Source organism: Annamia dubia NIES-4383 (assembly GCF_055394725.1).
This window is the reverse complement of the sequence record NZ_AP025630.1, coordinates 3,035,415-3,093,085: the sequence shown is the minus strand read 5'-3', so window position 1 is coordinate 3,093,085 and position 57,671 is coordinate 3,035,415. Positions and strand designations below refer to the sequence as shown.

Genomic DNA, 57,671 nt, shown 5'->3' with positions numbered 1-57,671 from the left:
ATTTTCAAAAATTTTTTGTTTGATCAGGAAAAATAAGACTTTTTCCTTTAATTTTTCAAGGATTGTTATATTATATTATTAATTGTTGTTACTAATAATCAAAAACCAATCAGATTGTTGGTTACAGGATGCTTGTAACAATATCTTTTTTTAATCTAAATTAGTTGATTATATCATTATTTAATAACCTTAATTTTTATGAATCAAAATATTTTAGAAATCCGTAATTTACAAGTAAAATTTACCACAGAGGATCGCTCAATCATGGCTGTAGATGATTTAAGCATTAATTTACAAAAAGGGGAAACTTTAGGGATTGTCGGCGAATCTGGTTCAGGAAAATCCGTTACTTCTTTAGCAATTATGGGATTAATTCAAGCCCCCGGAAAAATTACAAAAGGCGAAATTATTTTTCAAGATTCCTCACAGGAAAAAGCCATTGATTTATTAACATTATCAGAAGATCAACGCCGTTTATATCGTGGGGGTAAAATTTCTATGATTTTTCAAGAACCCATGAGTTCTCTTAATCCTGTTTATAATATCGGTTTTCAATTAACCGAAGCAATTTTATTACATCAAAATATTAGTCAAACAGAGGCCAAAAGACAGGCGATCGCACGGTTACAAGAGGTTAAATTATTACCTAATGATCAACAATTACAACAGCAATATTTTGAGGAATTAGGAATTAGTAACAATGATAATCAAGTAGTAACAGATAAACAAATAAATCAATATCTTAATAATAGAAAACAGGCTATTTTAAAGCGTTATCCTCACGAATTATCAGGGGGACAATTACAAAGGGTAATGATAGCAATGGCCATCGCTTGTAACCCTAGTATTTTAATTGCCGATGAACCCACAACCGCTTTAGATGTGACAGTTCAAGCCACAATTTTAGATTTATTAAGGGAGTTGTGCCACACCCGTCAAATGTCATTAATTTTTATTACCCATGACTTAGGAGTAATTGCGGAATTAGTGGATAAAGTTGCGGTAATGTATCAAGGAAAAGTAGTAGAATTTGGTAAAACTAAAGATATTTTTCTGTCAGCAAAACATCCATATACTAAAGGATTATTAGCTTGTAGACCCCGTTTAGATCAAAAATTAAAATATTTACCAACTGTAGGGGATTTTATGACAGAAAAAATTAGTGATCAAGGGGAATTAATTATTGAAGAAAAACAACAAACAGAAGAAATAACTTTAGAAATTATTGATCAACAACATCAAGAAACTAGACTCAATCAATTATTAAAAAATCAACCCTTATTAGAAGTTCAAAATTTAAAAGTAGGTTTTAGACAAAAAACAATTTTTGGGAAAACTAATCAATATTTTATGGCAGTTAATGATATTTCATTTAATCTTTACCCAGGGGAAACATTAGGCTTAGTGGGGGAGTCTGGCTGTGGAAAATCAACTTTAGCCAGAACTTTATTATGTTTAATTCCAGCCTTAGATGGTCAAATTATTTTTAGGGGAGAAAATTTAGCAACATGGCATCATCAAAAGTCAATTTTTAATCTTTTCAAACAACAAAAAACTATTCGGAAAATTAGTGATCAAAGATTAAGAAATTTACGCAGAGAAATGCAAATTGTTTTTCAAAATCCCTATAATTCTCTTAATCCTAGAATGACAATTGGTAAGGCAATTTTAGAACCAATGTTAATTCACAAAGTGGGGGGAAACTATCAAAAACAAAAGGAAAGAGTTTATTATTTATTAGAAAGAGTAGGCCTTGATTCTAATAGCTTTAACCGTTATCCCCATGAATTTTCAGGAGGTCAAAGACAAAGAATTTGTATTGCGAGGGCTTTAGCTTTAAATCCTCAATTTATCATCTGTGATGAGTCGGTTTCTGCTTTAGATGTATCGGTACAAGCTCAAGTTTTAAACCTATTAAAAGAGTTACAAAATGAATTTAATTTAACCTATATTTTCATTTCCCATGATTTAAGTGTAGTTAAATTTATGAGCGATCGAATTATGGTTATGAATAAGGGAAAAATAGAAGAAATTGATACATCAGAGGAAATTTATACAGCACCAAAAACAGATTATACTCGTCAATTAATTGCTTCTATTCCTGTGGGAAATATCCCCTAATTTAAGATTAAAATTATCCAAATTATTGACATTTTGATTGTTTTATTTTTACCTCTTTTACCATTTTTTAACTTAATTAACCAATTTTTAAAAACTTTTTAAGTATAAATACTTATTGACTTTATCTTAAATAAGAATTATTCTTAGATGCAAATAAATCTTAAATAAAAGCAAACAGATCAAAAAGGTAATTATGGCAGTAATTGAGCGTGTTCCCGATGTGGTTTTTAAAACCCGTGTTAGAGATGAATCGGTGCCTGGCCCCAATCCTTTCCGTTGGCAGGATCGCACTACCCAAGAGATTTTTGGCGGTAAAAAAGTAGTTGTTTTTTCCCTTCCGGGGGCGTTTACGCCTACTTGTTCATCGAATCATTTACCCCGTTATGAAGAATTGTATGAAGAATTTAAGGCACAAGGGGTAGATCAGATTATTTGTTTATCCGTGAATGATGCCTTTGTGATGTTTCAATGGGGTAAACAAATCGGGGCGCAAAATGTCTTTTTATTGCCCGATGGAAATGGAGAATTTACTCGTAAAATGGGGATGTTAGTAGATAAATCAAATCTCGGTTTTGGGATGCGATCTTGGCGTTATTCAATGTTAGTTAATGACGGCAAAATTGAGAAAATTTTTGTTGAATCTGGTTTTGGGGATAATGCAGGGGATGATCCTTTTGAAGTCTCTGATGCTGATACAATGTTAGCTTATTTAAAGGGTACTGAAGCCGCCGGAGTTTGCGCTCCAATTCGTGAATTTGTGGGTTAATTGTTACCACCCTACATATTAATAATTAATTTGTATAAACAAACCTAAAAGTAGGGGATTTGTTAAATTCCCTACTTTGGCTAAGGTAGACAACTTTTTAATATTAGACGTCTTGCGAAAGTATCAGGTGATCGCCAATTTTATCTTCAAAGAAAGCTCATAATTATAAATACCTGCAATTAAATTAAATCTTAATCTAAAACGTTTTCTTCTATTTCTATATCGTGATGAAAGTATTTTAACCTGAATTATTCATGAAAACAAAAAAATCAAATCTGAACTAATCCAAAATTAATCATCAATTTAAAAATCAAACTTCTGGACAAACAAAAATTACATATTATTCCTATTTTTTACTCACAAACTATTAAAAATACAGGTTTTTTAGTCATTTAGACACAATAATCCCTTGGTCATTTTATCTAAGCAAAAATCAATTGTTTTCCCTGACACATTCTTTGTGCAATTACCTTAATCTCCTCCATCATTGGACAATTTTTTGCTAATTCTATTAAGATTTTTTTCGTCTTAACTGTTATTTTTGCACCGATTTTTATTAAGGTTTCTCTTAACCTCAAAACTTGTGCTTTTTCTAACACTGTTCCCCGTGCCCCTTGTGCCAAAAATAATCTAAATTGATTCGCTATAAACTTTTGACAGCTTAATCTTTTCCCTTTTATTCCTAATTTTAATTCTTTAATTCTCTGTTCCAATGTTCTCCCTCTTTTTACATAAAAATCATCATAAATTTCTTAGGGTGTTTCTGCCATATTTGTCAGCAAAAATCTTGGATTTCCACCCCTAGATAACCACTCGGCTTTCATAATAATTCTACGGGGATTTTCCCAACTCCCTGCTTTATAATATACATCATCAAATAAACGGGCTTTTTCTTGTGTTTTAAAATACTCTAATCTTGCTTGATCTAATAAATAATCTACTTTTCTTTTTAACACTGGATTACTAGCATAACCAAAACAATATTTTACCCCCAATCTTTCACATAAATTTGTAATTTCGGGTAAAGAAAAACCTCCATCTCCACGCAAAGTTATTTTTAGCTGTGGCCATGCTTTTCTTAAGCGCCAAAATAACCATCTTAATATAGATAAAATTCCTTTTCCAGCATGAGAATTCCCCGGTCTTAATTGTACAATTAAAGGATAACCACTTTCTGCCTCATTAATTAAAATTGGGTAATAGATTCTGTTCTCCAATTTTTTCTTTATTGTACTTTCATGATCCCACTTTCGCAAGAGGTCTAATCATTAATATTAATTAATAAAAAATTTTAATCATTACTCTAATTTAATTCTATCTTAACTGGAAAGCCCTAAAAAATAAAGCTTTTCCCTGAAAATTTCAGTCATTAATTAATCTTTGATCATACCACTTCTTTAATGATTGTGTCACAATAAATAAAACAGAAAACTTAATTATAATTAAGGAGAAATTAAGATGGTAGCAACTCCCCTTAAAGTTGAAAAGCGTTTAACTATTCAAGTTCAAGATATTGCGGAAAATACCACTACGATCCGCTCTTTAGACTGGGATCGGGATCGTTTTGATATTGAATTTGGTTTACAAAATGGTACTACTTATAATTCTTATATTATTCGTGGGGAAAAACTGGCTTTAGTAGAAACTTCTCACGAAAAATTCCACCAATTATATATAGATACTCTTAATGGTTTAATTAATCCCCAAGATATTGATTATATTATTGTAAGTCATACTGAGCCAGATCATAGTGGTTTAGTGAAAGATGTTTTAAAATTAGCACCCCAAGCTACGGTAGTGGGGTCAAAAGTTGCATTAAAATTTTTAGAGGATTTAGTCCATAATCCTTTTAAACAACAGATTGTTAAAAGTGGTGATAAAATTGATTTAGGTAATGATCATATAATTGAATTTATTAATGCTCCTAATCTCCATTGGCCTGATACCATCTTAAGTTATGACTGGAAAACTGGCATTTTATACACCTGTGATGTGTTTGGAATGCACTACTGTTCTAATGCGGTCTGGGATGAAGATTTAAAGGCGATCGAGCCTGATTACCGTTTCTATTATGATTGTTTAATGGGGCCTAATGCCCGTTCCGTCTTAGGGGCTTTAAAACGCATGGAAAGTTTAGGGGAAATTACCCAAGTGGCCAATGGTCACGGGCCGCTATTAAAATATAATGTGAGTGAGTTGATCGCCCGTTACGATCGCTGGAGTAAAGCCCAAACTAAAGCAGAACAATTAGTATCTGTGTTCTATATTTCCGATTATGGTTATAGCGATCGCCTCTCCCAAGCCATTGCCAGAGGTATCAATAAAACAGGGGTAGGGGTGGAAATGGTTGATTTAAGAACGGCCGATCCCCAAGAAGTACAGGAAATACTCTCCCGTAGTTCTGCGATTATTATGGGAATGCCTCCTATTTCTGGTAATAATGCCAAAGAATTAACTACTAATATTGGCACAATTTTGGCGGCCGCTAAGGATAAACAATTGATCGGATTTTTTGAATCCTACGGTGGCAATGACGAACCGATCGATCCTCTGTTAACGAAGTTTCGAGAAATTGGTTTAGACTCAGCTTTTCCTCCCATTCGGATTAAAGATACTCCCTCAGAAAACATTTATCAAACTTGTGAGGAATCAGGGACGGACTTAGGGCAAAAATTAACCCAAACTCAGAAAGTTCAGAAACGAAAATCCCTTGATAGTGAATTAGATAAGGCGATCGGGCGCATCAGTGGCGGTTTATATATCATTACGGCTAAGAAAGGGGGGCTTTCCAGTGCGATGTTAGCCTCATGGGTAACACAAGCCAGTTTTGATCCCCCTGGGATCACCATTTCCGTGGCCAAAGATCGCGCGATCGAGTCTTTAATGCAGGTGGGTGATACATTTGTCTTAAATATTTTAGAAGAAGGCAAATATCAGCCCTTAATGAAGCACTTTTTAAAAAGATTCCCCCCAGGGGCCGATCGCTTTGAAGGGATCAAAACTCAAACTGCGGAAAATGGCTCACCAATTTTAACTGAGGCTTTAGCCTATTTAGAATGTGAGGTAATCAGCCGAATGGAATGCTCAGATCACTGGGTAGTTTATAGTAAAATAACATCTGGACGGGTTTCCGATCTTGATGGCTTAACGGCCGTTCATCATCGCAAAGTAGGAAATTATTATTAAATAATCAGTAATAAATAATAAATAATAAGTAATAAGTAATAAGTAAGATCGGGGGCGATCGTCATGGTAAAATAAATCAAATAACTAGCAAATTAAGTTAGATTAGGAAAATGCGAAGATTAGACGTTTTAATTATTGGTTTGGGCATTTTTGGTGCTGGAGGTATTATTTATCTCCTCTTTAAGTCTTTTGGTATTGATTCTCAACAAGCTGGGATCTGGAGTCAAGTTTTATTAATTTCCGGTGTGATCATCTGGATCACAACTTATCTGATCAGGGTGCTAACCCATAAAATGACTTATCATCAACAGCTTAAAGATTATGAGGAGGCCGTCATTCAAAAACGGTTTGAGGAAATGACCGCCGAAGAACTTGAACAGTTATCAATGGATAATTGACAATTGACAAGGGACAATTGACAATTAATCATTGTTCTTTGTTTAAATTTTTAAATTAATTTTATTCTAATGACTTCTATTTCTAATTGTTTTCAAGCCCTCAAGGCCGATGGTAAATGTGCCTTGATTCCTTTTATTACGGCCGGAGATCCGGATCTGGAAACTACAGCCAAAGCTTTAACCATTTTAGATCAAGCAGGGGCGGATCTGATTGAGTTAGGTGTACCTTATTCCGATCCCCTCGCTGATGGGCCTGTGATCCAAGCGGCCGCTACAAGGGCGTTAAATAAGGGGGTTTCCTTAGATCAGGTTTTAAATTTAGTCGCACAACTTAGCCCTAATCTGCGATCGCCGATCATTTTATTTACCTATTATAATCCGATTTTTCATCGTGGAATTGAGGTTTTTGTCAAACAAATAGCCCAAGCTGGTGTTAAGGGGCTAGTTGTGCCTGATCTCCCTTTAGAAGAAGCTGAAACGATTTTAAAAGCAACTTCTCAACACGGGATTGATTTAATTTTATTGGTAGCCCCCACAAGCCCGATGGAAAGAATCACGGCGATCGCCACTCAATCTCAGGGTTTTATCTATTTAGTGAGTGTAACGGGCGTAACGGGAATGCGTCAACAGGTAGCCAGTAGTTTAGAAACTTTATTGCCGATCTTAAAAAATGTTACGGATAAACCGATCGGCGTTGGTTTTGGCATTTCTGAGCCTGATCAAGCCTTAAAAGTTAAAAATCTAGGGGCTGATGCTGTGATCGTTGGCAGTGCTTTTGTCAAACGCTTGGCACAGGATGATCCCAACCAAGGCTTAAAAGAAATCGAATCTTTTTGTCGCAGTTTAAAAGAAGCAATTAATTAATCAGTAATAAGTAATAAGTAATAAGTATAGTCCCGTGATCGCCCTTCAATTGTTACATTTTTTGTAACCTAATCTTGAAACTCAAAATCTAATGTTAGGCTGAAATTAGGAAAAATTTTTCTCCTAATTTAATTAAGAGGTAATGATTATGAAAAAATTATATTTTCGTCACAAAACTATTACATTTTTGAGTTTAATTTTATTATCAAGTCAATTAATATTATCCTGCAATCAAGCCGGAAAAGCTCCTTCCATGACTCAAGTGCCTTTAAAAGAAGAAAGCGCACCCAGTGAATTAAAAAATGCCCCCGCCCCTTTAGCCCCTTCTGCTAAAATTCAAGCCGATGGCAATACCATTACTACCAATGAAAATATCAGCCCTGAAAGTGATATTCAGACTGAAAGAAACTCAAATCAAGAACAATATAATACCATCAATGAAAACCCTTTTCAGTTAGTAAAAATTAATCCCCTTTCCACTTTTTCAATTGATGTTGATTCGGCCTCTTATGCTAATATTAGAAGGTTTATTAATCAAGGTCAATTACCTCCTCCTGATGCGGTGAGAATTGAAGAATTAATTAATTATTTTACCTATGAATATCCCCAACCAACTAATAATAAACCCTTTTCTTTAACTACAGAAATTGCCCCCGCTCCTTGGAATAATCAACATCAATTAATTCAAATTGGTTTACAAGGTAAAAAAATCGCAACTGAAGATTTACCTCCTAGTAATTTGGTATTTTTAATTGATGTTTCAGGCTCAATGGAAGATGCAAATAAATTACCTTTATTAAAGTCAGCTTTTCGTTTATTAGTGAATGAATTAAGCGAAAAAGATCAGGTTTCTTTAGTAGTTTATGCGGGTACTTCTGGCCTAGTTTTACCCTCTACTTCTGCTAATGAAAAAGAGAAAATTTTACAGGCAATTGATAATTTACAAGCTGGGGGATCAACTGCCGGAGGTGAAGGTTTACAATTAGCTTATGCTGAGGCCAAAAAGAACTTTATTAAAAATGGAAATAACCGAGTAATTTTAGCCACAGATGGAGATTTTAATGTGGGAATTTCCAGTGATGAAGACTTAGTTAAATTAATCGAAGAAAAACGTCAAGATGGAATTTTTCTCAGTGTTTTAGGTGTGGGAATGGGTAATTTAAAAGATGCTAAAATGGAAAGTTTAGCTGATAAAGGTAATGGAAATTATGCCTATATTGATAATATTTTAGAAGCTAGAAAAGTTTTAGTTAGTCAAATGGGAGCAACTCTTTTAACTATTGCTAAAGATGTAAAAATTCAAGTAGAATTTAATCCCAATAAAGTCCAAGCTTATCGTTTAATTGGTTACGAAAATCGGTTATTACAAGCTCAAGATTTTAACGATGATACCAAAGATGCGGGAGAATTGGGAGCAGGTCATTCTGTGACTGCTTTATATGAAATTATCCCCACTGGTGTTAATTCTGATGTAAATTTACCCTCGATTGATGATTTAAAATATCAAAAAACAAATCCTAATTCAACTATTAGTAATACTGACGAAATAATGAATCTAAAATTACGTTATAAAGCACCTAATAGTAATACTTCAGAATTAATTACTCAAGGAATTACTAATGATAATCTGGAATTAAATAATACTTCTAATAATTTCCGTTTTGCGGCTTCTGTAGCAGAATTTGGCATGATTTTACGCAATTCTCAATATCAAGGTAATGCTAGTTTTAAGACTGTTTTAGAGTTAGCTAAAAATTCCCAAGGGGCGGATCTTGATGGCTACCGTGCTGAATTTATCCGGTTAGTTGAATCGGCGGAAAAATTAAATTAGATTTAATTTTGTTTGCTTAATTTTCCCAAGGAGATAATATTATTCAATCATAACTTTTTGAGTGAAACTGTCTTCATCTTGGATCTGATAAGTTAACGGATTTTCAATTACCGAAATAAGCTCATCTTTAGCACGAATCCTAAATAAATAATAACCATTATTTTCTAATATTTTAGTTAGATATTTTGTGGTTTCAATTTCGGTAAATTCAATGGGTAAACTACAGCGATCATAAACAGTTAAATAAATATGATAAGCCTCTAAAATTTGGGGATTAATTGTTACCTCTAAAACTGCACCTTTTAATAAATAATTATAAATAAATTGAGTATCAGGCGCGCCCACTGGTAAAAATTCAGCATGAACAAATTTTTCTGGTAAATTTTTACGATATTTTAAAATAGTAAATATATAATAATGTAAAGCTAAATAAAATAAATTTTTGCGATTAATAATTTGGTGATAAAAATTATTAATTTGAGGGTTAACTGGTTGGGGAGAAACATAATTAATTCCATCAATTTTTATCTGGGGTAAATAAATGGATTCTTGACGATTATAATAACGAATGCCAATGGAATATTTCCCCGTATTTAAAGTTAATTTTCGCCACTTATTATCTTGAGATAAAGACTGATTAAAAAACTCTTTTGAGGTAATACTGGTAATAGTTTGATAAGTGGGAAAACTATAAATAACGGCGATCCAAGATTGGGCAGATTGACAAGGGGATAATATATCTATTTCTAATAATTCTTTGACGGAAAAAGGCCCTAATGTGCCAATAATTGCATGGGTATTCCATCGTGGGCCTTTAGTCATTAAAACGGGTAAACTTAAGGTTGAATCAATCGTTTCTTGTGATAAAATTCGCCATTGTTGGGATTTATCCTGATTAGAATATAAGTAGGCAGTATAAAGAATACCAATGGAAAATTTCATCATTTTATAAAATAAAAATGATGCTAAGGCTAAAGGAATTTCTATTAAAGAATAGAGGGAATTTTTCATAAAGGATCAATAGATTTCTTGCACAAGTCAAGTAATAAGTAATAAGCAATTTTATTAGTTAGATAGATAGATATTTAATCTACTAATTAAATCAAAGATAAAAAAATAAATAGTTTGCTCTTAAATTTTAGCACTCAATTATAGCACTAAAATGTAACTACAAACTATTTAAAATCTAGTTAAAATTTTAAATTTTTTTAAAATGATTAAATAACCTGAATTGTTATTAATATAATTATAAGAAAAAAGAAGTTAATATATTGGTTAAAATTACAAAAATTATTAATAATTTCTAACTAAACTTTAACCTCTTTTTTATGATGAAAACGAATCCCTAAAACTAAATCATAGAGGAAATTCCAGAAGTTTTTACCTTCTAATAATCCTAAAGATTGATCGCAACCTTTTTGATCTAATAAAGGCTTCATCACATAATAACTTTTCTGATAACGATACCAAGGAATAGAGGGTAAAAGATGATGTACTAAATGATAATTTTGTCCTAAAATTAAAAGATTTAAAATGGCGCTAGGATAAACTCTGGCATTTTTCCAACGATTCTGTTCTTGGAACGGACGATGGGGAAAATAATCAAAAAATAATCCTAATGCTATTCCCACCACTAAAGCGGGAACAAACCAAAAGTGCATAATATATTCACTAAAACCATAGTGATAACTCAGAATAATTAAAGTTATCACAAATAAACGGCTCAAAAACCATTCTAATAACTCATAATTGCGCCATAAACGGCGTTGAAAGAAAAAGATTTCATGGTAGAAAAAACGGGCGGCGATCATCCATAAAGGGCCTCCCGTTGAGACAAAATGATCAGGATCATTTTCTGGATCATTAACATTGGCGTGATGCTGTAAATGTACCCTTGTAAAGACAGGAAATGCAAAGCCTAACATCAACGCACTACCATGCCCTAAAACTGCATTGAGAATTTTATTACTGTGGGCGCTATTGTGAGAAGCATCATGAATGACCGTACCTGAGAGGTGCAAAGCCAGAACATTTGCAGTAAAACAGCACCAGTCTGCCCAGCCCCAAAGCCAGTATCCGCACACTGATAAACTAATCAGTGTTAATGCACCTAAAAACATTCCCACATTAGGATTGAAGCCCCCATCGGCTTTAAGATAGTCTTTGGGAACTGTCAGCACCGTTTGAGCCGACTCCATCTTTACCTTTACTCCTTTATTTTAAGTTTTGTTTCTTTTTATTAACCATAGTTTACAATAATAGCGTTAATCTATAAAGTTTTGTAACAAAATTAGCGCATTTTACCAAATTAATGATTAGGAGAGTTAAGAAAATCTGTAGGGGTGAACGGCCGTTCACCCCTACAAAATTTATTTCTTTTAAAACAAAGATCTCAAAACGAGATTAAGATAAAGTCCATTCTGGGCGTAAATAAAGCCCTGATTTATATAAAACCTGTTCTTGATGGGTTTCGATCGTACAGTCGGACATAGGACGGGCTACACACAGTAAAATATAACCTGCTTGGGTTTCTGGGGGTTTTAAGAATTTTTGTTCATTTTGTTCCACTTGACCGCTAACTAATTTTCCCACACAACAGGAACATTCGCCTTTCATGCAACCTGAGGGTAAAGTAATCCCATTTTCATCTGCTACGTCAATAATATATTGATCTGAGGCGACTTGAATTGTTTGATCTAAACCGATATTTTCATTAATTAATCTAACTTGATAAGTTGGCATAATTTTAAGATATTTTTGAGCATATTGTTCAGATCTATTTTACTTCAGATATTTAGATTTAGTAAAAATTAATTATTCTAAAAATTTATAGAAAGGATGGGTTTGTCCCTGTTCAAATATTTTATCAACTTCCCGTTGTAAACGATATTTTTCTTGATCGGAAAAACCCCATAAAATCTCTTTACTTTGTCTGATTAATAAACCAAGAGTTAAACCGATACAAATAGATAAACAAATAGCAGAAAGTCGGTGATAAACTAAAGCATAACGCACGGCTGACCAGGTAAAATATTCAGCCCAAAGTTTAAATTCTGCTCTCAATTCCCAAAAGGAAAAAATACCAAGGGTTAACCAACAAATTAAGACAATTTTCCATTGACGAACAACGATTAATTGATAATATTTTTTTATTTTTGGTTCTAATTTTAATTTTTCATTATTCATAATAGTTTTATTTCTAAAATAAAAAAATCAGATCTATTTTAATTTTAACCGATCTGATTTTTAGTTAGGATTTTTAATTAATTTTAATTAAGCCCCTTTTTCCTATTCACTAATTATTGTCGGTTGTTGACTGAATTTACGTTTACGCCACCAAGCCAGAAGGGTACTAGCAAAAAAGATACTTGAATAAGAGCCTGAGACAAAACCAATTATTAAAGCTAAAGAAAAATATTTTAAAGTATCACCACCAAATATAAAAATAGCAATTAATGGCAATAAAGCGGTTAAAGAAGTATTAATTGAACGGGTTAAAGTTTGATTAACCGCATCATCTACTATTTGTTCAATTGAGCGTAAATTACCTTCTTTTTGATCTTGTTCAAGGTTTTCTCTAATGCGATCATAAATTACAACGGTATCATTAACAGAAAAGCCAATTATTGTTAGTAATGCCACTAAAAATAGACTATCTACTTCCACATTTGCCACTAAACCTAAGATAGCAAAAAATCCACAGGTAACTAATACATCATGAACTAAAGCTAAAATAGCAAAAACGGCATAATCTAATTGGAAACGGAAAGTTAAATAAACCACAATTCCCACAAAAGAAATAATTAAAGCCAAAATTCCGGATCTAAATAATTCTTTCCCAATAGTAGGGCCTACGGTATCAATTTGAATGCTTTGGGGATCAAATTGTCCTATTTTTTGATTGAGGGAATTAATTAATTGATTTCGTTTTTCTGGCTCTAAAGTTTCGGTGCGAATAGATAAACTATATTGATCCAAAACTTGTACACTACTACTACCTAATTTTTCTTGATTAAGAATTGCTTGAACAGGGGCAGTATTGATGGGGGCTTGGCAATTTTTCTGGGCGGCACAACTTAATTCTAATTGAATTCTTGTCCCGCCCACAAAGTCTAAACTAGGGCGTAATGGAGCATGAAGAATATTAAAAGAAATGATCATTCCAATAATACCAAATAAAATGCCGATCGCCGAAAATGTCCACCAAAATTTTTGTTGTTTAATAACACTAAATTTAATCATTTGTTATTGTTTATTTGTTATTAGTTATTGGTTATTAGTTATTGGTTATTGGTTATTAGTTATTCGTTATCATTTATTACTTCCCACTTCCCACTTCCCACTTCTCACTGATCAGTGGTAACAGTTGAAGATAAATTAGGGCAAAATAATTCCGGTTTTTGACGAACTCCGGGTAAACTTAAAACCACCCATAATAATAAAGTTCGACTGCAAGTAATAGCCGTAAACATACTAATTAAAACACCCATTGCTAAGGTTAAAGCAAAACCTTTAACTAAACCTGAGCCTAAATAAAACAGCGCACCACAGGCGATTAAAGTAGTAACATTACTATCTAAAATACTGGAAAAAGCCCGATAAAAGCCCGATTCCACCGAACGATAAAGGGTTTTTCCTGCCCTTAATTCTTCTCTGGTACGTTCAAAAATTAAGACATTAGCATCCACCGCCATGCCTATACTTAAAATAAATCCGGCGATCCCAGGTAAAGTTAAAGTAACTCCAAAAATGGAATAGGAGGCTAAAGTTAATAAAGCATAGATAATTAAAGCAATATCCGCAATAAGACCGGGTAAACGATAATAAACACCAATAAAAATGAGTACAAAAATTAATCCAGCCAAACCTGCATAAATACTCGCTTTAATACTATCTTGTCCTAAAGTTGCGCCAACGGTGCGATTTTCCACGATTTTAACGGGTACGGGTAAAGAACCCCCTTCTAACTGTAAAGATAGATCTCTGGCACTTTCAAGGGTAAAATTACCTGTAATAACCACATTCCCCCCCGTAATACCTGTGGCCGCAAATTCAGGCCCAACATTGGGAGCGCTAATGAGAGCATTATCCAGAAAAATGCCCATTCTGCGGCCAGTTCCCGCAATATCTTTAGTTAATTGTGCAAATTGTTGCGCACCTTGTGAGTTAAATTTGAGGGTAACTTCCCATAATTTGCTATTTTGTACAGGTTGATAACCTGATTTAATTAAATTTTTCCCTGTTAAACCTGTTTTTTCATATAAATTTTCAGATAATTGATTAATTTGATTTTGTTTATCTTCAATTTGTTTAGTTAAATTAGCTAATTCTTGTTGATCTGGGTTTTCAGCCGTTTGTTTTTGGGCAAAAGACTGTAATAATTCCTGTAATTCCTGTTGTCTAACTTGAAATTCTGTTTTAGCTTGAACATCGGCCGTTTCTTTTCTAAAATCAAGTTGGGCTGTTCCCCCTAAAACTTTTTCGGCTTGGGTGGGATCACTGACTCCGGGTAATTGAACTAAAACTCGTTTTTCCCCTACTTTTTGCACTACAGCCTCAGAAACTCCTAAGCCGTTAACCCGTTTTTCAATGACGTTTTTCACCCCATCAAGTTTTTCAGGAGTAATTTGAGGAACTTCGGGAGTAGTTTGTAATTCAACGGTTAATTGTGTACCTCCTCTTAAATCTAGCCCCAATTGTAAGGGATATTGGGAAGGATTTTGTAATAATGGTCTAACTAAAATTGTAATTGCCCCAAGTATTAGTACAAAAATTAGTACCAATAAGGTTTGTTGTCTTTGCATATATATTTAGTTATTGGTTATTGGTTATTAGTTATTTGTTATTGGTCACTGGTCACTGGTAACTGGTCATTGGTCATTGGTCATTACTTCCCACTTCCCACTTCCCACTTCCCACTTCTCACTGTTATGCCATAATATTTTTTACAGCATTAACAATATCTTCAGGTTGTACAATAGTTAAACGCTCTAATTTACCATTGTAAGGAGTAGGAATATCCTGAGAAGAAAGTCTGATCACAGGCGCATCTAATTCATCAAAGAAATGATCATTAATTAAAGCAATTAATTCCGCTCCGATCCCACCAGTTTTCATACATTCTTCCACAATGATCACTTTATGAGTTTTGCGAATAGAATTACCGATCGCTTCTAAATCAAAAGGTTTTAAACTAATTAAATCAATAATTTCAGGATCATAACCTTCTTTTTCCAATTGTTTAAGAGCTTGAGTACAATGGTGACGCATCCGAGAATAGGTTAAAATGGTCACATCTTTACCTGTTTTCACCATTTCAGCCTTATCTAAAGGCACAAGGTATTCACCATCGGGTAAATCGTCTTTTAAGTTATATAATAAAACGTGTTCAAAGAATAAAACCGGATTATCGTCTCTAATCGCTGATTTTAAGAGACCTTTGGCATTATAGGAAGTGGAACAAGCCACAATTTTTAACCCCGGCACAGCATGGAAATAAGCCTCTAAACGCTGGGAATGTTCTGCCCCCAACTGTCTGCCCACACCACCTGGGCCTCGGATCACCATCGGAATTTTAAAATTACCCCCAGAGGTATATCTAAGCATTCCCGCATTATTGGCGATCTGGTTGAAAGCTAAGAGTAAAAAGCCCATATTCATGCCCTCAATAATGGGGCGTAAACCGGTAATAGCAGATCCCACCGCCATACCACAAAAACTATTTTCGGCGATCGGGGTATCTAAAACCCGTAAGTCACCATATTTTTTATAAAGATCCTTGGTTACTTTGTATGATCCGCCATAATGACCCACATCTTCACCGAGAACATAAACTTTATCATCCCTTGCCATTTCCTCATCTATTGCTTGGCGCAGGGCGTTAAACATTAAGGTTTCTGCCATTTTTTTCCTTATTCGATAAACTGTGTCATTAATCCTATCATTTTTTGCTCATAAAATAAATATATAGCAATCCTAAATAGGTCATAACAGATATAATATTAATTATAATCTAAATTCAAGGAAAAAAAAATGAACATTATTTCTGAGTTAAATGATTTTATCAATCAAACAAAAGAGGCTAAAGAAATAAAAAGGGCTTTAGCTGTCAAAATGATTTTAGAAGGAAAATCATACCATGAAGTAAAAGAATTATTACAAGTTTCTCATAGCTTTATTAGTATGTGGAAAAATCAAGCTCTTTTTTGTGGAGTAGAAAGCTTGAAATTACAGTTTAAAGGAACTAAAAGTGAATTAAAACCAGAAGAAAAAGACCAAGTTATTAATTGGTTAAGAGAGCAAGAATATTTAAGATTATCAGATTTAAAAATTTATTTAGAGCGAGAATATAATATTATTTATAAATCCAATCAAAGTTATTATAGTTTGCTCAAAGAAGCGAAAATAAGTTGGAAAAAACTCAAAAAAGAATCCGGCTAAAAATGACGAATTAGTCGAAGCTAAAAAAAAGAAATCAGTGAAAAATTAGAGATTTGGAAAGAAGAAATAGAGAGTGGAGAGCTTGTAGTGTTTATGATTGATGAATGTCATTTACTTTGGGGAGACATTTTAGGTTATGTTTGAGGAAGAACAGATCAAAGAATAGAAATTCCCATTAAAAATGAAAAAAGCCGACAAACTTATTATGGGGCATTAGACTATCAAACTAAAGAATTTATTGTCAAAGAATATGAAAGTGGAAATACAGAAAATACGATCAAATTTATCAAGTATTTACTATCAAAAAGAAAAGGAAAAAGATTAGCAATATTTTGGGATGGAGCAACCTATCATGACTCAAAAGAATTTAGGGAGTATTTAACTATAATAAATCAAGATTTATTGGAAGAAGAATGGTTAATTACTTGTCATAAATTTGCCCCTAATGCTCCAGAACAAAATCCGGTAGAAGATATTTGGCTACAAGTGAAAAATTTTATTAGACAATTCTATCATTTATGTAAATCATTTAAAATAGTAAAGTGGCTATTTAAGTTTTTTGCGCATGGTCAAATATTTGATTTCCCCAAACTTTATCAATATGGAATTTTGCCACAACCTATTTAGGATTGCTATAGCAGTCCTAAATTGGTCGTGGCAAAAAAAGTTAACCCTTTTGTTATTCATTATTCGTTATTTCTTATTCATAATAACACTTTAACTCTGTTTTTAAAAATAATTGATTTGCCACAAGCCATTTAGGATCGCTATAGTAATAAATTCAAGTCAATTTATGTTAGAATAAATTTGTTTTTTTTATAATTTTTGATTAATTAGTATCATAACAAACTGATAATGAAGATGAAAATCGATCAAATCATAATTAAATCTTTCCCAATGAAATTAATTAAAATTATTGCGATCCTTGTGATGATCTGCGCAATAATCTTAGATCTATACGTTATTTTTTTATTATTTAATAATCGAGAATTGCCTGATTTATTAAAACTTTTAAGTATTTTTGGTACAGTGGCAATTGTTGTTCATCTAATTGAAGGAATTATTGCAGGTTTTTTGGCAAAAAATCAAGGTAAAAATATCTTAAATTCTGCAATTTATACTTTTTTCATAGGTACAATTGCTTTTTGGGAATTGAGAATAAAAGATCAGCAAAATCAATCAAAATCAGTTAAAATAAACTAAAAAAGAACTTTGTAATGATCGTAAAAATCCATGACCTCATATTCTATTGGTGTACGAGAACTTCCCCTTTTTCCTCTCCCTGAACTGGTTTTGTTTCCCAGTCGTCCCTTACCTTTACATATTTTTGAATATCGTTATCGGATCATGATGAATACGATCCTTGAAGGCGATCGCCGTTTTGGGGTGTTAATGTTTGATCCCAGTCAAGGTACAATTGCCAATGTTGGTTGTTGTGCGGAGATCATCCATTTTCAACGCTTACCCGATGATCGGATGAAAATTTTAACATTAGGTCAATCTCGATTTAGAGTTTTAGAATTTATTAGGGAAAAACCCTATCGAGTAGGTTTAGTGGAATGGATCGAAGATGAACCTATTAATAATAATTTAAGGCCGATGGCCATGACAGTTAAAAACTTATTACAAGATGTGGTTCACTTATCATCAAAATTGACAGATCAAATAATCGAAATTCCCAAAGATATTCCCAGTACACCCCTTGAATTATCCTATTGGGTAGCCAGTAATTTAGCGGGAGTTGCCCTCGAACAACAAAGTTTATTAGAAATGCAAAACACTCAACAACGCTTAGAAAGAGAGTTAGAAATTTTGTCTTCTACTTGTAAACATTTGGCCGCTAGAACTGCTTTAAAAGATGCTTTAAATTAGTTATTTGTTATTAGTTATTGGTTATTGGTTATTCTTTAATAATTATATAATAATATTGAATAAATATTTAATATTCTATGATGAATTAATTATTTTTTGATAGATCAACTTAAATTTTTGTTTCTAATAATAAATAACTAATCATAATTATAACTTTTCTCCACTTAAAATAAAAATCGGATCCATTGCTACAAAAGTTTGTTGAATACCGATTGTTTCTAAACGATTAATTCCCGATTGAACTACCTCAATATTTCGGGCTTGAAGTTGGGAAAAACTTTCGGAAATTTTGTATAAAGTCTCTAAATTAGTAGCAGTAACTACTACCCTTCCTTGGGGTTTTAAATATTGCCAAATTTCTTGTAACATTCCTTTAATTGACTTACCTCCTTCTAAACAAACTCGATCGGGTAAAGGCTTAATTTCAGGGAAACATTCGGGGGCATTACCTTCAATAATTTTAACATTTTTAACCTCAAAAGTATCACAATTTGTTCTAATTAAACGGGCGACATCTTCATCTCTTTCAATGGCAATAATTTGACTATTAGGACATAATAAACCCATCTCTACGGGAATTGTACCAGTCCCTGCTCCAATATCCCATAAAACAGAATTAGCAGTCATTCTTAAAGCAGAAATTAATAATAATCTTACTTCTTTTTTGGTTAAGGGAATACCCGCAAGTCTTGTAAACATTTGATCTGGGATGCCGGGGGTTACATATTTCCACATAATAATAAGTAATAAATTAGATTGTATTAATATTATAGCAGTCCTCAATTAATAGTTCAAAATTTAATTAAATAATAATTTTAATAGTTTCTAAAGATGAATCACTCGCTCCTGTAATTATACCACCAAAATTTAAAACTTGTTGTAAATAATTAATAGTTTCTAAAGTAATTTCATCTCCTGGTAATAATAAGGGTATTCCGGGGGGATAGGGGCAAATTAATTCCCCACTAATTTTACCTATTGTTTCTTCAATTTTTACGCTTTTTGTTTGGGAAAAATAGGCTTCTCTGGGTGAAATTTTTAAAGGGCAATTATTATTAATTGGTGGTAATTTAAAGTTAGCAAAATCGTTATTTGCCAATGGTTTAATATTTTTTAAAGCTTTAATTAAACTATTAATATCCTCTTGAGTATTACCTAAACTAATGATAAATGTTAGATGATTTAACATTGGTAATTCTGCTGTAATATTATATTTTTCTCTTAATAAATCATCTAATTCAAAACCTGTCATTTTTAACTTATCTGTAAAAATCGTTAAACGAGTAGGATCTAAATAATGAAATCCTTTTTGGGGTAAATTATTTCTTTCTAATATCTTAATATTTTGATTTTTTTTAAGTTCTTTTCTGGCATAATTCGCAATATTTAAGGTATTTTCCATTAATATTTTTCCGTCACTCATCATCTGTTGTCTCGCACCATCGAGAGAGGCTAATAATAAGTAACTTGGGCTTGTGGTTTGTACTAATTGTAAGGCTTGACTAATGCGATCGCTGTCTATTCGATCACCTTTAAGATGGAGCATTGAGGCTTGTGTCATTGCCCCCAATATTTTATGAGTTGACTGAATGACCAGATCAGCCCCCAAACTTAGGCCAGATGGTGGTAAATCCCGATAAAAACAAAAGTGAGGACTATGAGCCTCATCTACAATCAAAGGGATTTGATAGTTATGAGTTATGTGAGCTATAGCTTCAAGATCCGCACAAATACCTTGATAGGTGGGTGATACCACAAAGACGGCTTTAGCGTCTGAATGGGCTTCTAAAGCGGTTTTAACGGCTTCTGGGGTGATATTATAGGTTAAATTTAATTCTTGATTATATTCAGGGTTAATAAAGATAGGAATGGCACCGGAAAGTATTAATCCAGAAATAGCAGATTGATGGCAATTTCTCGGTAAAATAATTTTATCATTGGGGTTACAAGTTGCTAAAATTGAAGCAATAATGCCACAGGTTGATCCGTTAACTAAAAACCAAGTTTTATCTGCTTTAAAAGCTTGACTTGCTAAGTTTTGAGCTTCTTTTATGACAGTTTCAGGGGCGAAAAGATTATCTAAATCTGGTAATTCTGGTAAATCAGCTTTAAAGACTTTTTTACCTAATAAATTAAGGAGATATTTACTAATACCTTTACCCCTTTTGTGGCCGGGGGCGTAAAAGGCAATATCAGGATTTTTTACTAATTTTTTTAGTTGATTTAATAAGGGTAAGTTATTCATTAATTATTAGTTATTGATTATTTGTCATTGGTCATTTGTTAGAAATTAATTATCAATTATTAATTATCAATTGTCAACTGTTTATTGTGTTTTTGATAAGATAAAAACATTGCCTTCATTACCTCGACTAATGCGTAAATTATCATCTAAATATGTAATTTCTAACCAAGGTTGATTTTGATCATTATTAATTTTAAAATCAAGGGGTAAAAAATTTTTCCCTGTTTCTAATAAATTAATAAATTGAGGGGGATTTTGATAATTTAATAATCTTTGTAACCCAACAATTGATCGTTCAAAATTAACTTTAATTCTTTTATGAGATACTGATGTAAAATTAGCGGTTACGGTAATTAAACCCTCTAAAAGTGGTAATCCTAAAATTTCCGCAATGTTATATATTTTATTATTTTTAACGGAAATATATTGATAGATTTGTCCTAATTTAACTAAAGGAACTCGATCTAAACCTAATAAAGATTTACTGGTAGTATAGAGTAAACGCCAATTACCGTTTAATTGCTCCTTGGCCGAAAGTGGGTTAACAGTAGGATTATGGTCTTCTAATTGTTCTACAATGGTTAAAACTTTAATATTATCGAGATCATTGGCTAATAAACCTCGATTTTTTCCGGCGATCGCTTCTAATAATTCGGCTTTTTTGTCCATAGTTGATATTTAATCTTAGATAATTAGCAAAAATCAAATTTCAATGATAAACTAAATTTTAATCTATCTATTTTTTATTTTAATTACTAATTGTATCATTATGAAAAATCCTTCTTTAAGTCAAAAACCAAGACAAGAACCCGCAAGTGTTATTCCCATGAAACAAGAAACCTCTTTATTAGATTGGTTAAAAGAAACGGGAAGACTCATGCCCCGTGAAGCCAAAGATTTTGATGTCATGGGCGATGAAGATGAAGAAATTTCAGAATTAATGGAAGTAGATGACAGCGATCTTGATGAAGATGATATGCTTTTAGAAGATTAAATAATTGATAATTGATAATTAATTTCTAACAAATGACAAATGACAAATAATTAATTTTTAATATTTCTGGTGTGAGTGAATTGTGACAACAAAAACTGGTTCTAAAAAAACTTTATTTAAACCCACAGGTAGGAGTTTATTATTTCTATTAACTCTAATTTTAGGTTTATTTACTATTATTATAGACTGGCAAAATTATCAAATTTTTAATCAATTTAATTTTCTTAATTCTTTCAGTTTTCCTTTAATTATTGCTGGTTTAGTTTCTGCTATTTTAGGCTCGATCGTTGTCCCGATTTTACAAAGATTAAAAACAGGGCAAATCATCCAAGAAGACGGGCCTCAAACCCATTTAAAAAAAGCAGGAACTCCTACGATGGGAGGGATCTTTTTTATTCCCGTAGTCGCTATTTTAGCTATAATTTTAACGGGTTTTAATTCCCAAGTAATCGCAGTTTGTTTATTAACTTTAGCCTATTGTGCCATCGGTTTATTAGATGATTGGCAAATCTTAAAATTAAAATCAAATAAAGGCATTTCCCCCCGCATGAAATTAATTTTACAAATCATCGGGGCGACTTTATTTTGTAGTTGGATGAGTTTCACTCAATCAGCAGATTTGACTCAGATTAAATTACCTTTTAATCTGATTATTTCTCTGGGTATTTTCTTTTGGATTATTGCCGTTTTTGTCTTAATTGCGGAAAGTAATGCTACTAATATTACCGATGGGGTGGACGGTTTAGCCGGAGGGACAACGGCGATCGCTGCGATCGGCTTAGGAATTGTCGTAGCACCCACCCACCCTCATTTAATGGTCTTTTGTGCCTGTTTGGCCGGAGGTTGTCTCGGTTTTGTGGTTCACAATCATAATCCTGCTAAAGTTTTTATGGGGGATACGGGATCACTGGCCTTAGGCGGAGCATTAGGAGCAGTAGGCTTATTAAGTGGGAATCTTTGGGCATTATTTATTATTAGTGGCTTATTTTGTATAGAATGTATTTCCGTCATTGCTCAAGTTTATTATTATAAAGCAACTAAAGACGCAAATGGCATTGGAAAAAGATTATTAAAAATGGCGCCAATTCACCACCATATCGAACTTAGCGGGTGGAGTGAAACTCAAATTGTCGGTTTATTTTATTTAATAAATACAGCTTTAGTTATCTTAGCTTTAATTATTAAATAAATTTGTTAAATTTTAATGTTTATGTTAAAATAAATAACAGCTATAATCGCCATGCCCTAACTTAGAGGAGCTACATACTTCACCAAAAAATAAGGTGTGTTGAGAAGTTAACACTGCGAGTCTGAGACCTATAGCGGACACCAAATCTCCTCTAAACTTGCATGGTTTCCCCTTTTTATTTAATATATGTTACCAACGGAATTATTAATTTATAAATATGTAGGGGAAACATTGATCCCAAAAAAACTGCCCCGTAATCAAAATTTTATTAAATTAGCACAAGAACAAATCAATTGTTTTAGTCAATGTAAAGGTAAAACGCTGGGTGAATTGAACGAAAAACTATTAGAATTAGAGGGAAATAGTACAGATTATCGAATTAAAAGAGGATTAGCCCACGTTTTAAGAAATACCTTTGCCCGTTTTGAAATAATTAGCCCTTTGAATCCCCCGTTATTAAGAAAAAAAGTATTTAGTCAAGCTTCATTAACTCAACCTATTCCTGATCATCGAAATCAAACTTTAGAATATATTGCTAGTTTATTAAGTAATGAATTAAAAAGGGAAGTTTTAATAGAAGAAATTATCACAGGTTTATATGCAGATTTGCATGAAAATAGAATTTTAACAGAATTTGAAGAACCTACTCCAGAATGTTTAATTGATCGTTATAATTTATCACAAGTACAAGGGATATTTTATCGGGCTAGTAATATTATTATAAATGCCCATCGTAACGATCCCGGAGAATATAAATTACTGTTTAAATATTTAAAATTCTTTCAATTAATTTCCTATATTGAAGGGGATGCGGATACGGGTTTTACTATTACTTTAGATGGGCCTAGTAGCCTATTTAAACCTAGCACCCGTTACGGTTTAGCTTTAGCAAAAATGATCCCTGCTTTACTTCATATTAGTAAGTGGAGTTTAAAATCAAAATTACATATTAAAGATAATTTTACGGGAAAAATTAACACTTTTTCCTTTAGTTTAGATGATAGTTGTGATTTAGTTTCCCACTATATCAAAGGTAAAACTTATGATTCAATGTTAGAAGAATCTTTTGTTAATAGATGGTTAAAAATGAAGACAGAATGGAAGTTAGAAAGAGAGGTTGAACTTGTGCCATTATCAGGCAGTGTAATGATCCCAGATTTTCGTTTAGTACATCCAGATGGGCGCACTTTTTTATTAGAAATAATCGGTTTTTGGCATCCTGAATATTTAAGAAAAAAGTTTTATCAAGTACGCAAAGCTGAGGCTAATAATTTAATTTTAGCTATCTCTGAAAGATTAAATTTAGACAAGGCGGGAGTTAAATTTTCAGACACTAATGCTAAAATTATTTGGTTTACCGAGAGGCTTTCTCCTAAGGCCGTTTTAGATCTATTAGATTAGTTTAAAAAAAGTTTTAAAGTTTTTTTTTAATAATAAATAACAATCAAAAATTAATCATAATAATTAAAAATAGAATTAAGAAGCTTATAATAAATATTAAAATGAAACGAATTTTGGATCGCCACGAACATTTTAAAAATTGATATTTTCGTTGATTTCGCTTATTTTTTTTCTTAGTAGATTTATTTTGAGATTTTACTTTTTGATTAGACTTTTTTCTTTCTTTTAATTCTATCTCTAAAATTTTTCTAGCATCAGCTTTAGCTCGATATTTAAAACCTAATTTTTCTAATATTTGTTTGCGGTAAATTAAAGCTTCTAAATAGTCAGGTTTTAACTGTATTGCCCTTGCAAAATAATCTAAAGATTGTTCTAAATTTCCTTTTTTTACAATTTCAATTCCCAATTGAAAAAAGTATTCAGCCGTACCTTTTTTGATAATAATTTCCGGTGTAATTTTTTTATTTTCTTGTTTTTGCTCAGTGATATAAGCTTTTAAAATTTCATAAGCTTGATTAATTTTTTTAAATTTTTCCTGTGCTTCCTGTAATTTTTTAGGCTCATTAATAAAACGATCTGGATGCCATTTTCTAGCAAGTTGACGATAAGCTTGTTTAATTTCTTGTAAAGAAGCAGTAGGTTTTAAATTTAAAATTTGATAATATTTTTCCATCTTACAGCACTTTGCATAATTAGTTGGTAGAAACAACAATCAGTCAAATCAATTTTCAGTTGTATTGATGAAAATAATTTAACCCCTAAATTAATTCTATTGGACTTTGGACAAAAAGAAATTGGTAGAGGTTAAAATAGAAGATAAAAAAATAGACAAAGTAAAACTAACCTAAAATAATTTTAGGGGAAAAAAGATTAATTAACAGTCGTTTCTAACAGCAATTTAGCTATTTTGTTGACATTTTTGATTCTTTTTTATAACCTGATAACGTGGTCTTTTCACTTGTATTTCACCTTTTTTCCGTCCAGAAGAATAACCACGGGGTTTGGGAAAATTAGAATTGATCTCAATGGTGCTAATAATTCTATAAAAGTCTCTCTGAACAGCACTGGGGGTAATCTTACTCTCACGAAAATTAGGCAAATATTTCTCCCAAGGGCGGGGTAAGCAAACAGCTAAATTCCTTGCATTCCACAATTGAATATAAGCAATTAAAATTAGGTTCATCCAGTTTTCTTCATAACTTGTATGAGAGGTTAAATAGTCGTTCATTAATAATCTTTGTTTGCCAAATCGAAAAAAGTGTTCCAAGTCAAAACGTTGACGATAAGATTGATAAATTTCAAGCAAAGTTAATTCGTTACGGCGTTTACCAATGGCAATTAACCACATTGGTTTCCAAATAGAATTACCTTCTTGATCAGTAACAGTAATTTCCAATAATGTAAAGGGATAATCATGCAATTTATGTTCCTTTGTTCCCTTCATTAACATATTATTCCAACCCTTAATTTTGACATTTAATAATTTACCACGTTTCGTAGTAAAATTAGTTTGAATTAAATCATCAGGGGGATGCCAAGAAGTTGAATCTTTTAAATCAAATTTATCACCATACCAACGTGGATGTCCACTTTTTAACTCAGAAGAATCTTTGACAAAAGGACGAAAAAAAACACGATTACTTTTAACTCTGGTGACAACAAGTCGATCTTGATTAAGAACTTGTTTGCCAATAAAATCTTTTTGACTATAAAGACAATCTACGACAATAACTGATAGAATTATCTTAAATAATAATGAATCTGTCAAAACTTTATTAATCTGTTTATGAGCAACAGAAACATCTTTTTCATCGCTTTTTACTCGTTGAACTGATAAAGGAATTGTCCAAGAAGCATCACAATTAGATATTTTTTCAGGTAAGTAAAAAGCCAAGAATAAGCATGACCAATATTGATGGGTTTATTGCCTTTAATACTGTTAGGTTGATGAATAAACGTTTTATCAGATACAGTAGGAGAAAACTGGCGTGAATTAGGGGTTACATCAATGCCAAATAGATGAAACTTTCGCTGATTATTTTGAGGAATACTCTCTAAAATAATCTTAGATATTTCGGCTTTATTTGTGATTTGTGATTTCTTTTTTCCCGCTTTATTAAAATCAGCAATTGCTCGATAAATACTTTGGTATTTATGTTTAAATAGAGGATTTAAACTTAATTCCACGACTGTTTTAGCATCTTGATTACTACTAAGAGCATCGAGTAAATTCATCAAGGCATCTTTTCTTAAACCAAGACTTTGATATAATCGTTGACGACCTTGAATAAATTGTTCAACTTCTTGGTAATTTTTATTTTTGATTTTCATATTATTTTGAATAATAAACTATCTATTTATTCTAATCTATAGAACAAACTTGTTGAGAAAGAAAGTTTATTATTTGACATTATGCTATTAGACAATATTCAATTTCTCTTAATATAAATATCTTATTTTAATTTTTTCGGTCTGATGTGAGCTTCATTAAATCTAATTTTTTGTCCAAAGTCCAATCAATTGATAATTGACAATTAAGGGGCAACATAGAACAAAACAACTATTGAAAAAGCAGATTAAGTCTAAAATCAGAATTTTGTAGTACCCAACTATGGCCTTTTCAAGATAGAATAAAAAACACAAAATAAGCTTAAAATACTTTTAATCTAAAATTTAACAAGGAGACAAATCTTATGGACTGGCGTGTATTAATTGTTTTAGCACCTCTGGGAATTGCGGCCGGTTGGGCTTTATTTAATATCGGTGCGGCGGCTCTTAATCAATTACAAAAATTTACATCTAAACAACGCTAAAACAGTTTAAAGTGGACAGTAATTAGTGATCAGTTGGGTAATCAACTAATCAGAATTAACTAATTGATCATTAATTACTGGTCAATATCAATTGATCACTAGACAGAATAGTTTAAAGATAATTTTTTAGGATAGGAAGATTAAAGGAGCATTTAAGATGAGTGACCAAAGCCCTTATCAAACTCTCGGCGTAACGGAAACTACCTCTTTTGAGGAAATTCAAGCGGCTAAACAACGATTAAATCAACAATATCAAGGTAATCCACAGGCGATCGCTCAAGTGGATGCGGCTTATGATGCCATTATTATGGATCGTTTAAGATTACGCCAAGAAGGAAAAATTAAAATCCCTGAAACAATCCGCTTTCCCGAAAAACAGTTAACAACTGCTACCCTGCCGAAAATAACTAATTTGAATCAAGCTCCTTCATGGCTACAAAATTTAATTGATCAACCTTCTCAAAAGGATATTTTATTATCAAGTGGTATTTTTCTTAGTTTAATCGTAATTGTCTTTTTTAGTTCCCCTTCATTGCTTTCTCTCTTGTTAACAGGGGGAATTTTTACTAATATTTATCTTTTAAATCGTAAGGAAGGAAAATTTGGAAAAGCTGTTTTAATTAGTTTAATTTCTCTAATTTTAGGAGTCTTATTAGGTTCTACCCTTAGTGTTTTGATACCGGCCATTTCTACAGACAAAATAATGGCAATTTTAAGTTTAATTATGTTAAGTTTAACTAGCAGTTTTTTGAAATAGATTTTCGTTTTTATTCTTTCTTTCAAGGGTTTTCAGGATTAACTATTAGCTAATATTTAAAAACAAAACCTGCGTGGGCAGGTTTTGCTTCTGTAGCAAGGGGTTTAAACCCCTTGTTTCTTTTAACACCTTAGCGCTGAAGTTGTGCCGCCGCTTCTCTGGCCGCTACCGCTTCATCGGGGTGAATACCTAAACGAGTTAAGTTGATCCGTCCTAGTTTGTCAATATCTCTGACTTTAACTAACACTTCATCGCCTACAGCTAACTCATCTTCCACTTTTTCCACACGGCCTTCCGCTAACTGGGAAATATGGATCATCCCCTCTTTACCCGGTAAAACTTCCACAAATGCCCCGATCTGAATAATGCGAGTTACTTTACCCACATACACATCCCCCTCATCTAGTTTACGGGTCATGTTATAAATGAGCATTTTGGCACGTTCAGCCTTACTAGCTTCAAGGGCGGAAATGGTAACAGTTCCATCGTCAGCAATATCCACTTTAGCGCCTGTTTTTTCCGTAATACCCTTAATGGTTTTACCACCTGGCCCGATCACCATCCCGATCTGATCAGGATTAATTTTTAAAGTTAATAAACGGGGCGCGTAGGGAGACATTTCCAAACGAGGACGGGGTAAAGTCTCCAACATTTTTTCTAAAATATGAATCCGAGCAGGTTTAGCCTGATTGATGGCTTGTTCCACCACTTCCATGCTTAAACCCGTGATCTTCATATCCATTTGTAAAGCGGTGATCCCTTCATCCGTTCCGGCCACTTTAAAGTCCATATCGCCGAGGAAGTCTTCAATGCCTTGAATATCGGTTAAAATCCGCACGTCTTCCCCTTCTTTGATTAAACCCATGGCCGCACCACTAACGGGCTTAGAAATGGGTACACCCGCATCCATTAAAGCCAAGGTTGAACCGCAAACCGATCCCATCGAAGTTGAACCGTTAGAAGATAAAACTTCAGATACAACCCTGATCACATAAGGGAAATAATCTTTATGGGGCAACACAGGTAAAATCGCTCTTTCCGCCAAGGCACCATGACCGATTTCCCGTCTTCCGGGGGATCTTAAAGGTTTAGTTTCACCCACCGAGAAGGGAGGGAAGTTATAGTGATGGAGATAGCGTTTTTCGTCTTGGGGATGGAGATCATCACCTAGATCTTGCGCATCTCCCGGAGTGCCTAAAGTCGCAAGGGAGAGAACTTGAGTTAAACCTCGGCGGAATAAACCGCTACCATGTACTCGCCGAGGTAAAATTCCCACTCTGGAAGAAATAGGGCGTACTTGGTCTAATTTTCTGCCATCTACGCGCACACCTTCCTCTAAGATTTGAGAACGCATTAATTTTTTAGTTTGATCCTTGAATAGACCATCTAAGAGGTTAGCATCTTCCGTTACGGCCACTTTAATGGGGTGATCTTCGGCTAAAGTTTCAATTTCTTGAGTTAATTTTTCCGCTTTAATTTGATCTAAAGCCTCATCACGGGCATTTTTATCGAAATCGTATTGAGAAAGAACTTTTTTAATATCTTCTGTAGTGCGATCGCTGATAAATTGGATTAATTCTTGATTAACAGGGGGGGCTTCTTCTTCTACAATTTTTAAACCTAACTCATCTAATAGATCCCGTTGGGCTTTAATCAAATCACAAACCGCCTCATAACCAAAATCAATAGCCTCAATAATATCTTGTTCCGGTAATTGATTAGCACCTGCTTCCACCATCACGATCCCATCAGGGCTACCTGCTACCACTAAGTCAAGATCACCGTCTCTGATTTCTCGATAGGTGGGATTGATGATAAAATCATCTCCCACTAAACCCACTCTGACGGCGGCCATCGGCCCGTAAAAAGGAATCCCTGCCAATAAAACCGCTACGGAAGCACCTGTTACGGCTAAAACGTCTGGGGGAACTTCCTCATCCATAGATAAGGTAGTGGCGACTATCTGCACATCATCCCTTAACCATGAAGGAAAAAGGGGACGTAAAGGGCGATCGATCAAACGACTGGTTAAAACCGCTTTTTCGGGGGGACGACCTTCACGGCGTAAAAATCCTCCCGGAATGCGACCGGCCGCATATAAGCGTTCTTCATAGTCCACAATTAAAGGTAGAAAATCAACCCCTTCTCTACCTTTAGCACGAGTGGCTGTGACTAAAACGGCCGTTTCTCCCGATTGAATTAAAACGGAACCCCCAGCTTGGGGTGCGAGTAAACCTACTTTCAGTCTTATATCCCGTCCGTCAAAAGATATAGACTTATCAAATTCTTGCATCAAATTTTATCCTTAACTACAATCACTTTTTGTTCTGTGGTGATCGTAACATTTTACTGTCTCATTGGTACATTAAAGTTGAAATTCCTACATTTTACTTTACATTTATATTGGTCATTGGTCATTGGTTAGTGGTACAGGCATCTTGCCTGTAAAAAAAAAGACTTAACAGGCAAGATGCCTGTACTACTTTTCACTGATTACTGATTACTGGTCACTGGTCACTGTTATTAAGCCATAATAATTTTAAGGCCATGGTGACAAAGGCGATCGCCGCTAAGGATTTTAATAATTTGACGGGTAAAACTTGGGCAATACTGCCCCCAATAATTACACCGATTAAACTTGCTAAAATTAAAGCTGTAATAGACCCAAAAAAGACCGCTTTAGGGGATTTTGAACTACCACCTAAAGCAATAGCGGCCAATTGACTTTTATCGCCAATTTCCGCTAAAAATACCGTCATAAATGTTAAGCCAAATAGTTGCCAATCCATAGAAATAATTGATAATGAAGAATTGATAATGGAGAATGGATAATTGTCAATTGTTTAAGACATTACATCACCGATTAATAAACCAGAAATAAATAATAATAAAATTGAAACAGCTAAATTTAAAGTTTGAGGGGATAATTTTTTCGCTAACCAATAACCAATTAAAACCCCTAATAAACTGGTACTAATTAAAGCTAAGGCCGCCCCTCCAAACACGATCCAAGGAGACTGAGACTGGGCGCTCATTAATAAAGTAGCCAATTGAGTTTTATCACCCATTTCTGCTAAAAAAATAGTGATAAAAGTTGAACTGAAAACAGTCCAGATACTCCATTTTTTTTGATTTAAAGTTTCTGAAGAATTATTTTTCACTGTTGATTGATCCTCGATCGTAGATTTACTTAACATTTTATTCATTTTGTTTTCATTTTATTTTCATTATATCAAAGATGATCACAAAAAAAATAGGGACTGAAAATTTTTCAGCCCCCTCTCCTTATCAAAAAATAAGCAGAGACGATCACAAATCTCTCTGCATTTAATCTCATTTTAATACACAAATTGAGATTAGTATAAACCTTCTTCTTGATGAGTTAAGATGGTACAATCAGAAGTGGGATAAGCAATACAAGTTAAAACATAACCTGCTTCGATTTGATCATCATCTAAGAAAGACTGCTCTTCTTGATTGACGGTACCGGAAACAATTTTACCAGCACAAGTAGAACAAGCACCTGCACGGCAGGAGTAAGGAAGATCAAGACCTTTTTCTTCTGCTATATCAAGAATAAACTCATCATCGGGTACTTCGATGGTGGCGTTAATTCCTTCATTTTCGTTGATAAGAGTAACTTTATAGGTTGCCATGTTAATTCCTTTTTTCGTTAAACAACAGATTTAAACTGTCAGATGGATTAAACTAATAATTTTTATATTGATCCGTGATCAGTTCTTCTTTTGATATTAAAGGATTGTTTACAATAATTGCTAGTAGCATTAGTAATGAAATTAAATTATTCAGTTTTAATAAGTTATTCTTATCAGTTGACAATAGACAATCAACAATCGAGAATTGACAATTAATCAGGTTTTAAACATACTATAGAAAATCATAATTCTTAATTATTAAGAATAATTCGCTCCGATCAAAAAATAAGCAGAGACGATCACAAATCTCCCTGCATTTAATCTCATTTTAATACACAAATTGAGATTAGTATAATTCTTCTTCTTGATGAGTTAAGATTGTACAATCAGATCTGGGATAAGCAACACAAGTTAAAACATAACCTGCTTCGATTTGATCATCATCTAAGAAAGATTGCTCAGATTGATCAACTTTACCACTAACAATTTTACCAGCACAAGTAGAACAAGCACCTGCACGGCAGGAGTAAGGAAGATCAAGACCTTGTTCTTCTGCTATGTCAAGAATAAACTCATCATCGGGTACTTCGATGGTGGTGTTAATTCCTTCACTTTCGTTGACAAGGGTAACTTTATAAGTTGCCATGTTTTATTCCTCTTCTCAAGTTAAACAACAGATTTAAACTGTCAGATGGATTAAACTAATAATTTTGATATTGATCCGTGATCAGTTCTTTTTTTGATATTAAAGGATTATTTACGGTAATTGCTAGTAGCATTAGTAATGAAATTAAATTATTGACTTTTAATAAGTTATTCTTATCAGTTGACAATGGACAATCAACAATAGAAAATTGACAATTGATGAGGTTAAAAATCCACCCTTGAAGGGTCAATTGTTTATGATTGAACAACAGTGATACCAATTAAAACTGCGATTATTGGCACGGGCTATAGTGCGAAAAAACGGGCTGAAGCTTTACTCAAAGACTCTCGTTGTCTGCTTGTCTCGGCGGCGGGGCATACTTGTGAGCGTACGGAAATTTTTTGTCAAGAATTTGGCATAAAATCTTCACTTTCATGGATAGATTTAGTTAATGATCCTCAGATTGATTTAATTTTTATTTGCACTATTAATCAACTTCATTATCCGATCGCCCTTTCTGCTCTGAAAAACGGGAAAAATGTAGTAGTTGAATATCCCCTTGCCCTTGATCCCACTGGTGCAGAAGAATTAATTAATTTGGCTTATTTTCAACAAAAATTACTTCATGTGGAACATATTGAGCTATTAGGCGGTCTTCATCAGGCCATCGCCCAAAATATAGATCAGTTAGGGCGGATTTTTTATGCCCGTTATGTTACTTTTGCTCCCCAAAAACCTGCCCCCCGTAACTGGAAATATCATTATGAAAGTTTTGGTCATCCCCTGATCGCCGCCTTATCTCGCATTCAACGTTTAACCGCCTTATTTGGAGATGTGCAACAAGTTACGGGCAAAACTCGCTATTGGCCAACGGAAGATCCCAATTATTTTCAAGCTTGTTTAGCCCAAGCCCAATTAACTTTTAAAAATGATTTAATTGGAGAAGTTATTTATGGTAAAGGGGAAATTTTCAGTCAAAGAGAACGCATTTTTGAAGTCTATGGAGACGAGGGAAAACTAACTTTTAATCATGAAAAAGGTTTATTAATTAAATCAGGGCAAGAAAAAGAAATTAAGATTACTTCCCGTTACGGTTTATTTGAAAAAGATACCCGTTTAATCTTAGATTATTTAACCGAGGGAAAACCTTTATATATTACACCTGAACAAAGTTTATCTGCTTTAAAAATTGCCTATTGTGCTAGTATTTAAAAATACTTTTAATTGTTTAATTAATAGAACTCTTGGGGAAGTATCTATTAAAAGACTGTGGAATTACTACCGCCTTTTAATAGATTAAACTTGTTTGCCAAAGGGCTTTTTTATGTTAATTGATTAATCAATTGATCTAAGGTTTGAGCGGGTTCTAAACAGGATAAACCTTGACAAACCATCCCAATATAATTATTAGAAAAATTGTTAACAACTTGATAAACTGTAGTGGGAAAATATTGACTATTTAAACTATCTATTATGTCTAAATTAGTCTTAACAACTTTACCATTTTGATATAAATTTAAGGCACTGACTAAAGTTGGACAACCTTGGGGAGATTGTTCCATAAAATGACTAAAAACTTTTAAACCTTGTTCAGTTTTTCTTAAATATTCTTGATTTTCTGTTGATAAAAATAGTCGCATTAAATTACTTAAAGCAATTCCATTCGGGGAAGGGGTTGCATTATCAATATAATTTCTTTCTTTAATTAATAATTGCTCTTTTTCATCAGAACCATTATTAAAATATCCCCCCATTTCAATTGACCAAAAATATTGATCAAATTGTTCTTGAATTTTAATGGCTTGATTTAACCAATTTTGATTTTTAGGGTTGGCAAAATGTAAATCTAATAAAGATTTAATTAAAAAAGCATAGTCTTCTGATTGGGCTAAAACTGTTACTTTTCCATCGTAATTTAAGCGATATAAACGCTCATTTATAAATTGATTATTTAAAATGAAATTAATCGCTTGTTCTGCTATTTCTAAATAGGATTTTTCTTTGAAAACACCATAAGCTCTAGCCAATCCAGAAATCATTAAACTATTCCATGAAACGATCATTTTTGTATCAGTAACAGGGGGGATTCTTCCTTGCCAATTAATGGTTTTAGCTTCTTGATTATTTCTAGCGCGGGGAAAGGTTTTAAGATTAGTTGAACTCTCACCATAACGCTTAATAAATAATTTTTCTAATATCTGTTCAATTTCCTCTGAAAATTGCTGATTTTGTGTTCTTTGTAAGACTATTTTCCCCTCAAAATTACCTTGGGGATTAATCATAAATTCTTCTTTTAATAAAAATAATTCTTCTGGTTTTAAGATGTTTTCTAATTGTTCATATTCCCAGATATAAAATGCGCCTTCTTCTGGCTCTTTTTCTTCTGAATTAACAAAATTATCTGCATCTTGAGCGGCATAAAAGTATCCTTCTGAGGCTCTCATTTCCCTACTTAACCACTGAATTGTTCCGGCGATCGCCCTTTCAAAAGCAGGAATTTTAAGGCCGGAACTCCATAAATTACTTAAATATTCAACAATTTGACCGTTATCATAAAGCATTTTTTCAAAATGGGGAACAGTCCAAGTGGCATCAACTGTATAGCGATGAAAACCGCCTCCCACATGATCATAAATGCCCCCTAAAGCCAGATCTAAACCTCGTTGTTGAGTTAATTTTTGTGCTTGATTGGAATCATAATTTTCTTTTAAATTTTGAAAGATTAAAGGATTTAATTTTGTTCCCTGTAAAGCAAGTTGAGAATATGGGATCATGGGAAAACAAGGGCGGCCGGTGGGATGTGGGCGAATAATATTTGTATTGATAACAATGGAACTATATAATAATTCTGGATCGTTTAAATTTTGATTATTACTATCATAAATTGGCAATAAAGTAGATTGTTGTAAATGGCTTAAGATTTCGTTTTTAAAAGTAGTTAATTTTTCCGTTTCTTGTTCATAAAAACGCTTTAAAGATTGTAATAATTGTAAAAATCCGGGTTTACCATAACGGGGTTCAATGGGAAAATAAGTACCACCATAAAAAGGAATATGATCTACTGGATCAAGAAAGATATTAAGAGGCCATCCCCCTTGCCCTGTCATCATTTGAAGGGATTGCATATAAATACTATCAAGGTCTGGACGTTCTTCTCGATCGACTTTAATTGCTACAAAATTTTGATTGAGATAATCAGCGATTTGATCATCAGAAAAAGCTTCATTTTCCATTACTGTACACCAGTGACAACTGGAATAACCAATTGATAAAAAAATTGGCTTATTTTCCGTTTTAGCAATGTTTAAAGCTTCCTCACACCAATACCACCAGTTAATCGGGTTATGGGCGTGTTTTCTAAGATATAAACTTTGGGATTTTTCTAAATGATTTGCCATTTTAAGTAATAGGTAATAAGTAATAGGTAATAAATAATAAATAAGAATTGAGAAATGACCAATGACCAGTAACAAATGACTAATTATCTAATTTTGGTAAATGAATTTCTAATGTTAAACAATTACGACCATCTACTTGCAAATTATATTCTACCTTATCTATTAAACGATTAATAATTAACCAACCGTATCCTCCTAATTGTCGATCGCAGGGATCGGGGGGATTATAATTAGAAATATCATAACCCTGCCCATAATCCCAAATTTCTAAACAAATATGATTATTTTCTATTTCTAAACGCAATAAAACCGGAAGATCGGGTTTTTCTTTATGGGCGTGACGTACCACATTAGAAAAAGCTTCCGCCAAAGCTAATTTAATTCTATTAGATAATTGTTCCCAATTGTTAGGATTTTCCAGTTCAATTTTAACAGTGTTGAGTATCCAATTTTCAACAACTTCTCGAAATTTTAAATCACTAGGAATATGAAGTTCTGTTTTCATTTTTTTTGAAGAAATAATAAAAAAGTTAATAGAAAGTCAAGGGTTATTTAAAAGTAGAAGATTCAAAATAAGAAAAATGATTTAACTTTTTGCATCTTAAGAGGGTTTTGATCTTAATTTATCAATTATCAATTGATAACACCTCCAAAGAAACAATTGTTTGATCATCTTCTTGAGTTTGATTCGTAATTTGATGGAATTTTTCAAGAATACAATCTAATTCAAAAGATGAATTTTCTTGGGTAATTAAATGCCATAATCCTTCTTGATTTAACATTCCATTATTTTGCGTAAAATCCTGATGATTAATTTTATTTTCAAGTAAAGTTGCTTCAGTAATACCATCACTTGTTAATAATAAAATATCACCTGAATTTAATTGCATTTTGCCAATTTTTCCCCTCCAATTTGGTAAAATTCCCACCGGAATACCACGATCTTTTAAATATTGGGGGGTAAAAGTTACCGTGTTTTTTTCCTTTAATTCTTGACGTAATTTATGATGAGACCATACCATCGGATAAATATGTCCTGCATTGACATAAACTAAGTTTTTAGTATTAGGATTATAACGGGCAATAACCATCGTAATAAAACAATTACTACTGAATAAATCATCGGCCATTGCTTTATTCAAATTGGTTAAAATATTTTCCGGATCAGGTGAATTTTCTTGCACTAATTCTCGTCTTAAAATTGATAAAGCACTAGCCATAAATAAGGCGGCCGGAACGCCTTTTCCTGACACATCTCCTAATGCAATCCAAACATCTCCTTGGGGATGTTTATATACTTCAAAAAAATCTCCCCCCACCTGTCTAGCCGGACAACATTTTGCCTGTACTTTTACTTTACCTAATTGTTCCCAAGTTTGACGTAATAAATTATATTGTATTTGTCTAGCCACATCTAATTCAGCGCTCATTTTCTGGGCTTGTTGCTGAATTTGTTGATAAAGTTTGGCTTGGGAAATTGCTAAAGCGGCCTGTTCAGAAACCGCTTCTAAAAGTTGAATTTCTGAGGTACTCCAAGGATTTTCTTTACCTTGATGATAAAGATATAAAATTGCTAAAATTTGTTTTTGAAAAACAATCGGTAAAGCCAATTGAATACAGGTATTATCATTATTTGATTCTTGAACGATTTTTAATTCCCCCGTTTCTAAAATAATTTTCATTAAGGGATCATGTCTGGGATAAAGTTCGCTTATTTCTTCTATATTTTCCGGTTGATCTTGTGTTGAATAATTAGCATAATAACGATAAATACTATTAGTAATTTGTTGTTCTTCAACACTTTTTAAAACACCATAGGTAGCCTCAAAATTTTTACCAATTGTTTCTACAATTGTTTGAAGCATATTGTCATAATCAAGAGATTCCCTAATCGTAGTTGTAATAATATTAAAAAGTTCTTCTCTTTTTAAAGATCTACGCAATTCATCCGTTCTTTTTTTTAATACAATATAAGTATCTTTAGCCTGATCAACGACAGATTTTAAATGCTCAGGATTCCACGGTTTACTAATATATTTAAAGACTTTTCCTGAATTTATCGCATCAACTAAATCCTCCACATCGGTATAACCCGTTAATAAAATTCTAATGGTTTCAGGATAACGATCGACTGTTTTACTCAGAAACTCTGTGCCATTCATCAAAGGCATTCTTTGATCGGAAATAATAATAGCCATTTCTCCCTCATTTTCAAGGGTATTTAAGGCACTAAGCGCCCCATCGGCTTTAAATACTCTAAATTCCCGCCGAAAAGTCCGATATAGTAAATCAAGGTTGTCAGGCTCATCATCTACTACCATTAATTTTAATTTTTTTTGTCCTGACTGCCCCATATAATACCTCCATAAAACATAATTTAATCTGAATAATTTACGATTTAAAACGACATAATTTTTAAATAATTTTTAACTATTATTGTCTTTTGTTTGATGATTATTGAAAATAATAAAAAGTTTTAGTTTAATTATCATCATCTTTAAGGGCAGGTGTAAGAATTACATTTTTATTTATGTTATCATAATATGTGATTCATGATTAATAAAAAGATTATTTTTTATTTTAAGATTGATTAATTTTTTGTGCAAATCTTAATTTTGCACTACGAGATCGGGGATTATTTTGTTGTTCTTCTTCAGTGGCAATAATTGGTTTTTTTGTAATCACTTTTAACTGTTCACAATTACGAAAAAAATGTTTAACAATTCGATCTTCTAAAGAGTGAAAACTAATAATGCCAATCATACCATCATCTAATAATAAATTAGGAAGATGATTTAAAAAATCTTCTAAGGATTTTAATTCTTGATTAACGGCAATTCTTAACGCTTGAAAAATTCTTGTAGCCGGATGTATTCGTCCAAATCTTGCCTTTGGAGGTACAGAATTTTTGATTAAATTAGCTAATTCTAAAGTAGTATAAAGTGGGCGTTTTTCACAGATTAATCTAGCAAATTTACGGGAAAATCTTTCCTCTCCATAATGATAGAAAATATCAGCTAATTCTTTTTCTTTCCAATGATTAATAATCTCTTTAGCCGTTAATTTTTGACCTTGATCCATGCGCATATCTAAGGGGGCATCCTGTTGAAAACTAAAGCCTCGATCTTGGGTATCTAACTGATGGGAACTTACGCCTAAATCAGCAATAATACCATTAAATTTTAAATTTTGGGGTTGATATTGGGCGAAATTGGTATAAACAAAATTGACTCGATTTTCACCATATTTAATTAATTTTTCTTTGGCCGCATTTAAAGCATTTTGATCCCGATCTAAAGCGGTTAATTTAACATCAGGAAAAGTGGACAAAATTAAATCACTATGGCCGCCACCGCCCACTGTAGCATCTAAATAATGACCATTGGGGATAATATTTAGGCCTGTAATTAATTCTTGACTTAAGACGGAAATATGATGAAAGTTGTTTGTATTTTGGTTCATGTTTGAATGATTAAATTAAGTTTAAATTGATGAATTAAATTTTACTAATTTTTCCCAATTAATTTTGCCATTATCACAAAATTCTTGAGATAATTCTAAGGTAAATTTATTAATAATTTGGCTATAAGCTTCTAAAAATTCCTCATTTTTTTGTGTAGCTTGATGGCCAAGAGGTTCGATTATTTCTAAATAAAGTTGGGAATTTCCTGAGATTAATTCCCAAAATCTTTGTCCACATAATTTTAAATAATCACCTTTATCATATTTATTTTCTCTCCCATAACAACAACCATTAACAGCTATAATTTTTTTATTTTTGAATTGTTTATTTTTCTTTAAAATTCTTTTAGCTTGAATAAAATTATCTTTCATCTTTTTAATTTGACTGCTATTTGCCCAATTAGGGCCAGATTTAATTTCCACAACATAAATAATATTATCTTTTTCAAATTCTAAGTCTATACCGATTAATTTTGATTTAAAACCACCATAAACTTTACTACAAATAAAAATAGCTAAACCTTCTAAAAAATCCCCAAACATAGTTTCTTCTTGGGATTGTAAAAAAGCATCTAATAAATTTTTAACTAAATCTTGTGTCGTTAAAATATTTTTAGCTTTAAAAAGATAAATATTTTTTCTTTTTAGAATTTCGGTTAACTTAATATTTTCTAAAGCGATTAATCTTTTTTGATGAAAATTGGTAATATTTTCTTCAACGTATTGAATAATATCTGTTAAATTAATTTGATTCATGGCTTAATAATTCTAATAAAGGAAGTTGATAATTTAATTGATTAATTGATTCTTTGGCAAGGTTATAATATTCGGGTAAAATTTCAATGCCGATCACATTTCTATTCATTTGTTTAGCAACAACGGCAGTTGTTCCTGAACCTAAAAATGGATCTAAAACTGTATCACCTTCTAAGGTAAATAAATTAATAAACCATTCAGGCAAACTACTAGGAAAAGCCGCACTATGTTGTTTATTATTACATTCAGTTGCTAAATGTAAAACATTAGTTGGATAAACAAATTCTCGCCCTACCCAGTTAGAAATATTTTTGCCAAAACCACTACCATTTTTAGCGGTATCTCTAATTTGATCAGTTTCACTTAAGTTTTTTAAGCGAGTTTTTGCCCAATCTCCCACAGGTATTTTAACAGCATCTTGATACATTTTAAATTGTTTATTTTTATTAAATTGTAATAGTCTTTCCCAAGCATCTCGAAAACGATTAGGCCATTTTCCGGGATAACAATTTTTTTTATGCCAAATAAATTCTTCTGTCCATAACCAACCTTGTTTTTTCATCTCTAAAATTAATTCGATCACATAAGTATGTCTTTCGCCATGAAGGGCTTTTTCCTTAATATTTAAAATAAAAGTTCCTTCTGGTTTAAGTACCCGTAATAATTGTTTAGAAATAGGTAAAAACCAGTCAACATAATCATTAGGATGAACACCGCCATAAGTGTTTTTTCTACTATCAGCATAAGGGGGAGATGTGATAATTAAATCAATGGAATTATCAGCAATATTTTTTAATTCTTCTCGACAATCTCCTAAAATTAAAGTATCTTTATTATTCATGTAATTTAATTAATTTATGTTAGGTTCTTGAACATTATAACATTAATAGGTCTAATATTAAATTTTAAGCTTGTTTACCACTTTCACCTTTCATAATAGCAGAACCAATTAAATGTGCTAAACGTAAAGCTTCAGGAACATGACCCCGATCTGTTAAAATATTTAAGACTTTTCCTATTAATTGGGGTTCTTCTCCTTTTACTTGAAAATAAAAAGGATCATGATGATAGATTTCTCCGGCTTTTTTCATAATTTCTAATTTTTTTTCTCCCCCATTTATACGACTTAATGCGTGTTCGATCGCTGTGAAATTTGGATATTTTCTCATCACAGAGACACAGGGTAATTTAATATTTTGAGATAGTAAAGGTAGATCAATCACGTTAAAACCACCAAAACATAAACCATCTAATAAAACTAAATGAAGTTGGGGGAAAAACTTACTATTTAATAATAGTTGAATTAAAGTTTCGGTGGCATTCCAACCATCAACATCCACCTGTGACCATAACATTCCTTCAAAACGAGTATTAGCACAAATTATTCCGGCAATATTAACAGGATTTTCTTGTTTTCTAGTAAAAGGTGTATCATCAAAACCGATCACTCTAATGGTTTTATGTTGTTCAATTAAATCGGCTAATTTCATAAGAATAAATATTAATATTTTCTGGTTAAATAATTAATTATAATTAAAGATGTCATTATGCTACAAAAAAGAAGTCTGCATAGGCAGACTTTGTTTATCTAGCCCTACCCTTTAGGGTTTGGGTTGATCAATTTTAATTAATTTATCTCAAAAATAACCTCTAAAAATAATTGTCAAACATGATAATAATTAATGATAATTGACAATTGACAGCAAACAATTGATAATAAAAGATACAACTTAAGAACTAATTGCAATAATTACAAATTACGAAAACCTTAACAATGGTACATATTTCTAAAATCGAACTTTCTCATTTTAAATCCTTTGGCGGTACTACTGCTGTGCCGTTTCGCCCCGGTTTTACGGTGGTTTCTGGCCCTAATGGATCGGGAAAGTCTAACATTTTAGATGCTTTGTTATTTTGTTTGGGTTTGGCTAGTTCTAAGGGCATGAGGGCGGAAAGACTGCCCGATCTGATTAATCACAATCAAAGTCAAACGGGGCGCACGGCGGAAACGAGGGTTTCTGTTACTTTTGATTTGTCTGATCTTGAGGAAATGGTCATTGATAATTTTGTTGACTCTGATCCCTCTGAAAATTTAGAAGAATCTAACCATAATCAGGAAACTGAGGAAAAATTTACCCTCTCCCGTAGTGCGGAATGGACTGTTACTAGAAAGTTACGAGTGACGAAGGGGGGCAGTTATTCTTCTACTTTTTATATTAATGATAGTCCCTGCACAGCGACAGAATTACATGAACAATTAAGACGTTTAAGAGTTTATCCAGAGGGTTATAATGTGGTTTTACAGGGTGATGTAACCAGTATTATCAGTATGAATAGTAAAGAAAGGAGAGAAATTATTGATGAATTGGCAGGAGTTGCTGAGTTTGATCGCAAAATTGAACAAACTAAAGTTACTTTAGAGTCAGTTAAGCAAAGGGAGGAGCGTTGTCAAATTATTGAACAGGAATTAACTAATAATTTAGAAAAATTGGCTACTGATAGAATTAAAGCAGAAAAATATCAAAAGTTAAAGGCTATTGTTTTAGAAAAACAACAATGGGAATTAGTGTTAAAGTTGCATTTTTTACAATATCAGCAACAACAGTTAATTTTAAAAATGGAAGGGGATGAACAGGAAAAAGTTAGGTTACAAGAAGGCTTAAAATTATTAGATGAACAGATTAAACATAAACATTTAGAGTTAGATGAATTAAATAATAAAATTAAGGCTTTAGGAGAGGATGAACAGTTATCCGTTGCCTCAACTTTAGCCAGTCAAAAAGCGAAAAAACATCAATTAGAACAACGTCAACATGAGTTGAATGAGACTTTACAACATCATTTAAGTTTAATTGCTAAAACTGAACAAGAATTAACCCAACGTCAAGCAGAATTAAGTCAAATTCAACAAGAAAAGACGGTTTTAGAAACTGAAACTTTACCCTTTTTATTAGGGCAAAAACAACAGACTCAAGAGGTTTTAACTACCATTAGGGATCAAGCCGACTCCATCGCCGAAGCTTCCGAAGCATGGGTACAAGAACAAAGTGCTTTAACTCGTCAAATTTCCAATTTACAACAAACATTTAACCCCCTTTGCACTGAACAGGCACAACTTCAAGAAAGAAGGGAACAATTACAGTCTTTAGTGGAAAAAGAGGCTTTACAATTACAAGATATTCAGTCAGAAATTAAGGAAAAACAAGAAGAAATTACTTTATTTTCTAACCTCAAAGAAGGTACAGAAAAAAAAGTACAGGAGTTAAGCCAAGCCTTGACAGAAGCCGAACAAGAATATAATTTACAAAAGGATACTCAAGAGCGTTTATTAAGAGAACAAAGGGAAAAACAACGTCAATTAGATCAATTAGAGGCGGCCGCCCATGCCCAAAAAGAGGCACAGGGTACTTATGCCAGTCAACTCATTTTAAATGCTAATTTAGAGGGTGTTTATGGCCTCGTGGCTCAGTTAGGACAGGTAGATCAAAAATACCAGTTGGCCTTAGAAGTGGCGGCGGGTAGTCGTTTAGGGCAGATCGTAGTGGAAACAGATGAAGTGGCGGCGATCGCCATTGATATTTTAAAAAGAAAAAAAGGAGGTAGGGCGACTTTTTTACCTCTTAATAAAATTAGATTTCAGCCCCTACAAAAAGATTTAATTCCGAAATATACCAGAGGTTTTATAGATTTTGCCGTTAATTTAATTGAATGTGACGAGCGTTACAGCAAAATTTTTAATTATGTCTTTGGCTCAACTGTTGTCTTTGAAAACTTAAATGATGCGCGTAGCCACTTAGGAAAAGCCCGTTTAGTCACCTTAGATGGTGAACTATTAGAAAGTAGTGGAGCTATTACCGGAGGCAGTATTAGCAAAAATTCTGGCTTACATTTTGGGACGGTTTCAACGGAAGAATCTGAAGAAATGAAGGGTTTAAAGTTCAGATTGCAAGAGATAGGCGAAATTTTATCTTACTGTGACCACATCATAACAGAAAAATTACAGCGTGTCAATAACTTAAAAAATCAATTAACAGAAACTAGACAGGAACAAAGGGAAAATCAATTGCGTTTAGAGCAGTTGGAAAAAGATTTAAAGAGATTATTAGATCAGGAAAAATTGGCTTCACAATTACAACAACATCAAGAGGAGTTAGAACGCGCCCAATTGCGTTTAACTGAACTTAATCAAATTATTCCTCACATGGGGCAACAGCTACAACAATTACAACAAAAATTAGCTGATTTAGAGGCTTCCCAAAGTCATCATGAATGGCAAGAAATTCAAAAATTAATTAAGGTACAAGAGGCCAAACTACAGGAAAAAGAAATTAGTTTGCGTACCGCCCAAGAGAAGTTAAAAACATTAGAAAATCAAGTAATTCGCCTACAGGAAAAAATTAATGATGGAAATGAGGGTTTAACTACTTTAGAACGGCAAAAATTGACCGATCAAAATAATTTAAAAGTTGTGGCCGAAGAATTAACAAAAGTTGATCTGAAAATTACGGAAACTAATCAACTTTTAGAGGCTTTATCTGTTAAATTAAAAACCGTTAAAGAAGAAAGAAATAATTTAGAAAATGAGTTAAAAGAATTACAAAATCAACATCAAAGACAGATTTGGAATATTCAGAAATTAGAGGAAACTAAAGAAGAAAGACAGGCACAATTAGCCCATTTAGATGTGGAAATTAAATTACAGGAAAGTGATCTCCCCGATCCCCTGCCTGAAGTGCCAATGTTAGAGGAAATTTCTCAACAGGAATTATCGAAAGAATTATATGAAGAAAAATTAGAAGAATTACAAAGGGAAATTCGCAAAGGTCAGAAGAAATTAGAAGCATTAGAACCCGTTAATATGTTAGCATTAGAAGAATATAATAAAACTGAAGAAAGATTGACCGAATTAAGGGAAAAATTAAATACTTTAGTCGGGGAAAGAACTGAGTTATTATTAAGGGTAGAACGCTTTACTACTTTACGTTTTAAGGCTTTTAAAGAAGCTTTTGATGCGGTCAATGAAAACTTTAAAACTATCTTTGCTACCCTGTCAGAAGGTGATGGTTATTTAGACTTAGATAACAAAGAAAATCCCTTTGAAGGGGGCTTAAATTTAGTGGCACATCCTAAAGGAAAACCTGTACAAAGATTAAGTTCAATGTCAGGAGGAGAGAAGTCTTTAACGGCTTTAAGTTTCATTTTTTCCCTGCAAAGATACCGCCCTTCTCCCTTTTATGCTTTCGATGAAGTGGATATGTTTCTTGATGGTGCAAATGTGGAAAGATTATCTAAAATGATCAAACAACAGGCACAACAAGCGCAGTTTATTGTGGTTAGTTTAAGACGACCAATGATCGAGGCTTCGGAAAGAACAATTGGGGTAACTCAAGCAAGGGGGGCTTATACTCAAGTTTTAGGTATTCAGTTATAATTAATAATTGATAATTAAAAGTAAATTATAAGCTTTGAAATAAATCATTTAAAAAATTTTTTCCGGCTATTTCTAAATCATGATCTAAATTAAATGTTAAACTTCTAACATTAATATTTCCTGCCCAACAATTGAAAGATTTAGTTAAAGTTTGGGGATAAATTAAAACCCCATTTTGACAGTTTTTTTGGGTAGCATAACTAACAATTTGATGAAAGTCATTATGATTAAATTCTGTTTTATATTTAGTATCTAAAATATAACAAGTTTGATTAGTTTCTTTCTCATAAATAACCAGATCAATTTTAAATTTTAAATCATCATTAATTTTGATTTCTTCTTGCTGTTTTAATTTAAAATTATGGGGTAAATTTTGCTTTAACCATTGGGCAATAAATTTTTCATAAAGTTGAGCCATATTAACTAAAAATGGTAATGTTTGATCATCTCCCTGATGATGACTAGGGGTAAGATGTGCCAAGAAAAAATAACAAATAAAGTGCATATTTTGATAATCTTGATTTAAACGATTATATTTTTGATTAAGACATTGTTGGGCTTTAATTGGTGTTAAACTAATGGAATGTTGTAAAGCATGATAGGCTTTTCTAATCAAAGAATTAACTTGATGATTAAACATTTTACTACGCATTAAACAGTTTAATGTCCATAATAAAATTTGATTTTCTTCTATATCATTAGTTTGTTGTTGATAGTGACAATTTAATTTTATTTGATAGGGTTTTTGACTTAATTTTTTAAGATTAATTTTCCCTTTAATTTTTGTTAATTGATTTTCTTGATTAAGATAGGTGGAATATAAACCTTTTTTCGTGCGATTAATAATTTTTTCCGTTAAGGAAATGGCAAGATGATCACATAGATCCGTTAAACTTTCACAGTTAGCTATGCCATCTAAAAATTGAAAACTTTTTAAATTGATGGTATAATTTAACATAGAAAATAAATTTTGAATAGAAACTTTAGGATTAATTTTAATGGCAAGTTCTGAATTTAAAGGCAAAAAACCTACCCAACCTTGAGAAGTTAAAGCTATTTGATCTTTTCCATTTTTTCTAATAATATTTAATTTAATTTTATCATCATATTTTCTGGCTTGAATTAAATCAATAATTCCATCTTGACGAGCAATTTCTTTAGTTTGATATTCTGTTAATTTTATTATTTTCATTGTTAATATTTAATTTATATTTTTAGTATTACAAATTTAACCTCAGCCCCTACCCCTCTCCTTAGTAGGGAGAGGAATAGGGGCTTATTTTTAAAATTTAATTCTATCTTTAATATTTTGCCAAGAAAAATCTTTAACTTTATCCAGATTATCAAAGAAATATTCTTCTAAATAGGGTTCAATTTCCATCATCCAAATATCTTCTATATTTTCTTTTAATTCTTTAGTTAAAAAGAAGGAAATACCTAATTGATAATGGGGATCATTAATGGTTTTATTTAACTCTTTTAATACTTTAATTAAATCATCAATTTTAAGTTTAGTCTGTTGTTGATGATAGGTTTTTAAAATGTCATAATTAGGCTTAAGGGTAATAAAGGAAAAGCGTCTACGGAGGGCATGATCTACCAGTGCGATCGAGCGATCGGCGGTGTTCATTGTACCAATAATTACAACATTTTTCGGAATAGAAAAATCATCATTACTTCCCGATAATTTAATATTTTGCTCTCGATATTCTAATAAATACATTAATTCCCCAAAAATTGAGGCTAAATTTCCCCGATTAATTTCATCTATAATTAAAACACATTTTCCTTCAGATTGTTTAGCCTTTTCACAAAATTCTAAAAAACGGCCTTTAATCATTTTATATTCTAAAGTTCCATTGTTAGAAATTGGTCTAATTCCCTGTATAAAATCCTCATAACTATAACTAGGATGAAATTGTACTAATTCATAAAATCCATCATTATTACTGATTAAATATTTAGCTAAATGTTGAGCTAAAAAAGTTTTTCCAGTCCCCGGAGAACCCTGTAAAATTATTTGTTTTTTGCGTTCAATTGCTTTAAGAATAGGGTTTATTTTATCCTCTTTTAAATAGGTATCTTGATATAAATTTTCAAGGGTATATTCAGGATTAATTGTTTTGATTTCTGGTTCAATTTCTTCTAAATTTATCTCTTTTAAATTTGTACAATTATCTAAACTTTCTAAATATTGATCAATTTTGGGAATAGGATCATCATAAATAGTAATTAAAACTAAAGGAAATAAATTCTGATAAATATTTAAAATATAATCACTCAATTCTGTTTGAGAATAATTTAATACTTTCTCATAAGGAAGAATAACCACTAAATGAAGATCTTCTTCTGTAATATTGTTTAACCAACTTTCTAAAGTTACATTTTTTTTACTAATAACTTCCTGATTTTCATTAATATAATAATTATCACGATTACCTAAATATATATTATTATCAATAGCATAAATATCATTCATTAATTTGATTATATAATCTTGATTATTTTGACAAAAATTAATAAATTTAGTTCTTTTGTCATTTCCATCTTTACCGATATAAAAACCAAATTCACAAGATTCTTTATTTAAAAATAAAAATAAGTGAGCATCTTCTGTACTTTTCCCATTGTTAGGATAAAAAGCCCCCCACATAAAAGTTTCTGTATGAATATTATTAAGAATGGGAGAAAAAAATTGTGTTTCTATTTCCATTAAATTAGTAATTTCTAATGGAAGTTGAGATGCCATATAATTAAATAGAGTTTTAAACGGAATTTCTACATATAGTTTAAATTCTTCTTTATAATTAAGATAAAATTCTTGAGTCTGATTTTGATGTAATTTTTCTAATAATGCAAAAGTGTTATCGCTGAAATAATATTTTTCATTCAAATCATCAATTATATTACAAAACATTCCTGTAGATAACTCAGAGAAAGTAAATTTTTTAATTTTTACTAACCAAAAACAAAATATATAGAAATTATCTTCTATTTTTAAATCTGCTAAATTTAAATAAGATTCTTTTAAAATATTTTTTAAACTTTCAATTAATTGAAAACCTGTATAATTAATTATGGCATAATTTGTTAATTTAAGGCTATATTTTTTGAATTTTTTGCTATAATTGCCATTATAACTAGGAGAAATATGACCAGTAAAATAATTAATTAAATTATCACAACAATAATTGATTAACCTTCTTGACGTAGAATCAACTAATAAAAATTTATCAGGATGTAAGGCATTTAATATTGGGCTTAAAATTCCTATGTTAAAACTTTTAGTATAGGAGACTTCTAAGAAATCTTGACAATTTTCCACTAATAATTGAGGCCTGTTATAGCACTTGTTAATAAATCTAAAAATTTCTTCAGCAATTAAATTCCAATCAATTGGTTTTGTTCTTCCAAATTGTATTCTCACATCTGTAGATAAAGCAGGAGCAATATGTATCCAAGCACCACGCTTTTTATTTTCTTCAGTATTAGTATAAGGCAATAATTTTAATAAGACTAAATCTGTAATATCCTCTTTATTTTTTAAAGCATTAATTACAGTTTCAAAATTTATTTTTCCTTGTTTTCTTTGCTCATTATAAGCAGATAAATGTCTTAATCCGTTTGGAGTTAATAAATAAGAATTAATAAACTCTTGAAATAACATTGCAAATTCTTGTTTTTTTTCTTCAGTAATAATCATATTAGAAATAAATTTATTTAAAATCAATTTTTATCATTCAAAAATAGTTTTTAAAGAAAAAACTTTAATTTTCTGAACACTGGCTTTTCATACCATTCACCTCTAATTTTTTGTTGCCAAGTGGCGGTTAAAGTTTAGGCTTTTCAAAATATTAACTCCGTTAATTTTAACATTTAAAGGCGATCATATTCAAAAAGTTCTCAGGCTGGTAAAAGGAAAATCTAAATTTATGCTTTTACCTTTTAAATAAAGAGAACCTTAAAATATTTGGGTTGGGTGGGAAATTTTTGCTAAAATTAATCAAATAAGTTAGTCTTTGGTTATTCGATCAATTTAAGAAATAACTGTCTATAATTAGATTATAATAATAGGTGGGTAATACTCACTCTATAATATTTGATTTTTGATTATTGGAATTAATGGAGATTTTTGATTATGCCTTCACCCTTTCCCGGAATGGATCCTTTTTTAGAAAATCCTTATCATTGGTCAGAATTTCATGATCGTTTAATTGTGACGATCGCTGATGAATTAGTAACACAAGTACGTCCAAAATATCGAGTTAAAATTTATCAAAGAATTTATCAAGTTAATAATATTAATAATAATGGCAATAGTTCATTATTAATTGGTATTCTTGATGTTACGATCAAAACTAATGCTAAACAAGAGCCAAAAACTAATCAAAATAATACCTCTAATGTGGCTGTTTTAGAACCACAAATGAAAACTAAAGCTTTAACAGTAACTTTACCTTTAAAAGAAGAAATTAAACAAAATTATATAGAAATAATTGATTTAGAAAAAGGCAATGTAGTTACAGCTATTGAAATATTATCTCCTGTGAATAAACGTCAAGGTGAAGGTAGAACTAAATACCTCAAAAAAAGAGCAAATATTTTAAATAGTTCCACTCATTTTGTGGAAATTGATCTATTAAGAAATTACGAAAAAATGCCCATTGAAAATTTAAAAGTTAACTTTGATTATCAAATTTTAGTCAGTAAATTTGAAAAACGTCCTCAAGCTGATTTATATGGCATTAATTTACCTGATACTTTACCAATTATTCCTATTCCTTTATCTCAAGAAGATGGAGAAGCGATCTTAAATTTACAGGCAATTTTTAACCTAATTTATGAAAGAGCCTGTTATGATTATAGTATTGATTATCAACAGGAAATTATCCCAAATTTACCCGAAAAATATTTAAGTTGGGGTGAAGAAATTTTAACTAAAAGTCAAGGGGAAGAAACAGAGAATAATTCTTAATTTTCAAAAATTTCCCTTGAACTTACCAGAAACATTCAGATTGAGTTACAATAAGGTCTATTAGTTCATCAATTAAGCTAAATTAGGTAGTGAGATTAAATGTTGCGCATTATTAACTCTTGGGAAGAAGCAAAAAACGAACTTGGACGCATTGAAAATCGTACTTACGATGATCAGATCGGTCCAAAGGAGGAAGCGGTAAGAAATATTCTCGAAGCGGTTAAAAAGAATGGAGATCAAGCCCTCCTTGATTTTACCCAAAAATTTGATGGTCAAACGATGACGCTCCAACAGTTAAGAGTGGGGGGCGCTGAGTTGGATGCGGCTTATCAACAGATTTCTAAGGAACTTTTAGATGTAATTCAGGAAGCTTGTGCTAATATTAAATCCTTCCATCAACAGCGTTTACCTAAGTCGTGGGTACAGTTTAAGGGTGATGATGTGGTCTTAGGTAAGCGTTATACTCCGGTCGATCGAGCCGGTTTATATGTCCCTGGGGGTCAGGCTTCCTATCCTAGTACGGTTTTGATGAATGCTATCCCCGCTAAAGTGGCTAATGTTCCTCGCATCGTGATGGTAACGCCCCCCGGCCCAGATTTAAAAATTAATCCGGCGGTGTTGGTGGCGGCGCAGGAAGCGGGTGTGGAAGAAATTTATAAAGTCGGGGGCGCACAGGCGATCGGGGCTTTGGCCTATGGTACGGATACGATCCCCCAAGTAGATGTGATCACAGGGCCGGGTAATATTTATGTGACCCTTGCTAAAAAAATGGTTTATGGTAGGGTAGGGATTGATTCTTTAGCAGGCCCTTCGGAAGTGTTAGTTATTGCCGATGAAAATGCCCATCCTGTCTATGTGGCGGCGGATCTATTAGCACAGGCCGAACATGATCAAATGGCGGCGGCTATTTTAATTACCACTGATCAAACTTTAGCGGAAAATGTCCAGAAAGAGGTAGAAAGACAACTGGAAGATCATCCCCGTAAACTGTTAACGGAAAAGGCGATCGCTAATTATGGTGTCATTATTGTGGTAGATAGTTTAGAGGAAGCGGCCGAATTATCTAATTTATTCGCGCCGGAACATTTAGAATTGGAAGTACAAGAACCTTGGGATTTAATTGATAAAATCCGTCATGCAGGGGCGATCTTCTTAGGCCATTCTACACCTGAAGCGGTGGGAGATTATTTAGCCGGGCCTAATCATACTTTACCCACTTCGGGATCCGCCCGTTATGCTTCTGCTTTAGGGGTTGAAACCTTCATGAAACATTCTAGTATTATTCAATATTCGCCTTTAGCCTTGAAAAAAGTTTCAAACTCGATCCAAGCCTTAGCTAAGGCGGAGGGCTTACCTTCCCATGCTGACTCCGTAAGTTTGCGCACTCAGGGCAAAAAGTCTGGGAATAGGGAATAAGTACCCAAACCCTAAAGGGTAGGGCTAGATAGACAAAGCCTATCTGCGTGGGCAGACTTTGTTTTTGTCGCATTAAGGCTTCAGCCTTGATGAAATTATTAATTTAGTTCTTTTATTGTTCCCTTTTTGATGAATATTAATTTTCATTGAATTTTCAAGAGATTGATGTAGTTCAATGACATGATATATTGATGACATAATAAAATCAGGTTATCTCAAACAAACTGACAAATATTGTCACGGGATCACCAGATGAAGGATCTGGTTTAATCTAAACGTCATGGCTTTTTAACTCTATAATCACTCGATTAATGAAATTAATAAAGTCTCAATTTTTATATTATTACTCGATTAAACCGTAAATTTTTATTTTCATTCTGTCTTATTAGAGGGAGATTTTTGAACAAAACAATGCTAAAACGATTAATTTTAGGATTTATCGCCACCGTTTTCTTTGCTTTTCAACTACATCTTGATAATGCTTTAGCATTAAATGTAGATGAGGCTTTACGCACGGTTAAACTCAATGCGGCCGGAGATCAGTTAGTTCTCAGCAATGAAGAATTAAGCTCAGGTGAGCGTTTATTTTATGATACCTGTTCCCAATGTCACAACAGTGGAAGAACCAAAAGTAATCCTAATGTGACTTTAAGTGGATCTGATTTAGCTAATGCTTATCCCGCGCGTGATAATGTTGAGGGAATCGTAGATTATTTAATTAATCCTACTACATACGATGGGGAAGAATCTATTGATCAAATCCATCCTAATACTACTCGCACGGACATTTTTGCTGAGATGAAAAATTATTCTGATGAAGACTTAAAAGCTGTGGCTGGTTTTGTTCTCAGTGCAGAAAAAATTAAAGCTAGTTGGGGTAAAGGAAAAGTTTACGACTAAACTTTTTCAATTTTAATTGATCAAAACAAGATTTATTAACCCCAAAAAACCAAGTTTCTGATCAGAGGCTTGGTTTCTTTATAAGTTGACAATTGACAGTTGACATTGGACAATTAACAATTGTTGAACATTTTAATAACAAAGATTTATTTAATAAGAAAAGTGTTTAATTTAATGAATAAAATTTTAGGAAAACTAACCTTAATTCTAACTACAATTTTTTTAATTGTAAGTTGTTTTTTTATTGAAGTTAATCCCGTTTTAGCTGATAATATTATCGTGAAAATGGGAACAAATCGAGGTTTATTAACCTTTGAACCTAAAGAATTAACAGTTAAATCCGGTGATACCATTAAATGGGTTAATAATAAATTCGCCCCCCATAATGTTATTTTTGATGATGATCTAGTAAAATCAATGTCCCATCCCCAATTAATATTTGCTCCCACAGATTCTTTTGAAACAGTTGTACCTTCAAATATTAAAGGTGAATTTAGATTTTACTGTCAACCCCATCGGGGTGCGGGAATGGTTGGAAAAATGATAGTTAAATAATCAAAAATTAACCATTTTTTTAATAGATTTTTGAGGGGTTAACAATAGACTTCGTGGGGAAATCAAGTAATAAGTAATAAGTGAAGTAATTTACCAAAAACCTATGACAATTAATTATGATTTAAACTTTCCCAACAGGTCTAATCTTACACCCTCATCAAGATCAAAGATCAATAATATTAAATATCAGAAGAACCTAAAGAAATCATATTAACTGTTTCTTCTAGATCTTCAGTCCAAAAAATAGGTAAATTAATTAAATAATCTTTATAAGATTGAAGTTGACCACCTACTACCCTCACAATAATTTGGGGAAAATGTCCCTCTACACTAGGTTTAGGAGGTTTTTCTTCTGCATTTTGGGCAGGGGTAAAATATTCCCTTAAAGTTTGGGCGATCAAAGTTGAAACGTCAGGGCTACTGAGAATATTAATCAAAATTACTTCTAAAGAAGGCATCTTAATTAATTTATGAATAATCTGCTGTAATTGTTCTTTTAAAAATGAGGATGGAAGTAAATTTTCTTGATGATGATCACCAATTAACCAGCAACAATTAACCTTATATTGATGTTGAATTAGTAAATCCCATGTACTAACTCCTAAACTCATATCATTAGAAATGATTGCAATATTACCATTTTCATCACACCAGTTAAGGGCTTGAGGTGCTAGTATAGCTTGGGTTTGAGTGATAGCAGAGTGATCTTCTTTTGGGGTAGAATCATGATTGAGTAAAGAGAATAATTCAGGATGTCTGGCAAAAGCATGATCATTGACGGAAATTTTCCCATCTAAAGCCATTACGTCTCCTTTGGCACTGATCCCTAAAGGGTTAATTTCAATTAAGTCTAAGTCTTTTTCCATGAAAAGACGATACATTTTTTCAATGATTAGACTGACTGATTGAATTAAAATACCTTTTAAGCCCATAGCAATGGCCAAACGTCTGGCATAGAAGGGAGAAAACTGATCTTCTACCACTACTTTCTGCATTTTTTCTAATAATAATTCGGTGTGAATGCCCCCGGCCGATGAGCCTAATAAAACTGGCCGTTGTAAATGGTAATCTAAGACTACTGCCAGAAAAAACTCCATTTGAGCATCATAGCGACTTTCGGCCAATAAAACTTGAGGATATTGCCCCATGATCGGTAAATTAAAAATAGTTCGAGCGGCGGCGATCGCATCAATCGTATTTTCAACACAACGCACACCTCCGGCTCTCCCCCTACCACCGACACGCACTTGAGATTTTAGCACCACCGGATAGGAAATATGTAATTGCTTTAAATCTCTAATCTCTTTAATCTGTTGAGAAGGTAAAATGGGGATACCAACTTCTTTAAATAATTCTTTAGCCTGATATTCTAATAAGTCCATTGACTTTTTTGATAAGATAAAATGATGAAGATCAATAATCAATCAACTAAATTATACTATAAATTTAAACTCATTAATCAACAATGAGTTACAATTTAGCAAAAATTGGTTACTGGTCACTGTTTACTGTTTACTGTTCACTGATAATTGTTATGGTACAAATAGCTAGTCAATCTACCAACCTCAATCTTAAAGACTTAGAAAAACTGTTACAAAATAGGTTATATTCTGAGCCGTTACAACTTGTGCCTTTACAGATCCGCTGTGTACTTAAAGAGCAAACTTTAACAGTTATTATTAACCATCCAGAGCCTGTTTTAGCCCATCCCCGTGCGGTTTTTCGTCTTGTCAGACAAATGTTAGAAGATGAAAAAATTACTTGTAAATATTCTGGTTTAATTTATTTAAGGATTAATGGTCAAAAACGCCCTTATCTTTCCCATTCGATTAAAATAAAATCACTCCATTCTGATGAGTCTAATCCTTTAGATAATGAGATTAATTCTGATCCCCAATTTTTACAATTTTCTAATGCTATTGAATCTGAAACAGAACCTACTTTAAATCATCCTTTTTCCTTTGATATTCCAATAACAAATACTGATGATCAAGAACCTTCTCAATCAGAGGATAACCCCTCTATCTTTGATTTTCAGTCTGTAATTAATGATGATCAGACCTCAGAACCCCCCGATCAAATTCCTAATTTTACCGAGCCTGAAATTGATTTTAATAATGATTTTTCATCCCAAGAAAATCAAGAAAATCAATTTGAATCTATGGAAAATGAAGTAGAAGAAGATGAAGAAAATCAATTTGAAATTAAACGGCAAAAATTCCTTAAAAAGACTTTAATCCTTGGCATAACTAGCGTGATCGCCGTGGTTGGAGGTACATTTTATATCTTAACTCGCCCCTGTGTGATGAATAAATGCGATGCGATGGCTCAAGCCCAAGAATATGCCAGTATTTCTAAGCGCATTTTAAAACAAAATCCTTCAGGAAGTGCCATTTTTGACGCTCAAAAACAGTTAAATGATGCCATTTCTTTATTAGAAAAAATCCCCCAGTGGTCATTTTATCATTCCGAAGCCAAATCATTATTAAATCGCTATCAAGATCAGGCTCAAACTTTAGATAATTTAATTAATGCCCTTAAAATCGCTTCCCAAGTGGCTTCCCAAACTCAAAAACCGCCTTTTTCCGTGCAACAATGGCAAAAAATTCAACAAGATTGGCGCAAAGCGATCTCTCGTTTAGAAACAATTAAGAGTGATAGTGATTTATATTTATTAGCCCAATCCAAAATTACTGATTATAAAAAGAATTTAAACATGGTTAATGCCCGTTTAAATGAGGAGGCTCAGGCTGTCGAAAAATTAAAAATTGCCCAAGAAGCAATTAAAGTCGCCCAAGTGCGCCAAGGTACGGCACAATCATTAGATAATTGGCAATTAGTTTATGCCACATGGCAGACAGCGATGTCAAGATTAAAGGAAATTGCACCAAGCACAACGGTTTATGGTCAAGCACAAACTTTAATTAATGATTATAGTGCTACAATTGCCGATGTTAGAGATAAAAAAAATCAAGAATTATTTGCGGTTAATGCTTATAATCAAGCTTTAAGATTGGCTCAACTAGCCAAAAATGCCCAAACAATTAAACAATGGTCTAATGCGGTTTATCAGTGGCGTAATGCTTCAGATTATCTTAAACAAGTACCTCAAAATAGTTTTCAATATAATCAAGTTCAGCCTTTATTAAATGCTTATCAAAATGCTTTAATTCAAGCAGAAAATCAACTCAGAAAAAGTATTAAATTTCAACAGGCTCAAGAAGATTTGACTCAAACTTGTCAAGGTGTGGCGAAAGTTTGCGATTTTACCATTACCGATAGTATTATTAAAGTTAAATTAACTCCCGAATATGTGCAGGATATTCGCCAGACAGCCCTTAAAGCCAAAGCTCAAGGTAATTCTAATACAGAAATTGCTTTATTAGATCATATTTCCACCCTTGAACAAGCGTTACAGGTGATCAGCAATAACACTAAATTAAGAGTAGAGGTTTATGAGCCTAATAACTCTCTGGCCATCGCCTATATGCCTAAGCAATAAATTAGTTATTGGTTTGTTGTTAATTAGTTTTATAACCAATAACTAATAACCAATAACTAAATTATTACATTTTACTGATAATTCTTTGCACAATCTCCATACCAGAGAGAATTTGCCAACCAAAAAGAGTTACTAAAAGCATATTTAAGCCAACATGAGCCTTTCTTGCGATCCAGTTATCTTTTTGCATTAAAGGCACTAAAGAGGCAGAAATAACAATTAAAATAGTCATTCCTATTCCTACTAATAAATGGGGGCCGACAAATAATTTACCATTATTAATATAAGTAACAGCCATCCCACCAAAATTACCTAAAACCATTAAAGCTAAAAGTAACGCTGCGATCTTATGGTGTCTAATATTATATTTTCCTTGAATTAACTCTTTGCGCTCCTCTTTATCGGCTAAACGAGTTTTTTTCGATTTAATGCCAAGATATAAAGCATAAATACTTAAACCGAATAAAAACCACATTAACAGAGGATGACCAAATTGTGACCAAGTTTTAATACTTTCGGGAATTTCAAAACTCATGGGGTTTTCGTTAACATTTTTGACAAAATTATGATAATTATTAACTTAACATATTTTAACAAAAAATTGTCATCAAAATTCCTTAATAACTAATGCCTATTTCCAGAAATAACTAAAATTTTTCGTTAAAATAGGAAAATCGTGATCAATTGTAAATTTTTAGATAAAACGTCAAAAAATGTCTACTGTAACTTCTCCTCCCGTAGTCGCCTTACAAGCTCCCAAAGACGTTTCAATTGATGAAATTGAAGCAGAATTAAAAAAGATTTGGCCTAGTTATGGCGAAACGACTGATGGTATGGCTGTGACAAGGGCAACTACTTTTAATTTTCTCGTTTATGAGCCGGATCTGACTCAACAATTAATGTCCGCTTTAGGTTATTATACCGGCCCGATTGATGGGATCTGTGGGCCTAGGATGAATGCGGCCATTCAAGCTTTGCAAAAAAATTATGGTTTGCCTGTGACGGGAAAATCCGATCAGGCTTTATTATCTCAATTAAAAGCGCAATTTGCTAATTTACAAGATCATAAAGTGCGATCGGATTATTCTTTAGATACT

General features: G+C 32.5%; 48 protein-coding genes and 4 pseudogenes (1 of these 52 only partly in view). 22 read left to right on the top strand and 30 right to left on the bottom strand.

Annotated elements, in window-relative coordinates; all coding sequences use genetic code 11:
• The first annotated feature begins 198 nt into the window (after nt 1-198).
• Both Anndu_RS13930 and Anndu_RS13925 read left to right on the top strand, forming a co-directional pair.
• Nucleotides 199-2,121: an ABC transporter ATP-binding protein gene (locus tag Anndu_RS13930; protein ID WP_464101782.1), complete on the top strand. Its 1,923-nt coding sequence runs from the start codon at nt 199-201 to the stop codon at nt 2,119-2,121.
• 193 nt (nt 2,122-2,314) lie between these two features.
• Nucleotides 2,315-2,887, top strand: coding sequence for a redoxin family protein (locus Anndu_RS13925; protein WP_464101781.1), 573 nt, complete (start codon nt 2,315-2,317; stop codon nt 2,885-2,887).
• 123 nt (nt 2,888-3,010) lie between these two features.
• On the opposite strand, the pseudogene Anndu_RS13920 reads toward Anndu_RS13925, so the two are convergent.
• A pseudogene (locus Anndu_RS13920) lies at nt 3,011-3,127 on the bottom strand (IS5/IS1182 family transposase); the annotation flags it as partial.
• A 182-nt stretch (nt 3,128-3,309) separates the two neighbouring features.
• Nucleotides 3,310-4,098, bottom strand: a pseudogene (locus Anndu_RS13915) (IS1380 family transposase); the annotation flags it as partial.
• Nucleotides 4,099-4,345: 247 nt separating this feature from the next.
• Here Anndu_RS13915 and Anndu_RS13910 point away from each other — a divergent pair.
• The 4 genes from Anndu_RS13910 to Anndu_RS13895 all read left to right on the top strand — a co-directional run bounded on the left by Anndu_RS13910 (nt 4,346) and on the right by Anndu_RS13895 (nt 9,166).
• On the top strand, nt 4,346-6,073 hold the full coding sequence (locus tag Anndu_RS13910; protein ID WP_464101780.1) for a diflavin flavoprotein: 1,728 nt from the start codon (nt 4,346-4,348) through the stop codon (nt 6,071-6,073).
• A gap of 110 nt (nt 6,074-6,183) precedes the next feature.
• The gene (locus Anndu_RS13905; protein ID WP_464101779.1) at nt 6,184-6,471 is read left to right on the top strand and encodes a DUF3007 family protein; all 288 of its coding nucleotides are present in this window, start codon (nt 6,184-6,186) and stop codon (nt 6,469-6,471) included.
• Between the two features lie 69 nt (nt 6,472-6,540).
• Complete coding sequence (gene trpA / locus Anndu_RS13900) at nt 6,541-7,335, top strand: tryptophan synthase subunit alpha (protein ID WP_464101778.1); 795 nt, start codon at nt 6,541-6,543, stop codon at nt 7,333-7,335.
• 148 nt (nt 7,336-7,483) lie between these two features.
• The gene (locus Anndu_RS13895; protein WP_464101777.1) at nt 7,484-9,166 is read left to right on the top strand and encodes a vWA domain-containing protein; all 1,683 of its coding nucleotides are present in this window, start codon (nt 7,484-7,486) and stop codon (nt 9,164-9,166) included.
• Between the two features lie 39 nt (nt 9,167-9,205).
• Here Anndu_RS13895 and Anndu_RS13890 read toward each other — a convergent pair whose 3' ends face one another.
• The 7 genes from Anndu_RS13890 to Anndu_RS13860 all read right to left on the bottom strand — a co-directional run bounded on the left by Anndu_RS13890 (nt 9,206) and on the right by Anndu_RS13860 (nt 16,069).
• Nucleotides 9,206-10,177: a DUF6208 family protein gene (locus tag Anndu_RS13890; protein WP_464101776.1), complete on the bottom strand. Its 972-nt coding sequence runs from the start codon at nt 10,175-10,177 to the stop codon at nt 9,206-9,208.
• 296 nt (nt 10,178-10,473) lie between these two features.
• A complete protein-coding gene (gene crtR, locus Anndu_RS13885; RefSeq protein ID WP_464101775.1) occupies nt 10,474-11,364 on the bottom strand; it encodes a beta-carotene hydroxylase in 891 nt (296 codons plus the stop codon).
• Nucleotides 11,365-11,569: 205 nt separating this feature from the next.
• Nucleotides 11,570-11,908: a 2Fe-2S iron-sulfur cluster-binding protein gene (locus tag Anndu_RS13880; RefSeq protein WP_464101774.1), complete on the bottom strand. Its 339-nt coding sequence runs from the start codon at nt 11,906-11,908 to the stop codon at nt 11,570-11,572.
• 72 nt (nt 11,909-11,980) lie between these two features.
• Nucleotides 11,981-12,352 carry a hypothetical protein gene (locus tag Anndu_RS13875; RefSeq protein ID WP_464101773.1) on the bottom strand — a complete coding sequence of 124 codons (372 nt, stop codon included), beginning with the start codon at nt 12,350-12,352 and terminating at the stop codon, nt 11,981-11,983.
• Between the two features lie 102 nt (nt 12,353-12,454).
• The gene (gene secF, locus Anndu_RS13870; RefSeq protein ID WP_464104102.1) at nt 12,455-13,405 is read right to left on the bottom strand and encodes a protein translocase subunit SecF; all 951 of its coding nucleotides are present in this window, start codon (nt 13,403-13,405) and stop codon (nt 12,455-12,457) included.
• 107 nt (nt 13,406-13,512) lie between these two features.
• Nucleotides 13,513-14,970: a protein translocase subunit SecD gene (secD, locus tag Anndu_RS13865; RefSeq protein WP_464101772.1), complete on the bottom strand. Its 1,458-nt coding sequence runs from the start codon at nt 14,968-14,970 to the stop codon at nt 13,513-13,515.
• Between the two features lie 124 nt (nt 14,971-15,094).
• Nucleotides 15,095-16,069, bottom strand: a complete 975-nt coding sequence (locus Anndu_RS13860) for a pyruvate dehydrogenase complex E1 component subunit beta (protein WP_464101771.1) — start codon at nt 16,067-16,069, stop codon at nt 15,095-15,097.
• 138 nt (nt 16,070-16,207) lie between these two features.
• Between Anndu_RS13860 and Anndu_RS13855 the strand changes: the two are divergent.
• The 3 genes and pseudogenes from Anndu_RS13855 to Anndu_RS13845 all read left to right on the top strand — a co-directional run bounded on the left by Anndu_RS13855 (nt 16,208) and on the right by Anndu_RS13845 (nt 18,478).
• Nucleotides 16,208-17,233, top strand: a pseudogene (locus Anndu_RS13855) (IS630 family transposase).
• 270 nt (nt 17,234-17,503) lie between these two features.
• The gene (locus tag Anndu_RS13850; protein WP_464101770.1) at nt 17,504-17,809 is read left to right on the top strand and encodes a hypothetical protein; all 306 of its coding nucleotides are present in this window, start codon (nt 17,504-17,506) and stop codon (nt 17,807-17,809) included.
• Between the two features lie 30 nt (nt 17,810-17,839).
• Nucleotides 17,840-18,478 carry an LON peptidase substrate-binding domain-containing protein gene (locus Anndu_RS13845; RefSeq protein ID WP_464101769.1) on the top strand — a complete coding sequence of 213 codons (639 nt, stop codon included), beginning with the start codon at nt 17,840-17,842 and terminating at the stop codon, nt 18,476-18,478.
• Nucleotides 18,479-18,625: 147 nt separating this feature from the next.
• Here the strand turns inward: Anndu_RS13845 and cbiT are convergent, their stop codons facing one another.
• From cbiT to Anndu_RS13830, 3 genes are all read right to left on the bottom strand, one after another.
• Nucleotides 18,626-19,216 (bottom strand): precorrin-6Y C5,15-methyltransferase subunit CbiT, encoded by a 591-nt coding sequence (gene cbiT, locus Anndu_RS13840; RefSeq protein WP_464104101.1) that lies wholly within the window; start codon nt 19,214-19,216, stop codon nt 18,626-18,628.
• Between the two features lie 64 nt (nt 19,217-19,280).
• The gene (locus tag Anndu_RS13835; RefSeq protein WP_464101768.1) at nt 19,281-20,723 is read right to left on the bottom strand and encodes an aminotransferase class I/II-fold pyridoxal phosphate-dependent enzyme; all 1,443 of its coding nucleotides are present in this window, start codon (nt 20,721-20,723) and stop codon (nt 19,281-19,283) included.
• 81 nt (nt 20,724-20,804) lie between these two features.
• Entirely contained in the window at nt 20,805-21,392 is a 588-nt protein-coding gene (locus tag Anndu_RS13830) for a PAP/fibrillin family protein (RefSeq protein WP_464101767.1), read from the bottom strand.
• 100 nt (nt 21,393-21,492) lie between these two features.
• Here Anndu_RS13830 and Anndu_RS13825 point away from each other — a divergent pair, with 100 nt between their 5' ends.
• The 3 genes from Anndu_RS13825 (at nt 21,493) to Anndu_RS13815 (ending at nt 24,307) form a co-directional block, all read left to right on the top strand.
• Complete coding sequence (locus Anndu_RS13825; RefSeq protein WP_464101766.1) at nt 21,493-21,717, top strand: DUF3134 domain-containing protein; 225 nt, start codon at nt 21,493-21,495, stop codon at nt 21,715-21,717.
• 82 nt (nt 21,718-21,799) lie between these two features.
• Complete coding sequence (gene mraY / locus Anndu_RS13820; RefSeq protein WP_464101765.1) at nt 21,800-22,906, top strand: phospho-N-acetylmuramoyl-pentapeptide-transferase; 1,107 nt, start codon at nt 21,800-21,802, stop codon at nt 22,904-22,906.
• A 186-nt stretch (nt 22,907-23,092) separates the two neighbouring features.
• Nucleotides 23,093-24,307 (top strand): DUF790 family protein, encoded by a 1,215-nt coding sequence (locus Anndu_RS13815; protein ID WP_464101764.1) that lies wholly within the window; start codon nt 23,093-23,095, stop codon nt 24,305-24,307.
• Between the two features lie 43 nt (nt 24,308-24,350).
• Here Anndu_RS13815 and Anndu_RS13810 read toward each other — a convergent pair whose 3' ends face one another.
• Together Anndu_RS13810 and Anndu_RS13805 are read right to left on the bottom strand one after the other, a co-directional pair.
• Nucleotides 24,351-24,980, bottom strand: coding sequence for a J domain-containing protein (locus Anndu_RS13810; RefSeq protein ID WP_464101763.1), 630 nt, complete (start codon nt 24,978-24,980; stop codon nt 24,351-24,353).
• A gap of 225 nt (nt 24,981-25,205) precedes the next feature.
• Nucleotides 25,206-26,638: pseudogene (locus Anndu_RS13805) on the bottom strand (NF041680 family putative transposase).
• A 362-nt stretch (nt 26,639-27,000) separates the two neighbouring features.
• Here Anndu_RS13805 and Anndu_RS13800 point away from each other — a divergent pair.
• Nucleotides 27,001-27,120 (top strand): photosystem II protein Y, encoded by a 120-nt coding sequence (locus tag Anndu_RS13800; RefSeq protein WP_464101762.1) that lies wholly within the window; start codon nt 27,001-27,003, stop codon nt 27,118-27,120.
• 157 nt (nt 27,121-27,277) lie between these two features.
• A complete protein-coding gene (locus Anndu_RS13795; protein ID WP_464101761.1) occupies nt 27,278-27,877 on the top strand; it encodes a CPP1-like family protein in 600 nt (199 codons plus the stop codon).
• A 130-nt stretch (nt 27,878-28,007) separates the two neighbouring features.
• Here Anndu_RS13795 and Anndu_RS13790 read toward each other — a convergent pair whose 3' ends face one another.
• The 5 genes from Anndu_RS13790 to Anndu_RS13770 form a co-directional block, all read right to left on the bottom strand.
• Complete coding sequence (locus Anndu_RS13790) at nt 28,008-30,170, bottom strand: polyribonucleotide nucleotidyltransferase (protein ID WP_464101760.1); 2,163 nt, start codon at nt 30,168-30,170, stop codon at nt 28,008-28,010.
• 214 nt (nt 30,171-30,384) lie between these two features.
• Nucleotides 30,385-30,666: a TMEM165/GDT1 family protein gene (locus Anndu_RS13785; RefSeq protein WP_464101759.1), complete on the bottom strand. Its 282-nt coding sequence runs from the start codon at nt 30,664-30,666 to the stop codon at nt 30,385-30,387.
• A 54-nt stretch (nt 30,667-30,720) separates the two neighbouring features.
• Nucleotides 30,721-31,083, bottom strand: a complete 363-nt coding sequence (locus Anndu_RS13780) for a TMEM165/GDT1 family protein (RefSeq protein WP_464101758.1) — start codon at nt 31,081-31,083, stop codon at nt 30,721-30,723.
• A gap of 150 nt (nt 31,084-31,233) precedes the next feature.
• A complete protein-coding gene (locus tag Anndu_RS13775; RefSeq protein WP_464101757.1) occupies nt 31,234-31,533 on the bottom strand; it encodes a ferredoxin in 300 nt (99 codons plus the stop codon).
• A 346-nt stretch (nt 31,534-31,879) separates the two neighbouring features.
• A complete protein-coding gene (locus tag Anndu_RS13770; protein WP_464101756.1) occupies nt 31,880-32,179 on the bottom strand; it encodes a ferredoxin in 300 nt (99 codons plus the stop codon).
• 270 nt (nt 32,180-32,449) lie between these two features.
• Here Anndu_RS13770 and Anndu_RS13765 point away from each other — a divergent pair, with 270 nt between their 5' ends.
• Nucleotides 32,450-33,391 carry a Gfo/Idh/MocA family protein gene (locus Anndu_RS13765; protein ID WP_464101755.1) on the top strand — a complete coding sequence of 314 codons (942 nt, stop codon included), beginning with the start codon at nt 32,450-32,452 and terminating at the stop codon, nt 33,389-33,391.
• A gap of 110 nt (nt 33,392-33,501) precedes the next feature.
• On the opposite strand, the gene Anndu_RS13760 is transcribed toward Anndu_RS13765, so the two are convergent.
• The 7 genes from Anndu_RS13760 to Anndu_RS13730 all read right to left on the bottom strand — a co-directional run bounded on the left by Anndu_RS13760 (nt 33,502) and on the right by Anndu_RS13730 (nt 41,285).
• The gene (locus Anndu_RS13760; protein WP_464101754.1) at nt 33,502-35,577 is read right to left on the bottom strand and encodes a thioredoxin domain-containing protein; all 2,076 of its coding nucleotides are present in this window, start codon (nt 35,575-35,577) and stop codon (nt 33,502-33,504) included.
• Between the two features lie 79 nt (nt 35,578-35,656).
• Nucleotides 35,657-36,082 (bottom strand): ATP-binding protein, encoded by a 426-nt coding sequence (locus Anndu_RS13755; protein ID WP_464101753.1) that lies wholly within the window; start codon nt 36,080-36,082, stop codon nt 35,657-35,659.
• 121 nt (nt 36,083-36,203) lie between these two features.
• The gene (locus tag Anndu_RS13750; protein ID WP_464101752.1) at nt 36,204-37,931 is read right to left on the bottom strand and encodes a SpoIIE family protein phosphatase; all 1,728 of its coding nucleotides are present in this window, start codon (nt 37,929-37,931) and stop codon (nt 36,204-36,206) included.
• Nucleotides 37,932-38,157: 226 nt separating this feature from the next.
• Nucleotides 38,158-39,039, bottom strand: coding sequence for a 16S rRNA (cytosine(1402)-N(4))-methyltransferase RsmH (gene rsmH / locus Anndu_RS13745; RefSeq protein WP_464101751.1), 882 nt, complete (start codon nt 39,037-39,039; stop codon nt 38,158-38,160).
• A 21-nt stretch (nt 39,040-39,060) separates the two neighbouring features.
• Entirely contained in the window at nt 39,061-39,795 is a 735-nt protein-coding gene (locus Anndu_RS13740) for a PmeII family type II restriction endonuclease (protein ID WP_464101750.1), read from the bottom strand.
• A complete protein-coding gene (locus Anndu_RS13735) occupies nt 39,782-40,636 on the bottom strand; it encodes a DNA-methyltransferase (protein WP_464101749.1) in 855 nt (284 codons plus the stop codon). Before Anndu_RS13735 ends, Anndu_RS13740 begins: the two co-directional genes overlap by 14 nt.
• A 64-nt stretch (nt 40,637-40,700) precedes the next feature.
• Nucleotides 40,701-41,285, bottom strand: a complete 585-nt coding sequence (locus Anndu_RS13730) for an endonuclease dU (protein WP_464101748.1) — start codon at nt 41,283-41,285, stop codon at nt 40,701-40,703.
• A 284-nt stretch (nt 41,286-41,569) separates the two neighbouring features.
• Here Anndu_RS13730 and smc point away from each other — a divergent pair, with 284 nt between their 5' ends.
• Entirely contained in the window at nt 41,570-45,226 is a 3,657-nt protein-coding gene (gene smc / locus Anndu_RS13725) for a chromosome segregation protein SMC (RefSeq protein ID WP_464101747.1), read from the top strand.
• Nucleotides 45,227-45,251: 25 nt separating this feature from the next.
• Here the strand turns inward: smc and Anndu_RS13720 are convergent, their stop codons facing one another.
• Together Anndu_RS13720 and Anndu_RS13715 are read right to left on the bottom strand one after the other, a co-directional pair.
• Entirely contained in the window at nt 45,252-46,418 is a 1,167-nt protein-coding gene (locus Anndu_RS13720) for an McrC family protein (protein WP_464101746.1), read from the bottom strand.
• Between the two features lie 90 nt (nt 46,419-46,508).
• The gene (locus Anndu_RS13715) at nt 46,509-48,929 is read right to left on the bottom strand and encodes an McrB family protein (protein ID WP_464101745.1); all 2,421 of its coding nucleotides are present in this window, start codon (nt 48,927-48,929) and stop codon (nt 46,509-46,511) included.
• A 435-nt stretch (nt 48,930-49,364) separates the two neighbouring features.
• Here Anndu_RS13715 and Anndu_RS13710 point away from each other — a divergent pair, with 435 nt between their 5' ends.
• The 4 genes from Anndu_RS13710 to petE all read left to right on the top strand — a co-directional run bounded on the left by Anndu_RS13710 (nt 49,365) and on the right by petE (nt 53,072).
• A complete protein-coding gene (locus tag Anndu_RS13710; RefSeq protein WP_464101744.1) occupies nt 49,365-50,201 on the top strand; it encodes a DUF4058 family protein in 837 nt (278 codons plus the stop codon).
• 99 nt (nt 50,202-50,300) lie between these two features.
• Nucleotides 50,301-51,617 carry a histidinol dehydrogenase gene (gene hisD, locus Anndu_RS13705; RefSeq protein ID WP_464101743.1) on the top strand — a complete coding sequence of 439 codons (1,317 nt, stop codon included), beginning with the start codon at nt 50,301-50,303 and terminating at the stop codon, nt 51,615-51,617.
• 399 nt (nt 51,618-52,016) lie between these two features.
• A complete protein-coding gene (psbV, locus tag Anndu_RS13700; RefSeq protein WP_464101742.1) occupies nt 52,017-52,517 on the top strand; it encodes a photosystem II cytochrome c-550 in 501 nt (166 codons plus the stop codon).
• A gap of 174 nt (nt 52,518-52,691) precedes the next feature.
• Nucleotides 52,692-53,072 carry a plastocyanin gene (petE, locus tag Anndu_RS13695; RefSeq protein ID WP_464101741.1) on the top strand — a complete coding sequence of 127 codons (381 nt, stop codon included), beginning with the start codon at nt 52,692-52,694 and terminating at the stop codon, nt 53,070-53,072.
• Between the two features lie 179 nt (nt 53,073-53,251).
• On the opposite strand, the gene Anndu_RS13690 is transcribed toward petE, so the two are convergent.
• On the bottom strand, nt 53,252-54,454 hold the full coding sequence (locus Anndu_RS13690; protein WP_464101740.1) for an ATP-grasp domain-containing protein: 1,203 nt from the start codon (nt 54,452-54,454) through the stop codon (nt 53,252-53,254).
• A gap of 152 nt (nt 54,455-54,606) precedes the next feature.
• Here Anndu_RS13690 and Anndu_RS13685 point away from each other — a divergent pair, with 152 nt between their 5' ends.
• On the top strand, nt 54,607-56,574 hold the full coding sequence (locus Anndu_RS13685; protein WP_464101739.1) for a hypothetical protein: 1,968 nt from the start codon (nt 54,607-54,609) through the stop codon (nt 56,572-56,574).
• Nucleotides 56,575-56,638: 64 nt separating this feature from the next.
• On the opposite strand, the gene Anndu_RS13680 is transcribed toward Anndu_RS13685, so the two are convergent.
• Entirely contained in the window at nt 56,639-57,109 is a 471-nt protein-coding gene (locus tag Anndu_RS13680) for a DUF4079 domain-containing protein (RefSeq protein ID WP_464101738.1), read from the bottom strand.
• 178 nt (nt 57,110-57,287) lie between these two features.
• Here Anndu_RS13680 and opcA point away from each other — a divergent pair, with 178 nt between their 5' ends.
• Nucleotides 57,288-57,671: the beginning of a glucose-6-phosphate dehydrogenase assembly protein OpcA gene (gene opcA / locus Anndu_RS13675; protein WP_464101737.1), read on the top strand. Its footprint extends 957 nt past the window's final position; 384 of the gene's 1,341 nt are visible here — the first part of the coding sequence; it begins with the start codon at nt 57,288-57,290; the stop codon falls past the right edge of the window.

Excerpts from the sequence above, each read along its gene's own strand:
- Anndu_RS13815 (WP_464101764.1), top strand. The coding sequence starts at position 23,093 with ATGTTACCAACGGAATTATTAATTTATAAATATGTAGGGGAAACATTG.
- Anndu_RS13760 (WP_464101754.1), bottom strand. The coding sequence starts at position 35,577 with ATGGCAAATCATTTAGAAAAATCCCAAAGTTTATATCTTAGAAAACAC.
- Anndu_RS13770 (WP_464101756.1), bottom strand. The coding sequence starts at position 32,179 with ATGGCAACTTATAAAGTTACCCTTGTCAACGAAAGTGAAGGAATTAAC.
- Anndu_RS13790 (WP_464101760.1), bottom strand. The coding sequence starts at position 30,170 with ATGCAAGAATTTGATAAGTCTATATCTTTTGACGGACGGGATATAAGA.
- Anndu_RS13880 (WP_464101774.1), bottom strand. The coding sequence starts at position 11,908 with ATGCCAACTTATCAAGTTAGATTAATTAATGAAAATATCGGTTTAGAT.
- Anndu_RS13905 (WP_464101779.1), top strand. The coding sequence starts at position 6,184 with ATGCGAAGATTAGACGTTTTAATTATTGGTTTGGGCATTTTTGGTGCT.
- Anndu_RS13845 (WP_464101769.1), top strand. The coding sequence starts at position 17,840 with ATGACCTCATATTCTATTGGTGTACGAGAACTTCCCCTTTTTCCTCTC.
- Anndu_RS13850 (WP_464101770.1), top strand. The coding sequence starts at position 17,504 with ATGAAATTAATTAAAATTATTGCGATCCTTGTGATGATCTGCGCAATA.
- Anndu_RS13910 (WP_464101780.1), top strand. The coding sequence starts at position 4,346 with ATGGTAGCAACTCCCCTTAAAGTTGAAAAGCGTTTAACTATTCAAGTT.
- Anndu_RS13835 (WP_464101768.1), bottom strand. The coding sequence starts at position 20,723 with ATGAATAACTTACCCTTATTAAATCAACTAAAAAAATTAGTAAAAAAT.
- Anndu_RS13740 (WP_464101750.1), bottom strand. The coding sequence starts at position 39,795 with ATGAATCAAATTAATTTAACAGATATTATTCAATACGTTGAAGAAAAT.
- Anndu_RS13755 (WP_464101753.1), bottom strand. The coding sequence starts at position 36,082 with ATGAAAACAGAACTTCATATTCCTAGTGATTTAAAATTTCGAGAAGTT.
- Anndu_RS13690 (WP_464101740.1), bottom strand. The coding sequence starts at position 54,454 with ATGGACTTATTAGAATATCAGGCTAAAGAATTATTTAAAGAAGTTGGT.
- Anndu_RS13825 (WP_464101766.1), top strand. The coding sequence starts at position 21,493 with ATGAAAAATCCTTCTTTAAGTCAAAAACCAAGACAAGAACCCGCAAGT.
- Anndu_RS13785 (WP_464101759.1), bottom strand. The coding sequence starts at position 30,666 with ATGGATTGGCAACTATTTGGCTTAACATTTATGACGGTATTTTTAGCG.
- Anndu_RS13735 (WP_464101749.1), bottom strand. The coding sequence starts at position 40,636 with ATGAATAATAAAGATACTTTAATTTTAGGAGATTGTCGAGAAGAATTA.
- crtR (WP_464101775.1), bottom strand. The coding sequence starts at position 11,364 with ATGGAGTCGGCTCAAACGGTGCTGACAGTTCCCAAAGACTATCTTAAA.
- smc (WP_464101747.1), top strand. The coding sequence starts at position 41,570 with ATGGTACATATTTCTAAAATCGAACTTTCTCATTTTAAATCCTTTGGC.
- Anndu_RS13860 (WP_464101771.1), bottom strand. The coding sequence starts at position 16,069 with ATGGCAGAAACCTTAATGTTTAACGCCCTGCGCCAAGCAATAGATGAG.
- hisD (WP_464101743.1), top strand. The coding sequence starts at position 50,301 with ATGTTGCGCATTATTAACTCTTGGGAAGAAGCAAAAAACGAACTTGGA.
- Anndu_RS13925 (WP_464101781.1), top strand. The coding sequence starts at position 2,315 with ATGGCAGTAATTGAGCGTGTTCCCGATGTGGTTTTTAAAACCCGTGTT.
- Anndu_RS13800 (WP_464101762.1), top strand. The coding sequence starts at position 27,001 with ATGGACTGGCGTGTATTAATTGTTTTAGCACCTCTGGGAATTGCGGCC.
- Anndu_RS13890 (WP_464101776.1), bottom strand. The coding sequence starts at position 10,177 with ATGAAAAATTCCCTCTATTCTTTAATAGAAATTCCTTTAGCCTTAGCA.
- trpA (WP_464101778.1), top strand. The coding sequence starts at position 6,541 with ATGACTTCTATTTCTAATTGTTTTCAAGCCCTCAAGGCCGATGGTAAA.
- secD (WP_464101772.1), bottom strand. The coding sequence starts at position 14,970 with ATGCAAAGACAACAAACCTTATTGGTACTAATTTTTGTACTAATACTT.
- Anndu_RS13830 (WP_464101767.1), bottom strand. The coding sequence starts at position 21,392 with ATGGACAAAAAAGCCGAATTATTAGAAGCGATCGCCGGAAAAAATCGA.
- Anndu_RS13930 (WP_464101782.1), top strand. The coding sequence starts at position 199 with ATGAATCAAAATATTTTAGAAATCCGTAATTTACAAGTAAAATTTACC.
- Anndu_RS13730 (WP_464101748.1), bottom strand. The coding sequence starts at position 41,285 with ATGAAATTAGCCGATTTAATTGAACAACATAAAACCATTAGAGTGATC.
- Anndu_RS13685 (WP_464101739.1), top strand. The coding sequence starts at position 54,607 with ATGGTACAAATAGCTAGTCAATCTACCAACCTCAATCTTAAAGACTTA.
- Anndu_RS13715 (WP_464101745.1), bottom strand. The coding sequence starts at position 48,929 with ATGATTATTACTGAAGAAAAAAAACAAGAATTTGCAATGTTATTTCAA.
- Anndu_RS13680 (WP_464101738.1), bottom strand. The coding sequence starts at position 57,109 with ATGAGTTTTGAAATTCCCGAAAGTATTAAAACTTGGTCACAATTTGGT.
- Anndu_RS13720 (WP_464101746.1), bottom strand. The coding sequence starts at position 46,418 with ATGAAAATAATAAAATTAACAGAATATCAAACTAAAGAAATTGCTCGT.
- rsmH (WP_464101751.1), bottom strand. The coding sequence starts at position 39,039 with ATGAACCAAAATACAAACAACTTTCATCATATTTCCGTCTTAAGTCAA.
- Anndu_RS13710 (WP_464101744.1), top strand. The coding sequence starts at position 49,365 with ATGCCTTCACCCTTTCCCGGAATGGATCCTTTTTTAGAAAATCCTTAT.
- Anndu_RS13750 (WP_464101752.1), bottom strand. The coding sequence starts at position 37,931 with ATGGGGCAGTCAGGACAAAAAAAATTAAAATTAATGGTAGTAGATGAT.
- Anndu_RS13795 (WP_464101761.1), top strand. The coding sequence starts at position 27,278 with ATGAGTGACCAAAGCCCTTATCAAACTCTCGGCGTAACGGAAACTACC.
- Anndu_RS13775 (WP_464101757.1), bottom strand. The coding sequence starts at position 31,533 with ATGGCAACCTATAAAGTTACTCTTATCAACGAAAATGAAGGAATTAAC.
- Anndu_RS13780 (WP_464101758.1), bottom strand. The coding sequence starts at position 31,083 with ATGAATAAAATGTTAAGTAAATCTACGATCGAGGATCAATCAACAGTG.
- Anndu_RS13895 (WP_464101777.1), top strand. The coding sequence starts at position 7,484 with ATGAAAAAATTATATTTTCGTCACAAAACTATTACATTTTTGAGTTTA.
- Anndu_RS13810 (WP_464101763.1), bottom strand. The coding sequence starts at position 24,980 with ATGGAAAAATATTATCAAATTTTAAATTTAAAACCTACTGCTTCTTTA.
- petE (WP_464101741.1), top strand. The coding sequence starts at position 52,692 with ATGAATAAAATTTTAGGAAAACTAACCTTAATTCTAACTACAATTTTT.
- Anndu_RS13875 (WP_464101773.1), bottom strand. The coding sequence starts at position 12,352 with ATGAATAATGAAAAATTAAAATTAGAACCAAAAATAAAAAAATATTAT.